The following is a 57,098-nucleotide window of genomic DNA, read 5'->3' as shown; positions in this document are numbered from 1 at the left end:
GAGTCGCATGATCCTCTCGATCTACCAGGGGGTACTGGGTCGAGAGCCCTGGCGCGAAACGACCCAGCACCTGGGCGCCTATATGTCGTCCACTGCGATCATGGTGATTCGGCCATCTTCCAGCACGGATCTTGGCTTTCTGGTCTGCCATCCCCGCCATCCGGAAATCGAGCATGCCTATCGTGCCCATTTCTGGACTCAGGATCCGTTTCTCGAGATACCCATCGATCAGGTGCTCACTATCGATGAGCACCTCGGGGCGGACAATTGGCTTTCCTCGGAGTTCTATCAGCGCATCATCGGCGAGGGCGGAGCGCGTTACGGTCTGGGCATCAACATAGTCTCCGAGAATGGCACCTTGTGCCGTATCCGCCTGTACCGCCTGCCCGAGCAACCCGCGTTCACCCAGGTGGACAAGGATCGCCTGCGCGAGCTGGTTGCTCATTTCCGGAAGGCGTTGAGCCTGGCGGCCCGGCTCGAGTGCCAAGCGACGCAGAGCGAGTTGTACGAAGGGGCACTGGACCGGCTGCACATTGGTGCGATCGTGCTCGACGAGAATCAAAAGGTGCTGCGCTGCAACCATGTCGCCCAGTCGCTGCTCAATGACAGCGATGGCCTGAAGCGGGCGGGAAATGGTGTGGAAGCCTACTACCGCAACGAGCGCAGCATGCTCCAGGAACTCATCAACTCGGCGGGCCCGGCGGCGCAGGTGATGTCCATCTCCCGGGCTTCCGGCAAACGCAAGCTGGGGCTGGTGGTCAGGAGCATCCCCCTGCGCGAGGGGTCCGAAGGCAAATGTCGCCCGGCCTGGATGATCTTCGTCTGCGACCCGGATGCACAAACCACGGCGCCGCGTGAAATCATGCGCCAGGTGTTCGAGTTCACCCCCGCCGAAGCGAACCTGGCGATGGAGCTGGCCAACGGGCTGTCGCTGGACGAGGCGGCAGAGTTGCTGGGTATCCGGCGTAACACCGCGCGCACGCACCTGCGCGCGATCTTCGCCAAGGCCGGGGTGACTCGGCAGGCGGAGCTGGTCAGGCTGGTGCTCAATGGGGTGATCTGCCTTTCGACTCCCAGCCCGGCGGGCTAGCGGGTAGACGGGGGCGGCACGGCGTCAACTTCGGCCCGCGCCCGCCTGCATACAACCACTTGCAACATCGGCAAGGATGCGGTGCGCGCTGACGCGCACCGCTGCCGTGACCAACCCCTTCATCTCGTAAATCCCGTCCCCGAGGTTATCGGCCAGCAGGGCTTCCCTGTCCGGTTGGCAGCCGCCGTCGATGAACTGCTCCTGGCATTGCCCGGTGGCTTTTCGCAGCGAACTAAATTTGAACGTCTACTGCATGCGGATCATGCGGAGCGCGCGGTTGCCGCAGCATAGTCAGGCCATATCAACATGTGGAGAACGGTTATGTCCTTGCAACCAGAAACTTCTCGATCGCCGATTCCGGTGGGCCATTTCATCGAGGTGGGTGATGCCTATCGCCTGCATTGTCACGAAGTTGGCCAGGCCTCGGCGGAGCGCCCGACGCTGGTCTTCCTGCACGGCAGTGGTCCAGGCGCGAGCGGTTACAGCAACTTCCACCTGAATTTCCCGTTCTTCGCCGAACAGGGCTTTCATGTGCTGATCCCGGATTACCTGGGTTACGGGCTTTCGGACAAGCCGCAAGACATCCACTACACCTCCACCTTGCAAGTGGAGTTGCTGCACGAGCTGCTGAGCAAGAAGAACGTGACCCGTGCGGTGCTGATCGGCAACTCCATGGGGGGTGCCATCGCCTTCCAGTACGGCCTGACCTACCCGCAGCAGATCAGCAAACTCGTGGTGATGGGCCCGGGCGGGGTCGAGGAGCCTGCATTATGGGCCGCCCAGATGAGCGGGCTGCGCTGCATGGGCGCCTTGATCCAGGGGCACAAGACCGATCGCGAGTCCTTTCGTGAGCTGCTGCATCACATAGTCGCCTCGCCACAGACGATCACCGAGGACGTAATCGATTCGCGCCTGCCGATCTGGCTCGAACAGCCCCTGGCGGTGTACGCCACGATGAAGGTCGGGGTGTTCACCGAGCGCCTGTCCGAGCTGAAGATGCCAGTGCTGTGCCTGTGGGGGCAGAAGGACAACTTCCTGCCGGTGCGCCATGCCCTGATCGTCGCGGAGCAGGTCGAGGATGTGCGGGTGGTGATCTCCGGCCACTCCGGGCACTGGTTCATGCTCGAGGAACCGGACTACTTCAACCGGGAAGTGCTGGATTTCCTCGGCTGAGTCAGGGGTGCTCGCCAGTCGGGGAGCACGTGATGGAGCTCGGCTCCGTTGCTAGCGCAAGAGTTGAAGTTATGTCGACGTCCCTTTATCTCCGACTCCAGGTGACCGAGGTCATCGAGGAAACGCACGATAGCAAGTCGATCGTGTTTGCCTCTCCCGTGGAACCGCGGGCATTCGCTTACAAGCCGGGCCAGTTCTTGACTCTGCGCATCCCTGTCCAGGGGCAGAGCGTCGCACGATGCTATTCGCTGGCTAGTGCGCCGGCGGTGGACGCTGCACTGAAGGTCACCATCAAGCGTGTACGCGATGGTCTGGGTTCCAACTGGATCTGCGACAACCTGCACGCCGGCGACGTCTTGGAAGTATTGCCGCCAGCCGGGGTGTTCTGTCCGGCTTCTCTGGATGTCGATTTCCTGCTGTTCGCCGGCGGCAGCGGCATCACGCCGGTGATGTCGATTATCAAGTCCTGCCTGCACCAGGGCAGCGGTCAGGTTTACCTGTTCTACGCCAACCGCGATGAGCGCTCGGTGATCTTCCGTGATGAGTTGCAGCAACTGGGGCGTGCTTACCCGCAACGCCTCACGGTCATGCACTGGCTGGAGTCAGTTCAGGGGTTGCCGACAGCGGCGCAGCTGGCCGGCGTCTGCCACGGGCGCCTGGATGCGCACGCCTTCGTCTGTGGCCCCGGCCCCTTCATGGATGCCGTGGAGCAGACGCTGCTTGACCTGAACGTGGAGCGCAGCCGGATTCATGTCGAGCGTTTTGTTTCGCTGAGCAGCGACCCTGGCGTCCTGGCCGATGCCCCTGCAGCGGCAGCCGACGGCCCATGGGTTGAACTCATGGCGCAGCTCGACGGCGAGCATCACGTGCTGCCCTGGAGCCCGGATGTCGATCTGCTGGATGCCTTGCTCGGGGCGGGGGTCGGTGCGCCCTTTTCCTGTCGCGAGGGGCGCTGCAGTGCCTGCATGTGCCGGGTGGCGGAGGGCGAGGTGAGCATGCGTAGCAACGAGGTGCTGAGTGCCGTCGATCTGGCCGAGGGCTGGGTGCTGGCCTGCCAGGCTCGACCACTGAGCGACAAGGTCTCGGTCAGCTTCGACGGCTGACGTTTGGGTGAAAAACAAGAAACATCATTAGGGAGAGGCTCATGAGCATCAATCAATTCGCTTACGCGGTAGTCGAGTCCACTGATATCGAAAAGTGGCGCTTCTTTGGCAGCCAGATTATCGGCCTGGCCGAAGAGTCGGGCGAGGACGGCGCGCTGTATCTGAAGGCCGATGGTCGCCGCTATCGCATCCTGGTGGTGCCGGGGGCGAGGGACGGCCTTTATGCAGCGGGCTGGGAGACTGCCTCCGAGGAGCAGTATCTCGCGTCGAGAGAGTCGCTCGTCAGGGCGGGTGTGGAGATCGTCGAGTCGACACCGTTGGATCGACATCTTCGTTGCGTCACCGGGATGTTTTCCTTCGTGGACCCGTCCGGGAATCGGCAAGAGGTGACCTGGGGACCGATCTCGGACTTCGCGCCCTTCGTTTCGCCGGTCGGCGTCGAGCGTTTCGTCACCGGTCCCATGGGGATGGGGCACGTGGTGCTGCCGTCGATGAAGTTCGAAGAAACGAAGCAGTTCTGGACCGACGTCTGCGGATTCCAGCTGTCCGACATGCTGCATGTCCAGCTCTCGCCAGAGTACCGGGCGCGCATCCACTTCCTGCACTGCAACCCACGCCAACACAGCCTGGCGTTGGCCGAGATGCCCCAGCCCAGTGGCTGCGTGCACATCATGATGGAGGTGCCTGGGCTCGATGATGTGGGTCGCGCGCTGGACCGCATCGCCCGGCACAAGGTCCCGCTGGCGGCCACGCTTGGACGCCACGTCAACGACGATATGGTTTCGTTCTACGTCTGGACACCGGGCGGCTTCGCCCTGGAGTTCGGCTGCGGCGGCATGGTCGTGGACTGGGAGAACGATCACACGGTTTTCGAAACGACCCGTGGCAGCCATTGGGGACACCAGTGGGCCGCTCCGCCGGCCTCGTGATTTAGCGCTACCTACTCCTGATGCAGGGCGCGCCGGGGGCCTTTTGTTGTGGAACATGAGCCTGTGGCCACCCTTGCGCCAAAGCGGGATTCACTACTTGGGAAGTCGAGAACAATGCAAACAGTCGAGATGAAACAGCCTGCCGCGAACATTCCCGGCAGCGAAGAGCTGATCGCCCGAGCCCGGGCCCTGGTTCCGATGTTGCGCGAGCGAGCGGTGCTGGGTGACGAGAACCGCCGTCTGCCGCAGGAGACCATTGCCGACCTGCAGGCCGCAGGGCTGTTCCGCGTACTGCAGCCCAAGCGCTATGGCGGCTACGAGATGAGTCCCAAGGTGTTCTATGACATCGTCATGATCCTGGCCGAAGGCGACATGTCGGTGGGCTGGGTCTACTCGGTGGTCGCGGTACATGCGTGGCAGATGGCGCTGTTCGATGACCGTGCGGCGCAGGAAGTATGGGGCCAGGACAGCAATGTCCGGATCTCTTCTTCCTATATGCCCACGGGTCGTGCCAAGCCTGTCGAGGGCGGCTTCCTGTTCAGCGGGCGCTGGGGCTATTCCAGTGGTTGCGACCACTGCGATTGGGTGTTCCTTGGTGGCCTGGTGGAACCAGTCGAGGGGCAACCTGTTGATGCGCGCACCTGGCTGATTCCACGCAAGGACTACGAAATCGTCGATACCTGGCATACCGCGGGCCTGAAGGGGACCGGTAGCAAGGATATCGTCATCAAGGATGCCTTTGTGCCGGAGTACCGCACACACAAGATGATCGACGGCTTTACCTGCAACAGCCCCGGCAACCAGCTGAATACCGCGGCGCTGTATCGCATGCCATTCGGCCAGGTATTCAGCCGGGCGGTGTCCACGGCCTCGATCGGGGCGTTGCGCGGCATGGTCGACAGCTTCGTGGAGACCGCCAAGACCCGTGTCAACGTCGTGGGTGCCAAAACCAGCGACGACTCGGTAGCGCAGCTGGCGATCGCTGAAGCGATCAACACCATCGACGAGCTGACTCTGGTGCTCAAGCGCAACTTCGAGGCGCTCGAAGGTTATGCCGAGCGGGGCGAGGTTCCGCCGATCGAGGAGCGAGTGAAGTATCGCTTCCAGGCCAGCTACCCGCCGGAGCGCGTCGCGGAGCTGGCTTCGCGCCTGTTCAAGGCGGCCGGCGGTGCGGCGGTCTACACCCGAAACCCGTATGGGCGCTTTCTGGCCGACATCAATGTCTGTCGCCAGCATGCCGCCAATCAGTTCCAGATGTTCGGCACGAACTGGGCCAAGGTGCAGTTGGGCCAGCAGAGCCTGGATTTTTTCCTGTAGCACCCCGGGGGCGGGGACATACCCCCGACCCACTGGTATTCCCGGGATAGACAGAGGGTGGACACGTTTCTCGCGACAACCTGGCGGTGAGCGACATTCACTGTGTTTAGCCTGCAAACAATAAAAACGACTGGAGGTCTTTATGAGCAACCTGGCCAACGAGAAGCCACACATCATCGTGAGCGACCAGTGCGAACGTTTTGCCCGCGGTTGGCACTGCCTGGGGCTGAGTGAACAGTTCCGTGATGGCAAACCGCATACCCTCGAGGCATTCGGCCTCAGGCTGGTAGTGTTCGAGGGCGAACACAACAAGAAGCTCAATGTCATCAACGCCTTCTGCCCGCACCTGGGCGGTAACCTGGGCGAGGGCAGCATCAAGGGCGACACCATCGCCTGCCCCTTCCATGACTGGCGCTGGGCCGGTGACGGCAAGTGCGCGGCCATCCCCTATGCCAAGCGCGTGCCGCCGCGCGCACGCACGCAAAGTTTCATGACCTGCGAGGAAAACAAGCAGCTGTTCGTCTGGCACGACCCCGAGGGCAATCCGCCACCGCCGGATGTGATCATTCCCCACCTGGAAGGCGCTTTCAGCGATGACTGGAGCAACTGGTCCTGGTCAACCCATGAGGTCGATACCAACAGTCGGGAGCTGGTCGACAATCTGGTGGACGTCGCGCATTTCTTCTACGTGCATGGCGAGGGCATGGGCGGCGGCAGCACCTACTTCAAGAACGTCTTCGAGGACCATTTCGCCACCCAGTACCTGGAGATGGGGCCGCAACCAGAGCAACCCGGCTATCAGAAGGATGCCGCCTATACCGGCGATCTGAGCAAGCTGGATGGCTTTTCACGTGGAGAAACGACCTACCATGGTCCCTCCTATCTGGTGTCGCGCTTGCTGACCAATATTCCGGGTAACGAGCCGATAGAGACCTATGAAATCCTCGCGCACTACCCGGTTCATGCGAACAAGTTCGTACTGCACATGGGCTTTATCACCCGCAATAGCGCGATGCTGCCGCCCGAGCACAATGCCGCTCGCGCCGCTGCCGTAGCCGAGGCGTATCGCGTGGGCACTCTGCAGGACGTGGCGATCTGGCGTACCAAGACCCGCATCGACAATCCGCTGCTCTGCGACAGCGACGGTCCGTTGTACCAACTGCGTCGCTGGTACCAGCAGTTCTTCGAGGACATTGCCGATATCAAGCCGGAAATGGTCAACCGCTTCGAGGCCGAAACCGACACCCGCCACGCACAGCCCGTGTGGGAGCAGCAGGCTGCCGAAAAGCTCGCTCAGTACGCACCTGCGGCGGCAGCCAAGTCGCAAGACTGATGTACGAGGGGCACCACGCTAGAACGGTGCCCCGATTTCCTGTTTCCGGCTGGCCTTCGGTGCGGGGCACTGCAGCGCAGCCGGTCATCCTCACACCAGCCTCTTCGATAGAGGGGCAGCATCATGGAGTACGCCATGTCGTCCGATTTTGGCCCGCACTCGCCTCACTGGTTCAGTCGTATCGAGGCGCCGGAACGGGTCGAGAGCCCTGACCAGGTCGCATGGGATGTCACCACCGACTTCGCCGTGGTCGGCTATGGAGGCGCCGGCATCAGCGCGGCCTTGCAGGCGGCGGAAAAAGGTCTGAAAGTGCTGGCGGTCGATGCCTTTGGTGGTGGCGGGGCGACGGCGATGAACGGCGGCATTTTCTATGCCGGGGGCGGCACACCGATTCAGCGTGCGGCAGGCGTTACGGACAGTGTCGAGGCTATGTACCGTTACTTGAACCTTGAGGTACAGGACGTGGTCAGCCCGCAAACACTCCGCCGTTTCTGCGAAGGCAGTGTGGCCGATCTGGAATGGCTGCAGGGGCATGGGGTACGGTTCGACAGCACCTACTACACGAAGAAGACTTTCTATCCGCCTTCCGGCTATTTTCTCTACCACTCCGACAGCTCGCTGGCCGAGTCCTGTGCGGCAGTTGCCGAGCCTGCACCACGGGGACACAAGTACTGGCATCCGCCGGTCAACCAGGCGGTAGGCTTCGGTGTTCATCTGACCGAGCCCCTGCAGCAGCGGGCGCGGGCACGGGGGGTGGAGTTCTGGCCACGAACCGAAGCTCGCCGTCTGGTGCTTTGCGCAAGAGGGGAGGTGGTTGGGCTGGTGGTCATCCGGATGCCCCCCGGCTCGCCGCATACCCAGGCGTACATCGACGCGCAGGAGAGGGCCCGGCAACTGCTGCAGAAGCTCCCCTCATCGATGCCGGGATTCGCGCGTCTGGAGCGCAAGGCCGAACGTCATTGGCGCAAGGCCGACGAGCTGCAGCGCCAACATGGCGTCGTCCAGCGTATCCGGGCGACGCGTGGGGTGTGCTTGAGTGCGGGCGGGTTCATCTGGAACCGGCAGATGCTCGCCGCCCATTCCCCCAAGTACATCTCCAATATGGCGATGGGCTCCCCTGGCGGGGACAACGGTAGTGGCATCCGCCTGGGCCAGAGCGCGGGAGGAGAGGCTGCGCTGATGGAGCGGGTGAGCAGTTGGCGCTTCATAAACCCACCCTCTCAGTGGCCCAAGGGCATTCTCGTCAACAGCCAGGGGCAGCGCTTCGTAAACGAGGAACTCTATGGCGCGGCTATCGGCCTCAAGATGAACGAGCATCAGCAGGGCCGGGGCTACATCATCCTCGACCGGACGCTTTACCGCGGTGCCTGGAAGTCTGCAGTGCTGGAGAACCTGTTTCCCTTCATGCGTCTGCCCCTGGTGCTGGCGCTGCTCTTCCAGACCCGCAAGGCGAGCACTCTGCAAGGTCTGGCACAAAAGCTCGGGATGCCGGCGGCCAACCTTCGGGAGGCCGTGGCCCGCTACAACCGGGCGGCCGAAGGGCTGGAGCCAGACGAGTTCGGCAAGAGTCGCTCGGAATGCCACGCACTTAGCGATGGACCGTTCTATGCCGTGGATGTTTCGGCCTCGAGCAAGCTCTTCCCATGTTCTGCCATGACGGTAGGCGGCCTGCGGGTTGATGAGGACAGCGGTCAGGTGTTGCGCGAGGACCGCACCCGGATCACCGGCTTGTATGCGGCCGGTCGTACGGCAATCGGACTTCCATCGAACCTGTATGTGAGTGGACTGTCTGCCGCGGATTGCGTGTTTTCCGGACGCCGTGCGGCCAGGCATGCTAGCAGCCAGGCGACCAGGGAAGCCTGTCTGACTACACCCGAGTATTTGCCTTTGGATTTGACTTAGGGTTGCCGCGAGAATCATGGGCGAGAATTCCAGAAGCACTGAATGCCGTGCGATGAGACCCAACAAGCGGATTGAATTACCGAGTGCATCGAGATTGCCGGATGCCTCGGGCTGGTGTCATGCGCATAAAGGCCTTCGGCGGCATAGGCAATGGAGTCCATTCCACTCGTCACGCTGATAACCAAAGGCAACCCGATGCTTAGCTCAAGGTCATAGATGACCGTGAGCTAAGCGACGCCGCGGAGCAGCAGGCTCGTGCCGATACACTGGAGCAACAACTGACGCAGGTGCGTCAGGCGCCCACCGCCAATCGCAAAACGCGGCCCGAAAACCCACCGCGTCGAAGAGCGCTCTCAGAGGGTGATGGAGGCGTCTGCGGTCAACGTCGCGCACTAAGGGCGAAGGTCAGCACTCGATTTCCCAGTCCAGGCTACATGTTACCCGTCGGTTCAGGACTTGCGCGTTTCTGCCTGGGTTTGCGCTTCGGCGTCGGATGATGCTATCGGAGGTGAATTGGGCAAAGGACCTGGCATAGGGACGAGACAGGGTTCAGTTCTGTATGGACTGGATAAAACTGGCGATGCGGCTGTTGTTGGGGGCGGCGAGCAGTTCTTCAGGGGTGCCGGACTCCAGAATGCCGCCGTCGGCGACGAAGCAGATGCGGTCGGCCAGTTTGCGTGCGAAGTTCATTTCATGGGTGACGATGATCATCGTCATGCCCTCCTGGGCTAATGTGCGGATGGTGTTGAGCACCCCCGAGACCAGCTCCGGGTCTAGTGCCGAGGTCGGTTCATCGAAGAGGATCAATTCCGGTTTCATTGCCAAAGCCCGGGCAATCGCGACCCGCTGCCGCTGACCGCCAGAGAGCTGGTCGGGGTAGTAGTCCAGCCGTGCGGAGAGGCCTACCTTGTCGAGGATGCTTTGGGCATCGGCGATCGCTTCCTGCCTGGGGCGATGCAGCACGTGTAACGGCCCCTCGATGACGTTCTCCAGTACGGTGCGGTTATTGAACAGGTTGAACTGCTGGAACACCATCGGCATTTTGCTGCGAGCCATGCGCAGCCTGGATTCGCCCACCTGCTGGTAGGACTGGTTGTCCGAATGGCACAAGCGCTCGCCGGTAAACGTTATCTCGCCGGCACAGGGCGTTTCCAGGAAATTGATGCAGCGTAGCAGGGTCGACTTGCCGCCCCCGCTGGGGCCGATGAGGAAAACCACTTCACCACGTTTTACCGTCAGGTCAACGCCACGCAGGATCTTGCTGCTCCCGTAGGCCTTGTGCAGACCTTTGATCTGCAGGATAGGTTCGGTACTCATGATTTGGCCTCGGTCAGCTTGGTGGATATCGGGCTGCGGGTGACACGGGTACCGGTACGCAGGTGAGCGGGTGTGAGGCGTTGTTCGATCCAGTGCACACCCCGTGCAGCAATGAAGCTCAGGACGAAGTAGATAATGGCGACCATCAGGTAGACCTGCATGCTCAGGAAGGTGTTGGCGATGACGATGCTGCCGTGGCGCAGCAATTCATTCACGGCAATGAACGACACCAGCGAGGAGTCCTTGAGCAACGAGATAAAGTAGCCACCTACCGTCGGGATCGCGATTTTCAGGGCTTGGGGCAGGATCACCCGCAGGTAGATTTTGTTGCGCGACATGCCGATGGATAGACACGCCTCGCGCTGGCCCTTGTCCAGCGAGAGGATGGCGGCCCGAAAGACCTCGGAGAGGTAAGCGCCGACGTTGAGGCTCAGGCCCAATACTCCGGCCCAGAAGCCGGAAAGGGTCAAGCCGATCTGCGGCAGGGTGAAGTAGATCACCAGCAACTGCACCACCAGCGGTACCCCTCGCCAGATTTCCACATAGCTGCGCAGCGGCCAGTCCAGCCACGGCCGACGCGTCAGTCGGCCAAGCGCAACGGCCAGGCCGATGAGGATGCCGAGGGCCATGCTCAGCACGGACAGTTGCAATGTCACCACCGCGCCCTTGAGCAGGAACGGGAAGTATTTGGGGATCAGGACAAACAGGAAGTCGTACATAGCGGTATCCCTTTGTTTGTGCGCCGCTCAGTTCTTGGTCAGCCTGGTTTGCACGGGATCCCATACGCCGTACTTTTCGAGAATCGCCTTGTGAGTGCCGTCGGCAATCATCGAGCTAAGGGCACCGTTGATGGCTTCGCGCAGATCGCCACATTCGCCCCGCACGGCGATGGCTTGCGTTCCGTAGACGTAGGGTGCCTTGGCTTCGGCGGCGGCCCATTCCGGTTTCGGTTGATAAAGGATCGGCTCACCCACGGTGCGCAGGTTTTGCATGGTTTCCTTCTGGCCGATCAGGGTGCCCTGATCGAGCAGCACGGCATCGGCCTGATTGTTCTGCAGGGCCTGGAAAGGTTCACCGAAGCCATTGAAGTCCATGACTTCACCAACCACGCCAGTGTCGGCTAGGCGGTGTGCGTTGAGCGAGTCGTCGGTGCCCATCACGGTGGCGAGCTTTTTGCCCTTCAGGTCGGCCATCGACTTGATCGGTGAGTCGGTCTTCACGATCACATAGTTGAAGCTCAGGAAGTAGGGGTTGGTGAACTGGATCCCGGCGTTTTGTATCCGCTCCTGGGTGGCCGACATGGCGGACAGGATGATGTCCCAGCGCTTGGATTTCATGCCTGGAATCAGCGTCGACCACTCGGTAACTACATACTCGGTCTTGGGTACGCCAATGCGCTTGCCGATCTCTTTGAACAGCTCGGCTTCGAAGCCGCCGTAACTGCCGTCTTCGTTTTGCCAGATGAAGGGTTTGGTGCCCATCAGGCCATTACCCGAGAGCAGAACGCCAGAAGCCTTGACGTCCGCCAGGCAACTGCTGCTGGCCTGAGCCAGGCCGGCGGTGCCGAGAAGCAACGCAAGGGCGCTGATTTTGAGGAGTGAACGTTGCATAGATGTGTCTCCGACCGAGGGATTTTTATTGTTATTTTTTCGAGCGCAAGCGCTCAATCGCGAAACCGTGTATCTGCTGCAGACAACTCGCTCTCCTTTGCCGCTGGATAGATAAGTAATGAACTCAGGGGTGAACTCGAGCCGTGGTGTCAGGCGTCTTTTCGCCAGACCACTGGAAACCAGTCTTCGCGCATGCGATCGCCGTTTTCCAAGTTGATCCCGGGGAAGGGCGGGGAGGTACGGCCCGGGCGGGCAATGTAGCGAACGTCGTCACCGATGAAACGGGTCGAGAACGCTCTGCGGCGGCCGGTGCCCTGGTTGCCCGCGGCACCGTGTACGGTGCGGAAATCGAACACCACGGCATCGCCCGGTTGCAGCTCCGGCGAGAGGATGTTGAAGTCGCCGTTTTCAACATCCGGCATGTCCATGAACACACTTTCCCCGGTAACGGAGTTGGCTTCGCCATAGAAGTCGGCGTTGTTGGCCCAGCTTTTTGGGCGTACCGGTTTGGGCCACAGATGGGAGCCGAGTACCACGCTCAGCGTGTTGAGCTTGGTCACCGGGTCAAGGGGAATCCAGTAGCTGGCAGTCTGCAGGCCGTTGACGCAGTAATAGGGAAGATCCTGATGCCAAGGCGTCGGCTTGGACGTGCCGGGCTCCTTGACCAGGATATGGTCGTGGAACACCTGTACCTGCTGCGACTGCATGATCTGCCCGGCAATGCCCGCCGCCGGTGAGTTGAGGACGAAGTCGCTAAAGGCCGGAATGCGCTGCCAGTTGCAGTAGTCTTCGAAAAACCGGCCGCCTTCGCCGCTGCCCACATTCTCGATCGCAAACTGACTGGGGTTGGCCAGGTTCTGTTCGAAACCTTCACGCAGACGCTCGATCCAGTCGGTGAAGACGCCGCGCAAAACAACGGCACCGTCGCGCTGAAATACCTCGACATCGGACATCATCATCGGATTTGCTCCTTTGTTGTTATCGGTATGCAAGGAGTATTGCTTTTAGATATAAATAGGAAAACTATATATTTCTTATTCTTGAGTATAGGGAAACATGATAGGTTTTTCGTTCCGGCAGTTGGAGTATTTCGTGGCTGCGGCCGAGCACGGCAGCATCAGCGCGGCCGCCAGAGCGCGGCATGTGTCGCAACCCTCGGTGTCGCTGGCGATCTCGCAGCTCGAAGGCACGTTGGGCGAGCGCCTGTTTCGGCGACAGGTCAGTCGCGGGCTCGAACTGACCCCCGCGGGCCAGCGTCTATTGGGGCGGGCTCGGGATATCCTCAACCTGGCGGTGGCGATGACCCAGGTACATGGGGGGCCGCAGGCCTTGCGCGGTCAGCTGACACTGGTCTGTTTCCAGGACCTGGGGCCGTACTATGCGCCGCGCCTGCTCGCAGGTTTTCGTGCACAACACCCGGAAGTGACAGTCACCTTGTTCGAAACCGACCTGGCGGGTGTGCACCGGATTCTCAGCGCCGGCAAGGCGGAGTTGGCATTGACCTATGAGTTGGGGCTCGATCCGCTGGCCGAACGCACGGTGCTCGCCCAACTGCCGCCCTATGCCTTGTTGCCGGCCGATCACCCATTGGCGGCTCAGGCCGAGGTCTCGCTGCTGGACCTGTCGTACGAGTGCCTGATCCTGGAAGACATTGCGCAGACGCGGGAGTATTTCCTCTCGTTATTCTGGTCCCAGGACCTGCACCCCATGGCGCAGCAATACACCCAGACCTTCGAGATGCAACGGGGTCTGGTGGCCCACGGTTATGGCGTGGCCTTGTCCTGTACCCGGCCTGTGGGCGACCAGAGTTACGACGGCAAGCCGATCGCCTGTCGCCCGATCCGCGAGGAGCTCAATCCCCAGCGAGTGGTGCTCGCCCAATCCACGGCCATGCGCCCGTCACAGGTCGCGCAGGCGTTCATGAGTTGGGCGGCGGCCGACACTTTGGCGGGTTAGGCTGTAAACGCGCAAGGCGGTTCGTAATGGGCGCCCGGATCTGCTTTACCGAATACGAGAAGGGCGCCCTAGGTGTCTTTTCCCGTTCTAACGCTGTGAATCAGTCAGATGCCTCTGATACCGCTTACCTCGCCGAGCAGAACAAACGTCATGGATCCTTTCAGACTTGGTTCGCGGCCATCCTCTTTAAGATGTACGGATGCTAAGTGTCGATTTCGAAGGAGGAAGTCAGGTCCGAAATTGGCCGATTTTTGCCAGTCACGCCGGGCAGCAGGCGACCCAAAGTGGTCGGTGGACGCAGTGATGGAAAATTGGTAACGTCATTTGTATTGCTTTCGTCTCAAGAAGGCACCAGGGCTTACCGCAATCAATGTTGTTTAATAGTAGTTAGAGATCGCCCCAATTTAGCTCTGTCCAATTTCATGCGGTGAATCCATGTTAAGAAAAATACCCCTAATTATCGTTCTGGCAATTTCCATGGAGAATTCCTATGGATCAACTAATGCCTTGAGAGGGTCAGGCGGCAACACTTGCGGACAATACTTAGAACTTCGCAAAACCAACGACCCAAATCTAAACTCGACTCTTACTGCTTGGTCTCTTGGATTCTTGAGCGGCATGAATATAAATCGAGCAACCTTAAAGCATTTAGAGCCCGTAAACCTACCGGACGCCTCAACGGTAGATGCATATATTGACAACTACTGTCGAAACAACCCCCTTAATAAACTATGGAACGCCAACCTCCAATTATTTTATGAGCTAGAAGCCAGAAATAATTAGCGCTGGAGATCAGTGCCGTGAGCCTTGGAAGCTTGAAAATAGAGTATTGATTGACTCGCTTCTTTTCTTTGAAACAAAAAAGTTTAGCAAATCAGCCATTGATGCCTTTCTGCACGAGTAGCCACCCGCTCAACCCAAGAGCAGTTTAAGCGCGCACGGCGCCTCAATCTATTCGCCCATTCCGCCTAGGATCCAAACGTCAGTTCGGTGTCGTTTGCTGCCTTTCCTGATTGGTTGCTATTGGCCGATTCTCTTGAAAAAGTCGGCCATGGTTTCCGCAGTAGAAAAGTATGCGTCCGAGATTGGCATCTTTACTTTCGGCAGAGACTACTGGACTCAGATTTCACGTAGCAGCGTGCAAAAGAGGCGTTTTATCCAGTCAAGGACCAGGCTGTTTGAGCGGATCGACTTTTTCAACAAACCGTTCTCTGTCTGTCGTGACCGGCAGAAGTCGACCCAAAGGAGACGCCCAGAAGCGTCTCCAATCTCTGGACCATTTCACATATCAGTAGGGTCTGTCGCCGATAATGGCCGCACGCTCCATCTTGCGATGGCAGGGCGGATAGTCCATTACCGCGTAGTGCTGGGTGCAGCGGTTATCCCATATCGCCACGCTGTTTTTCTTCCAGCGCCAACGCACCTGGTACTCGGGGTTGTAGGCCTGGCTGATCAGGTACTTCAGCAGGTCGACGCCTTTCTGGTTGTAATCCTGGCCGAAACGGACACGCCCATCGCGGTGGTAATTCACGAAATGCGTAGCGTAGGCATTGACGAAGAGTACCTTCTCACCGGTTTCAGGATGGGTACGCACCACCGGGTGCTCGGCGTCCGGGTATTGCGCTTTCATTGCCAGGCGCTTTTCCTTTGGCATGGCGGCGGCAAAGGACGAATTGAAGCTGTGGCTGGCGATCAAACTGTCGATTTCCTGCTTCACATCCGTAGGCAGCTTGTCGTAGGCCAGCACCATGTTGGCCCACATGGTATCGCCCCCGGTGGGTGGGCATTCGATACAGCGCAAAACGGCGCCCATCGGCGGCGATTCACGCCAGGTGGCATCGCAGTGCCAGGCATTCTCGTAGCGATCCGCCGGGTTTTCCGGAGTCTTGTAGATTTGCACGAGACCCGGAGCCTCCGGATGGCTGGGGAGCATCGGGTGGGTTTCAAGTTGGCCGAGGCGGCAGGCAAATGCTTCGTGATCGCGACGTGAGAGTTTGTCCAGATCCTGATCGCGCAGGAAGAGCACCTTGTATTTCAATAGCGCCGCGTAAACTTCATTGAACAAGCCATCATCGCGGACTGCGTCGCCCAAGTTCACATTGTGCAGTTCCGCGCCAATGGCACAGGTCAATTGTTCGACTCGCATGGCATCTCCATTTCAATTGTTCTCGGCCGGGGCGTGGGCGGGGCAGATGAAATCCTGCCTTGGACCACGGCGGCGCTTGTTATTGTTGGTTAATCGTTGTGGGTGCAGCGGTGCGGGACATGGCCGCTGCCCATAATAGGAGGTGCGAGCGTTGCACCATGGACATGGTGGGACATTTTCTTAGCTAGCTGGGACAGTAGGCGGGTTAAAGCGAAGGTGTTGTCGACTTACTCTTTCGGTAGGCGGCGGCCCAATCCGAGGGTGTCTTGCCAAACTGTTTGCGGAACCAGCGTGAAAAGTCACCCGCCGAGGAAAAACCAAGCAGTTCGGCGACCTCGTACAAGCGGCGCTTGCTGTTGGCCAAATACTCTTCGGCGAGTTCCGCACGCACCGCATTGACGATCGTGGTGACACTCTCGCCCTCGGCTGCCAGGTGTCGGTTAAGGGTGCGTCGATGCATGCCAAGATGCTGGGCAACCCCATCGACAGAGCACAGTCCGCTTGGCAGCAGCATCTTGACGATCTGGCGTACCCGCTGCGTTGGTTCCTCACGCAGGTTGGCCAACTGCATGTCCAGCGATCGCTTTATCTCTCGATGCAACGCGGGGTCGGCCGTGGGAATGGGCATGTCCAGATCGCGCCGACGGCAAACGATGGCATTGAACTCCTGGGAAAACTCGATAGTTGTACCCAACACGCGGTGGTGCACTTCCAGGCTGACAAGTCGCTCGTGAGTAAAACTGACCCTTACCGGCCGGAAGGTATGGCCGCTCAGAACGCTCAACGTCCGAAGCATGATGCCGGTTGCCATTTCAATCGCCTGGCGCCAAACGCCATGATGACCCTGCATGTTCACACCCACATGTAGCAGGGTCAGGTCGCCTGCATCCTCGAGCCACAATTGCACCCCTGCGTTATGCAAACGCGTATAGCGAAAGCAGGATTGCAACGCTGCGCGAAGCGTTGGCTCTTCGCGGATGAGCAGCGCGAGCATGCCAAAGTTGGACAGCTGCCGGGTTTCCGCAAGCAGCAGTCCGAAGGCCACCTGGCCGGACAGACGGGCTGATTCCTCCAGCAGCCAACCCACCGTGTCGCTGCTGATCATGATGTTTGGATCGTCGAGGACACTGGTCGGCAACTTGGCCAGCCGCAGCATGCGAAAGGGGTCGAGCCCCACTGAACAGGCAACCCGCTCATAGTCGGTAAGGCTGGCACTTCGCGTCAGGGTGTACATAATTCCGCTCCTGTGTCCCAATTTCGCAAGATTGTGTCCCGCCAAGCTTAGTGTAGGCATCTGGTCACGGCTACCTTCGGAATATAACGACAAAAGAAGGAGGTAAATAAATGAACACACGCACCGCAACACGTATCGACCAGCCGCTCGAGCCAAGGCCGAAAGTGGACCGCGACGACCCAGAGGCATTCAGTCACTGTTTCGCCGAACTCAATGGCATTCGCATGCATTACATCGACGAGGGGCAGGGTCCGCTGGTCATCCTGCTGCACGGTTTTCCCTATCTTTGGTACATGTGGCGACGCCAGATCGGCGCATTGGTCGAAGCTGGCTATCGCGTCGTGGTCCCCGACCAACGCGGCTTTGGCCAAACCGATCGACCCGATGCCATTGAAGCCTATGACATGAGTCAGGCGGTCGGCGACATGGTGGGCTTGATGGCGGTGCTGCGTGAAACATCCGCAGTGATCATCGGCCACGACCTGGGTGCCTGGGTAGCCCAGGCGGCAGCCATGTTACGGCCGGATTTGTTTCGTGGCCTGGTGATGCTCAACACGCCGGTGCCACCTCGTGGCAAGGTCAAGCCGACCGTAGGTTTGCAGGCCATGGCGAAGGGGCGGGTGTATCACCACCTGTATTTCCAGCAGCTCGACAAACCGGATCGTGAGTTGGCCAGCGATCCGCGCAGGACCTTGCGCAGTGTCTTCTACTCGATTTCTGGCAGCGCTGTCGGAACTGATCGCTGGCGTCTGTTTGTTGAGCCTGGTGAACCCATTCTCAATGCTTTCACTGAACCGAAGGGCGAGTTCCCGTCATGGTTGAGTGGACGGGCGCTCGATTACTACGTCGCCGAATACACGCGCACAGGGTTTACCGGTGCCTTGAACTACTACCGCTGTCGCGACCGGAACTGGGAGATCACCGCGTATCTAGACGGCGCAGTGGTGCGCCAGCCGAGCCTGTTCATCGGTGGTGCTGCCGACCCATCACTCGAACCAGTCGAGATCCGTACGCTTTACGAGCAGCTCGATACCTACTTACCCGGTCTAGTGAAGAAAGTCCTGCTACCCGGCGTGGGTCATAGCGCGGCGGAAGAAAGCGCCGATCATGTCAACGAATTGCTTCTCGAGTTTCTCGAACAGATGGGACGCTAAAAGCGAGCATTTGCTCCATGCGTGGTCGCGATAAATCACGGCCGCGCATGGGGCATGCGGGTTCAGCCAGCGGCTTTGACCAATAGATGATCGCCGAACTGCTCCCGAAGACGGTTTTTTTGTATCTTTCCCGTGGCACCCAATGGAATTGTGTCGACAAAGATCACATCATCCGGCGTCCACCATTTCGCAATTTTGCTGTCATAAAAGGCCAGCAGTTCTTCTCGTGTCAGTGTTGTTTGCGGTTTCCGGACAACGATCAGCAGGGGGCGTTCGTCCCACTTGGCGTGTTTTGCGGCAATGCAGGCCGCCTGGGAGACTGCCGGATGGGCCATCGCAATGGTTTCCAATTCGATGGAACCTATCCATTCACCTCCTGACTTGATCACGTCTTTGCTGCGATCGGTGATCTGCATGAAGCCATCGACATCGATGGTCGCCACATCGCCGGTTGGGAACCATCTTTGACCCGCTTGCTCAAGCAGCGGCGAACTGTCCCCGCTCCTGAAATAATCGCGTACCACCCAAGGTCCACGCACCAGCAGGTCACCAGAAGTCACCCCATCCCAAGGCAGCTCCGCGCCGTCAACGTCAACGATTTTCATGTCGACGCCGAATACCGCTCGGCCTTGCTTGGATTGCACGGCAAAACGTTCTATCGGGGACATTTCAACGTGCCTGGCCTTCAGGCTGCCGACCGTTCCGATGGGGCTCAATTCAGTCATCCCCCAGACGTGCAATACAGCTACGCCGTAGGTTTCCTGAAAGGTATGCAGCATGGATGGGGAACAGGCCGCACCACCAATGATGCTGCGTTTCATGCTGGAGAATCGCTTGTCCGTTTTTTCCAGATAACCAAGGAGGTTTTGCCACACAGTCGGGACACCCGCGGACAGGGTCACCCGCTCGGCTTCAAGCAGTTCGAATAGCGATTCTCCGTCCAGGGCAGGTCCGGGAAGCACAAGCTTTGCCCCGACCATGCATGCGATGTAGGGAAGTCCCCAGGCGTTGATATGAAACATCGGCACAACGGGCAAAATCACATCTTGTGCTGAACAATTCAGGGCGTCAGGCAGGGCGGCCGCATAGGTGTGCAGCACCGATGAGCGATGACTGTACAAAACCCCTTTCGGGTTGCCTGTCGTGCCAGAGGTGTAGCAGAGCGTACTGGCGGCTTCCTCGTCGAAAATCGGCCAGGCATAGTCAGAGGATTCCCGTTGAAGCAGATCTTCATAGCACTGCAAGTTGTCGATGCCGGCGTCTTTCGGCATATGCGCTTGATCGGTCATGGCGATGAACGCCTTGACCGTAGGGCAGCGCCCCGCGATGGTCTTGATCAACGGCAAGAAGGTCAGGTCGAAGAAGATGTACTGGTCTTCGGCGTGGTTGGCGATATAGGCGACCTGGTCTTCATGCAGACGCGGGTTGATGGTATGCACGATGGCACCCATACCGGATACGCCGTAGTACAACTCCAGATGACGGTGGCCGTTCCAGGCCAGCGTGCCGATCCGGTCGGCGGGCTGGACCTCCAACCGGGTCAGCGCGCTGGCCAGTTGGCGCGCGCGACGGTGGCAATCACGGAAAGTGTAGCGATGGATATCGCCCTCCACCCTACGAGAGACGATCTGCGTATCGCCGTGATGGCGGTCGGCATGCTCAATGAGCGAGGAGATCAACAGCGGCTTGTGCATCATCAAACCATTCATGACAGCGCTCCTTTTATTTTTTGTTATTGGGGAGCGAGCAGGCGGCCGGGCACTTGTCAGATTTCGCATCAAGATCACGAACCGACACAGCCTGTTCTCTCCGCTGAATTTTTACGATCTGATAACAATCCCGGCGGTCCCTTAAAGCCGGGTATGCCGGAACTCCATGAAATCCAGATCAGTTGAATGCGGTCAGGTCTTTCGGTGCGATGTCATGCTGCTCGCAATAAGCCAGATAGCGATGCAATCCTGACTTCCAGTTTTCGAGCGCGACGATGTTGTCGTTGCCGTCCAAGAACGCGAGATCGCCATTCACCTGGACCAAGGTGAGTACGTATCCATCTATGCTGCCCGTACTGACGACTTCAGGCGTGTGAGTCGATCCAGCCGTCTCATACACGATGCTGCCTGGGCCGGCGACCCAGTCATGTTCCTTGTATTTCCACTGGCCTTCGATCGTGTAGACCATCACTGTCCCCGTGTGATGGTGCTTGGGCAGTTGCATGTCGATCGGCGACTTCATCATGACAATCCACTCACCACGAATCGGATCAAGCTTGAAGTACTTCAGCAGAACGTTTTCGGCATAAGGGGTAAACGGAATCCATGGCAGGGATTCGCCATCGATGACGGCGGTGTCGACGTGTTCGTAGAGCATAGGTAACTCCGTTAATTGTTGTTGTGGTTGGGATTTTTCGGCGGCCGGGATCGCCCGACCATCGTTGATGATCGGGTGCCCAGCTGTCTGTCACGCAGTCAGGTTCAGGTCAGCGGGGTGCCCGCGAGGGTGGCGCGCAGCATCTTTCTTGGCGCATTGCCGTAGTCCGCCACTGCGTAGTGCTGGACTTGCAGGTTGTCCCACATGGCAACCGTGTTGGTTCGCCATTTCAGACGTACCTGGTACTCCGGAATAGCGGCTTGGGAGATCAAGTAGTTCATCAAATGATGAGCCTCGGGCATGAAGTCCTGGCCGTAGCGAATGTCCTCGAAGTTGAAGAAGTTCGCGAAATGGGTGGTGAACGCGGAGTTGACGAACAACACCTTTTCGCCTGTCTCAGGATGGGTAAGTACCACCGGATGTTCAGCAGAAGGGTTTTTCACGGCCATGGCGTGACGTTCTTCGCGGGGCAATTGGGCGCCAAAGGTCTGCTCGGAACCGTGCTTTGCGTACAGACCCTCGATCCGTTGCTTAATGGCGTTTGGCAGGTTTTCGTAAGCCATCACCATGTTGGAAAAGAGGGTGTCTCCGCCGGAGTCAGGACCCATTTCGCAGCGCAATACCGCTCCGCGCGGCGGTGCTTTTTTATAGGTGACATCGGCATGCCAGAGATTTTCGCGGCTGGCCTTTTCAACATAGCTCTTGGGCTTGCTCGGGTCGAGGTTACGGTACAGCATCAGCAACTTGTCCGCCTCCGGGTGGCTCGGCGCCAGGGGATGGGCTTCCAGTTCAGCGAATTGCGCAGCGAAGTGCTGTTGTTCCAGGGGGGTGATGTCCTGGTCGCGAAAGAACAGCACTTTGTGCTTTAGCCACAGCGCCCGGATTTCCGCGATCAGTTCCGGATCATGGGCCGCATCGGCCAGATTGATGTTGCTCAGTTCAGCACCGATGGCGGGGGAGCAAATCTCCACTTTGATCGAATGCTGACGCACTGATGACCGGATAGTGGCCGGTGCCGTGGGGGTAAGGGGTGAAGGCGTGTCTTGGGCTGCGGCGACTGTTGTCATTGTTGTCTCCAATCCGAGCTGAACGACGGTGCGCTATAAGAGCATCCGGTGTAGGTAACTGCCCCCTGCAAGTGATTGAGGGGTAGTCCTACAGTAGCTAATTCAGGCGCAGGACTATGGGCGAAGCGGGACATTTGCTTCGCATTTTGGGACGCGCAGGGGAAGGAAACGAACATTGTTGTGAGCAGGTCGGAGAGTCCGCTTTTGGCCGATTGTTGTCTGTCGCGAAGGGTTGAAATCCACAACCCAAAGCGGTCGGTAAGCCGAGCCAGGTACGCGAGCGAAGTACTGCAAATAACCGCGTTTATGGTAAACCTGCCTGTCGCCTGTCGCCTGTCGCCTGTCGCCTGTGCTCAGCGCTGGCTGGGTAATTCGCCCCCGCGGAATTGACTTCGACTTACAAAGCGTCATTCTTGCTTGAGTCGCCCTGCCAACTCGTTCCGCCTCGACGAGCGTCACTAATATTCAGCAGGTAAACCTATGCTCGCCGCCAACCTCAAGCTTTTGGACATCTACTCAAAGGTCACCACCTGCGAGCAGGGATGCACCGGCATCGAGAATAAGCCAAAGGAAGGAATCATTGGGCGCAGCTTCTATTGCCCCAGCGATGTGGCCAATGTAACCATCCTGCTGGTCAGCAAAAATCCAGGGAAAGCCGACCCGAGAGAAAATGCCCTATATGCACCTCTCGACGGTGCCGGGCGGGTCGCGGCGCACACCCAATTCGTTCACGATTGCTTCGCCGGGATCAACCCGCTGGTCACTTCGCAGTACCACGCCCGAATCGTCAGATGGGTGTCGAAGATCCTCGATGTGGAAGCGACACCCGAAGCCGTTTTTGCACGTACAGCGATGACCGCCTTAGTGAAATGCCAGTCTGGCGGCGACAAGACTGAGCGCTTGTCCGATGAAACGGTGGGGACCTGTGCGGACACACACCTGTTCTCCGAAATCGAGACGATCCGACCACGGTTCCTGTTGGCCCTGGGTGGAGAGGCGTACAACTACCTTATGTTGCCTGTCATCAGGGCCCGCCATGGCCTCCCAGTGGGCAAGCTTTATCATCCGAGTTGGTCGAACATGAGAGGTGGCGAAGCTCGCTATCTTGATGAGGAGATCCCGAAGCTGCGCAAACAGTATCAGGACGCCCTATGAGCTCGCTTCAAGTTAACAAGCCTCATTGCGATCCTGATCCCGATCACTGCTGATTCGGTGCAACAGTAGCTTTTGTATTGAGATAGCTGCACGCGGGCAATATGTGTAGCGCTGTGGTGAGCCTTCGTTCTAGCGAACCTCCGCGTGCTGGCGAGGCCAGTTGGATAGGTTTGATTAGGCGCGTTTTCTGCATTGCTAGCCCGGTGCTAGCCCGAGGAAGAAACAAAAAAGGCCTGCATCGCTGCAAGCCTTTATTTTTTTTGCGCACCAGGAATCGAACATGGCATCTGTAGGCCTTATAAACACTTGAATGTGCCAAGGTTGAATCAGTGGCGTACCCCTTCACGTACCCCTAAAAGAGAAAGTACCGCGAGGCGACATATGGTCAGCAGCACCTAGGCATACGCATCGTGCTACTGATCCTTTGCCCAATGGTTCGCCGTAGTACCCGCTCCGCCCGATCATCATTCTCGATGCAGGTGATACCACGCTCGTTCAGGGTGAACAGTGATTCAGGAAGGCGTCCCTCATCGCGAGCCTTAATGATCGCAGCCTTCGATACGCCAACGCGACGGGCGATCTCGCTGATAGTGCATTGCATGACCGTTCACCTCACTGCTGGCTTTCTGCAAGAGTAGGTCAGACGGTCACTCTTTTTTCGCCATAAAGTTCGCGCTTATCGGGCCCTGAAATACCCGCGATGGGTTTCAGGCCAGGAGAACCTCTACCGGGGGGGATGGGCATTGTTGCACGTCAATGACATGCCGCTATGAGGCGGGGGCGTTGTGAATATGGATGCCTGGGTTTTCCGTCAGTCCACGCACTTGTAATACCCCTGCGTTGTTAGTTGAATGGTGCGGAGCAATGGATACTGCTCAGGAATAGCATTCCTTACCATTTTTCCGCAGGCACTCACCCGTTCTTTTACCTGAAACATGAACTCGTCAATTGACAGGATCTTAGCGCCACATAGCTCGTTTCGATCTTTAGGATGAGCGACAAGCACGGCGATTCGCTCAACTGGAGTTGATGGGTCTAGCCATGAGAATACGCTGGTGAACATGTGTCGTTCGCCTGAATCAAATTTCTTCTTGAATCGGCTTTCTCTGGTTTCCCACGAATGCGCGTCGATGGATGGCTCGACATGAACAAGGTGTTTGGTCGTTGGATGAAATGCCAGAATGTCCAACTCCATCTCCCACCCCCCATGAGCGAGCCTGCCAACCTTGAGGTTCCTTTTTACCAAGTAACCAGACCAGTCGTAGTACTCGGCAATGAGATCTTCTAGATGCGACATACCTATGGTTCCTCAAAAAGCCTAACGAGAAATGGACCCTAACTGATGCCTAATAGGCCAGAAGAGTTTGGTTGATAACGTTCTGAAGGCAAGGCCCCTCGTTGCTCTGGCAGGTTGATCGGGGCTACCTCAGCCCCAGGAGTCACCCCTCGCCATCAGCGCCAGCAAAGGCTCGACAAACCCTCCCGTTGTTCTCGGCATGGCCGTAAGTAATGTCGTCGATTGAATCGACCAGGCAGGCCGTCACCATGGCATAGTCGCTGCGCATGACAACGCGGCCACACTCCGCTGCGAAATTGCACTCCACTTGCCCAACCGTTTGCGTTCGATCTGACCACCCATTGCAATCGGATTTGACCAGCACGCTTCGTAACTATGACCGGCAGAGGACGACTCATAGTGGACGCTGGTGATCGGCCCAAGACGCTGGGCGCAACATCACTCCCTACTTGTCGTCCACTTATAGTTAGGATTCAAATAATGCCCCCGACTGAACCAATCAGCATTGAGCAACTGACGAGGCCAGTGCCGCTAAGTGAGGTTAGCGCCTGGGTTGAAAAACTGTGTGCTCGCTATACCTCCGACCCAAGCTGGCAGAACTACTTTTTGCAGAAGCGCGGCCTGACAAAAGATCTACAAGACGAACTCATTCCTCTCGGGCTGCTGTGTAAGAAAATTGAGAGTCGAGCTCCAAGCGCCCTATTGCACTACTATCACGGCAGCAAACAGTCATTTGACGCCAAGATCGTTCTCCCCAGCGGCAAGACTCTCGAAACGCTTGAGATCACCCTCGCGTGTGATGGATACCAAGATGCAATTGCCGCGGAGTCACTGGAACTCCACGGCTATGCACCTTTGTACTCAACTATTCCCAGCTCAGGTCCACGTGCCTCTCGTCAGTTGCCAAAGCCGGAGCTCGTGAGCCTAGATGCCGATGTTGTAGTAGCTGAATGCATTGCTCAGGTTCAGGAGGCCGTCATGCGGAAATGCCAATCGCGGAAGTATATAGATACGAACCTTGTGGTGGCCTTCGACGATTTTCGCCTTCTCTCACTAGGGCACTTTGAGCTGGTTATCAATGAGCTTCATGCGATCAAGTCATCCTTTCCAGTCGTCTACTATGTTGGCCTTGGCGGAAGATTGTTTACGCAAACCAACGGAGAATAACCGATGTTTCTGCAGAGGCGCTTGCTCAACTTGCATGGGCACATCTGAATGACTGATTTTGGCCGTTAGCAGCGTCCATGATCGCATGGCTTACGACGAATCGGATCTATCTCGCGGGCTGTGGCACTTACCTCGTGAGATACAATGAACGCGACTGGATCGTTTTCACTGGAGTCATGAACATGTCCCATGGGTATCTTTACTTGCTCGTTCACAGTCGCGGTGATGTGTTTAAGGTCGGGATTAGTACAGTGCCCACCAACCGTCTCCACAAGCATACCCGTCAAGATTTCGTGGTCGCTGATGGTACGCTCTACAAGCTCCCGAGTATCGAAGCCGCGCGCCACCTTGAACTGCTGATCCTACGCTCTCTACCAAGCGCACGCGGTAAGGGGGCTAGTCGCATTATTGATGGCCGTACAGAATGCTTTCGTATCGGATACTTTCGTTTGGTTAGCAATCTCCTCCTCGCTGCGCTCGAGTCACCGTTGGGTGAAGGCTATGAGGTGTGCGATATGGAAGGCCACATCAAGGTTCCATCAAGAATGAATGGTTGGGACATTCCGGAGGTGCGGGCAGCACGCCTGGACAGCCCCCAATGCACGGTCAATGGCGTGACGTATAAGAGCTTTCGAAATGCATGGATCTCTTTATTCGGCGAGGAAACTCCAGGCCGCCAACCTGCACGGATCCAGTGGAAAAAGCAGGGTAAATTGGAAATTCGTGGTCTGTTATTCGAGAAGGTTCAAGGCAACGTCGAAGAATAGTCCTCACTTCTGGTGAAAAGGCCGATCCGGCTTGCGTATAGGCGCTGAAGAAACCAGTGATTCTAGACTCGCCAGTAATCGTCACCAATGCGGCAGTAGTGATTGACCGCTTCTGGCCGTTATCTGCCGGATGTAAACGCAGTTTTCCGTAGAGAAAAGGTCAGTTGAGAGGGCGTGGTGGTACAGAATTGGTACAGGGGAAATCGAAGATTACTACAAGCCTGTGTTTTAAAGGGTCTTGTCGTTAATCGTTCCAATCCATCATAGGATCAATTAAGGCAACCATCTCAGGCTCCGGTACGAGATGTACTAGCTCCCTTAGATTCCGCGGGAAGGGGCCGTTGAGTGAGGTCGCCGAGTTAGTGGTCGACGCACTCAATCGACGGGCTATCATCGACATAATGGCATTGCTGCAAAACGTACCTTTTCCGCTACATCGCTGATGCTTATTGAGCCGGTTCTCACTGGCAGTGGGTCTCAGTCAGCTACCAAAAGGGGAGATTGGTTTGAAGATTCCCGTTTTGCTCATCTGGCGTCGAAGATCAAAACGTGTCAGAGACTCAACAACGTCGACCTTCGATAATTGGTTGAAATCGATTTCTTCCCAGTCGCAGCGGCTGACTTGAACGGATAATAGGTATTCGTCACCGACTCGCCCGGTCGTTTTATCTGGACGTTGTGAATAACCAGATAGCACAACCTGCTGCAAGTTCGGTAGAGCTGCAAAAGCTTCCCCTATAAGCCTGAAAGCCACGGCGTGGACGTGTGACATGTACAGCTTCTGAATGGCTGTAGCTGACATTTCTTTAAGGCTTATGTGTAGACCTCGTACTTGCGCTGTAGCCGTCTGTGAAGGCATTTGCTCAAGTTCAGGAAGATCAACATCGAGCAAAACACGTCGGCCGTCTTCGAGTATGTCGAAGGAGACTGCGGTTTCACGCGGCCAATGAACATCTTGAAAATTGTCCTCAAGCCAGATTTCCATATCGGCGACACAGCGATATATGCCGCTCTCGACCAAAGCTTTCCTTGACTGTACGAGTTGAAAAAAAGAGGATTTTTTATCTTGCCAGTTGAGATGACGCGCTGCGAAATCATCTTGTGCTGCTGCATTTTCTATAGCAATACGCTGTATTCTTTTTTTAAAAAACTTTTCGATAAAAGACGGCATACGCGGTTGGGGACGCGTTGGCTCCGGATGCTCGAAGGCTACAGGTTGGAAAGCAGGCGCGACCTTGCAGTCTGGAGTGTCCAGGTGGATTTTGCCCAGCATGTCAATGGCGTTATTGATGTCATCACATTTTCGCTGGATCAAGCTGAGAATGGCGTCCCGATTCTGCTTCTTGGCAATCTCGACAAGATGCTCGGGCAACTCATTGCCTTGGGTATCCATGAAATGCATGTTGCCAGCATCATCAATAGAACAGCTCAGCGTCAGCTCTACGGGCGCAGGCTTTCTGTTCTCAGATGAGGTTGGGCGAGAAGTTCCATATATTTTTTGACTGCTTGAGAGGCCCATAAAGCTAGTGTTTAGGTGAGCTCCACGCTTGCCTATTCCGACTGTTGTCCCTCTGGGGCCGAGTGTCCAACCGACCCCTGATCCGCTCAAGTTCATACGAATGCCAGGTGCAAGCTTGATTGATTTGCGGAACCGGATGGCCATCGCATCATTTCCTTTGCTGTGTGGACGTTTCTATCCGTGACAGGTGGCTAGGGTCTGTTAAAGGACTATCTGAGTTTGTCTTAGCTAAGGAGTATTGCTTACGAGAGGCTTATGCGCATTGGCCGTTGTAAAAAAAGGTGCGATTGTGCACCGCAACTAGGATGGGTATGCCCGATTACAAGGGCCTACAGGCCTGCAATCAAATGAAGATTTAGGAGCATGACTTGTCATATCTTATTGATAAATATAGTAAAACTGATGGACTTAAAATCCCCCGCTCGTAAGGGCGTGCCGGTTCGATTCCGGCTTCGGGCACCATTTAAAATCAAGGGTTTGCGGGCGAAAGCTAATGCAAACCCTTGTTTGTTTCTGGTCCGCAATTATTGATCTGGTCCGCAATTCACTTCGTTGGAGAGACCTTTTTCCCCTTTCGATTGCGGATGTACTGCTCGGTCATTACGACGGTCGTATGCCCAAGTTGATCTCTGGCCTGCAAAATATCGCCGCTTGACTCCGCCTTATCCGTGCCGGCTTTAGCGCGTAAATCGCGCATCTGGAACTCGGACTTTGCAACCCCGGCTGCTTCTCTGGCCAAGTCAAACCTTCCCCGCAACATCGCCACCGACATTGGTGTGCCATCCTCAGTAACGATCAGCCGCGTTGAGCGGACATTGTGTTCTGACTTTCGGGACATGATTCGATCAATCAAAACCTTCAGCTCCCCAGTGATTTCGATTCGGCGCTTGGCGTTTGTCTTGCCCTGCAGCACCCATATCTGACCCTCTCGGACGTCGCGCTCATCCATCAATCGAGTGTCGGTCACCCGTTGGCCAGTCAAATAGGCAAGGTCCATCGCATCCCGTAGGCCGGCGTCCGCTTTCTCGTACACGCGCTTGAACAGTGCGTCCTCGATGTAGATGTCCCGCCCCGTCTCCTTGTTTCCCTTGATTCCTGCGCAAGGGTTGGCGAGCGCGGTATAGCCGATATCCCGGGCGAAGTTCCAGATTGCACTGAGCAGGGCTTTCTCCCTGTTGGCGCGCACCGGCGCGGCCTTGCGCCAGGTCAGGTATTGGCGGACGTGCAGGGGCTGGATTGTTTCGAGCGGGGCCGGCGGGTCGTCGAAGAATGACATCAGGTTTTTCAACTCCCTGACGTTGTCCTTTTGCGTTGCTGGTTTCTTTGATGGCACCACGTCGACCAAATACTTCTCGGCCATGTAACGGAAGGTGATCACCTTGGCCACCAGGTCGATGGCGGTGCGATCACGCTCGAGTTTCGCATACTCCATTATCGCCAGACCGTAATCGCTGCCCAGCGGAATTTCTTTGCGGTCCTTGCCGCCGGTGTTGTAGTAGTAAAAAACCCGGCCACTGGCTTTCTTGCGTTCTCTCAGCTGGGCGATTGATCCGGGTTTGCTTGGTCGTCGTCCCATGTCAGCTAGCCTTGCGTGGTGTCCATGCGGGTTTCTCTGGCTCAAACATACCGACCGCAGTCACGGCCATCGCCCTGACGCTTGGCCAGCCATTCACCTTGATGGTGTGCCTGATGCCGTTCTTCTTCAGGTTGAGGATCTGGCCTGCCTTGGTCCGCGTGCCGGTGAGCTCGCAAACCTCCTCGTGGGAAGGAGATTGGATTTTCATGAACGTTTCCATGCCGCGCGTGGCGGCGGAAGGTGGTTTATAGGTGTGACTTGCACACAGGAAAGCGCCCGACAAATGGCTACCGTTCGGAATTTGACACTCACCATTTGCCGTACTATTTGTTTCCTTCTCTGTTGGTTTCTTCGAGATTCAAATAGGAAGGAGGCCGCAAAGATGATGCGTAGAGGTTCCACGTATTGGCTGTGGGCCGACTGCGAGTTGCACTGTCGGTCTTACGAAGAAGTGCTCAGTGACGGCAGCATCGTCGACGTTCAGACCAGAATTTCCAGGAAGGGGAGAACGCAACTCTTTATCGGTGTGTACTACAAAAATGGAGTTCCACTGTTTGAGAAGGTCCACGATTGGTTGCCCAAAGACACCATGACAACTGCGCTTGATTGGGGTGTTGGTTGCGCGCGCAAAATCGCGAGAGAGAATATGGTTTTTGCCAAATCGAGCGAACGCTATTCAGGGCGAGAGTCAGCCAGGGCGGCCATCCGCAGTCTAAAAATAATTCCGCAGTCGGCGACAAGGGAGACCAAGTCGCCGGCTGTTGTTGATACGTTCTGTTCTCATCGAATTGTGAAAAAAATCAGATGAAGGGCTTAAGGCGCGTATTGAAGGTGAGCTACGGTTTATTGGTTCACCTCGCCAGTTGCGTACACGCTTTCTCCCTTGAGGTGGCTGGCGGGGTGGACCCTTACCGGCGCGGCCCCTTGTAGATGACCCTGAGCATGTAGAGCGGCGCTGCTATTGGTAGGAGGATCATGAGGCAATCTCCTTGATGTTTGACTCGATCCAATTCCGCATCCGCTGCCAGCGGCGTTCAGAGATTTCGGGAATCCACTTACACCGACCGTCTTCTTGAGGCTCGTAGGTGCCCGGATGCTCGTCATTCTCGAAGACAATTTCAGACGCCACCGCCAGAGCTGAACTCCATCTGGCAGCCGCACTTCGCCGGTTCGCCATTCACGAACGTTATCTTTTCATCAGGCATGATTTCGTCCTTGCCGCTATAGCGGCTATGCATTAGAGATGAGAGGGAGGTATCGTCTACGCGGGACAAACAGGAGCTGCGACGCGGTTGTTTGAGCTCTGTCACTCAATATTAAGGATTAATCTTGTGCCGAACTCAGTGACTATTAAGAGAAAGGTATTGTTCGGCGACTGTGATCCGGAGGGGATTGTCTATACACCCAGGTTTTCGTACTTCGTTGTTGAGGCTGTTCATGATGCCCTCACAGTGTGGCTTTCCGGTCCCGGATTAAGAACCCTGCTAGGTTTTAATCTACTGCCTCCAGCAAGGGCCTTCTCGCTAGAGTTTCTTCATCCGGTCACTTGGGATGACGAACTTTCTATGAAGGTAAGTGTTTCCAGTATTGGGCTTCACTCGTTCACATTTCTAGTCGAAGGTAATGTATCGCCAGATGTTCTGGCATTTACTTCTAGCCTTACACACGTTTGCATCTCGCCGGTTACTAGGGAAGTTATTGAGGTTCCAGAGCAACTGCGGGCGCTGCTCCAGTCTTGAGCGTTGTAGTCGCTCGTACGTGATAGAGCTGGTCAGGCGATCGTCTTGCGCTCCACCGCCATCCAAGGATCATTGGCCGGCTGAGGTAGATCTGCTTCATGCGGCAGCCTGCTGCTCCTTACGCAGCGCTTCCTGCACTGCTTCGACGATCCGGCGCAGGTATGTGAATTCGTGGTTTTCTTCGACAGCGTGCTTTTGCAATGGGTAATGCCACTCATCACCGTAAATCTCGGTTAGCGGCTTGCTGCGATGCCAGCACTCGTTGGGGCTCTCGATGTTGCTGAGCTCATCAATTTGATCGAAGAGCCGGCGGGCGTCGTGCAAGTCCCGCTCGAACACATCTTTCCAGACAAGGACGTTGCGACCACGACGGCGCTCGATCACTCGGCGCCGAGCAAAGGTCGCAAGGGCGTTGCCGCTGAACTTCGTACTGCTTATCCCGCGATCCAGGCAGTTGAGGACATAGTGCCAATCGCACTTCGCTACGAACTGTGCAACGGTTCGCGGCCCCATGCCGCCCCAGTAAGCGTTCCAACTCTTGTCCCAGCAGTTGATCGTGATCTTGCCCTGGGCCGTCTGGTAGTTCGGATTTGATTCGGTAGTGCAGTCGCGCCGGCCGAAGTCCTCGAGGAACACTGTGATCGGGTCAAGCCGCGGTGCGCCAGTGATCACCAGCTTCGTGACTGTCGAGCACTCAACCTCCAGCGATTCGGTCGGATTGTTTTCTGTGGGCATGGGGTGTCCTTCGCCGGTGATCGGCTACAGTTGATGGGTCACTGATATGGAGATCGAATATGAAATGCTTAATCTGTCAGGCAGCCGCCAGGATTGTTCACGCGCCTGGAGACTGTTCAGAGGTCAAATGCTCAGCTGGTTGTGGACACTTCAGGGTTTCAGCGAACCTTGTTGCGAAGATGAAGTTCAAGAAGGAATCCTTCGACATCGAACGCACAAGGCGATGGCTTGATATGTCCCGGAATGCGGAGCCTGTGCCATTGATATCGACCTACGATTACAACGTTTCCTTGCTGCATCGGGATGCAGAAGAGAGATCTTCCAGCCTGCGGAATCGTTCTAGAAAGTCGGTAACTTCAGATTAGATAGAAATTCTTGCTTCGATCTGGCGAACTGCATGCTGCACGGCGGTGATAACCGGCTTCATCACCGTCGTGCGCTCATCCTATGGCGGCGCGACAGGTTTGGTTTTCTGTGGGTATGGGGCGTCCTATGCCGGGGCTTGCCATTTTTATCGTGGACGACAGGGGCTGGGTGGATCAAAACGATTTCTTCAGGCATGACTTCGTCCTTGCCGCTATAGCGGCTGATGTTGAAGGGGAAAGTGGTGTTACTTGTGGGGAGAGGCAGAGAATTTGGAGTAAGTGTTGATATCAGTTGTGGCAAGAAGGCAGCGGCCATCTTTGAATTTTGCGTAGAAAGTTATTTCCTTTTCTTTATCACATAGCCACCAGCCCGCAACTAGTCCAACCGGACCTAAAAGCAATGCTCCAGCCAGACTCCATCGAACAACGCTCCCTTTCTTATTAACTATTTCCTCGGTTGCTGTTTCTAAAGTTTCTAGTTTTGAAATGGGTATCTTAATTTCAAGAGTAGGTTTTACTGCAGATTTTAAAATGAACAGTCCAGATTGAAATTCAGCATCACCTGTCAGAAAGTCACCGGATATCACCGTTATCTTCGACATGGTGTTTCTCCTCTGATCAGGTTTAGCCAGCTGATTACTGGGCTCCAAAGGTCCCTGTCAGTCAATCGACTTGCGACAAAAGGTGAGGTTGATGGTCTCCATCGATACCAGATCATGGGCCTTCACAGCCGGCTTCGGCGTGTAGGTCAGCGTGCCGTCGAGGATGGCTTGCTTGATCGCCTCAAACTCCCAGCAGTAGTGCTGGCTGTTGACGTAGATGCGCAGCCCATCGCGGTAGTCGTGCTTCTTGCGCCGGATACCTCGGGTAGGCGCCGCCCACCGTGACCGGATGCGGTGGCGAGATGTGAGTTTGTGGGCTATTGGTTGATGATCCGGCATGAACCAGGAAGACAGGGAGCTACTAATGAAAACGCTGATAGTTGATCACTCTTGGACCAAAATCATCGAACGAGATGAGTTCGCCAAGATCGCGCTGGCGGCAAAGATTGAGCAGATCGAAGAAATTGAAGCTGCCATTCGAGCGGTTGAAGGTGAAGAGGCAGCCCGCAATGCTCTAAATAATGGCTTGATAAAGCATGCATTAACGCGCTGCCTGGAGAACTTGCAGGGATCTGCATCCGTAACAGAGCAGGACTACTGGGTCTGTTACGAGTTTGCGACAACCGCTGCGAAGAATGCAGAGCAAATCATTGACGAAGAGCTTTCGCACGTAGGGTCGTGATCGTAGGTGCCGCCCTCCGTGACCGGATGTGACAGTGGCAATGTGAGTTGCGGTGAGTTATTTCGACCCTGAAGAGCTGCGGCTGGAGTACAACGCCGACGCCGTCGCCAACTTGCTCATGTGCCAATTCGTCGACGACGGCGCACGCATCTTCCCGCTCAACGTGTTGCAGCCCTGCATGGTCGGCAGTTCGGGCTTGGTGGTGGTGGCCCCGCCAATGGTCCCTGGCGGCAAGTTCCGCGTGCTTGAGCGGCATCTGGAGACCTACTACCAGGTGCGCGGCTGGTGGGACGAGCATGAATTCAAGAAGGGTACGATCTGCCATCTGCGTGAGGCCGATATCAACCAGGAGATTTACGGGTTGCCGGAGTGGTTGCCTGCATTGCAGAGCACGCTACTCAACGAGCCCGCCACCCTGTTCCGCCACAAGTACTACAACAACGACAGCCATGCCGGTTTCATCGTGTACATGACGGATACGGCTCAAAACGAAACCGACGTTGCGGCGTTGCGCTCGGCGCTCAAATCAGCGAAGGGGCCGGGCAACTTTCGCAACCTGTTCATGTACGCACCAATTGGCAAGAAGGACGGCATCCAGTTGATACCGGTCAGTGAGGTGGCGGAGAAAGATGAGTTCGGCTCCATCAAAAACATCAGCCGCGACGACATGCTGGCCGCCTTGCGGATTCCGCCGCAGTTGATGGGCATCGTGCCTCAGAACGCGGGTGGGTTCGGATCGATCAATCCGCATCCCTGGTTTCGTGCGCTGCCCAGCGCGGGGTTAATTTTGAAGCACGAGTCCTCGGCAGGCTCCCCTGAAGCAGCACCACCTGTTCGGTCCTAGGTTCGGGATACCGGACTGCCTTTTTGAGTGGCCTCCTCCTTGGCGTTTTGCACCGCGCCTTGAATATAGCCATACAGCCCCACGCAGGCATCGGTATACGCTTTGAGTGCCTTATCGGCCGCTTCACGGGCGGCGGGCAAGTCTTCGGGAGCGGCCACTTCGCGGGCCACCAATGCCTCATACCAAGCGGCTTCGGCTATCTGTACCGGTCGCAGGCCGGGCTTGAGGTGTTCGCTGTCTATCATCGGCATGACGGGGCTCCTTTCAGTTCGTTGTTCGTAACGCGGTGGTGCTCGCTTGCGCAACTCCAGACTTTCCGGTCATCACACTGACAACGCAGCGGTACAGCGTGCGGCCCATATCGGCGTGGCAGTCGAACATCAGGGGCGGTCGCGTCACGCCCGGCGCGTCAATCTGCGTCGCATAAAAGAATCGGCCGAGTGGGCAAGGTCATACCTTTAAATGACCCATCGATCACCGGCAAGGTTTGCAGCGGATCTTGATCAACCTCTGAGCTGTCTACCTGCCCAAGCATGATCCGTGCCCGTTCGTTGTTCACGTCGGCCACCTACTGCGCCGTTTCCTCGGTACTGACTTCCCCGGCCAGGCATTCGTTTCTTGCACCAGATTTCGCGCCTTAGCGTATTTGGGGGGGGCGGAGGAGGGATTTTAGACTGGTGCGCGCTGTCGTACCCCCGCCACGCCTGCGGGCTAAATGGGTCGTTTTTTCTGCATACCTGCACTCAGCCCAAGCCGGCCCAGGCTGGGGGCTGTGTACGCGAATGTGGGGGGGGGAAGCCTGCGGATGTCTGCCAATTCTACTATGAGTGCCCCAGCTGTAACGTGCTGCTGCGCCCCCAACCCGGCGTCTGCTGCGTCTTCTGCTCGTACAGGTCGGTGAAGTGTCCGCCGATGCAGCACCAGGCGGGCTGCTGCTAGGGCCTAGTAATGGATCACGTCCATTTCCTAGGCCCCTCCTTTGTAGAATGCGCTTAGCGTCCCGCTGGTCGATCCCTCATCTATTTGCCCCCTCCGCCTGCGTATCAGTTCCTTTGTCCGCATGGGTTCAGGAACGCAGCCGCCCAATGAAAACGGCCTGGCCCCCTTTGGGGGAGCCAGGCCGTCTACCTGCAGCAGCATTCAGACAATGTCAGTGCTTGCCATGTTGGTCACACCGACCAACTGGATGATGTTGGTGATACCCACACCGTCACCGTCCTGTGCCAGGTAGCCGTCGCCTCCAACGACGCCGAAGTAGTAGTTGGTGGTGCCGTTCAGCGCGCCATCGGCGGCCGAGATGAATCCGGCCAGGTTGACAACGGGTGCCAGCACTTCGCTGTAGTTGGCTACAGAACCTGCCATCGTGAAGTCCAGCTTGTCGACGCCGGAGACGAAGCCGGCGGAGATCACGCTAGTCGTTGCGGACAGCAGCGCGTCGGTATCGGCATCCAGGGCCTTGTAGCTGAAGGTGTCCATACCCGCGCCGCCGGTGAAGGTCTTGCCGCCAGCGATGGTCACGTCCAGGGTCTGGGCAGCGGTCGAATCTCCGTCAAAGTCCGTCACCGTCACGTCGAAGGTCAGGCGGGCGTCAGGCGTCGACGAGGTCACAAAGCCCATGTCGACGATCTTGACCACGTCGCCGTCCCAAGTTCCTGCTTCGCCGGCCTCCACGGGATTGCTCTTGCTGCCTTCACCATCTTCGTTTCCGAATGCCAATGTGGCACCGGTGCTTGCCCCGCTGACGCCGACGTTGCCATTGAGGTTGTACCCGTTGCCGGTGACGCCCTCGGTGGAAGTCAGCACCTGCACGCCCTGGATCACGTAGTCCTCGGTGCCGAAGTTGTAGTCATTGCGCTCGAGGATCACCGCGCCGTCGTTCTGATCCAGTGTGATCCCGTACGCCGCGGGATTCGCAATTGGATGGAAGTTGTTGTTGGTGGTGGAGGGGGTTTTCAGAATGATGTCCTGGCTGTCGACGATGATTGCCCGGGTGATCGGATTGTTGGATCCGTCAGGATCGACCAGCTTCAACACCAGCACCAGATCCTCGCTGCCGATGCCGTCGAACTTGATGAAGATCCCGTTGCTCGTGGCGGTGGGCGCCAAGTTGGTGTTGCCGAATGGATTGGCGGTGAAGAAGTCCAGGTCCATCACCTCGCCCTGCTGGATGGTGTCGCCGGCCACGCCGGCCGCAGTCCCGGAAACACTCACCCAGGACGTCGCCGCAGAGAACAGCTCACCAGGGTCGAAGGCGTTGTCGCCACCCGCCTTGATGTTGTTGACTCCGGTTCCACCGCTCGCTTCGGCGAATCCACTGAACTGCACGAAGAAGTCGTCGGCCAGATTGGCCACCGAGACCGGCGGCTGTTGGTTGATCGGCGTCGTGCCGCCGATCGCGTAGCCGGTGAAACCCTTCGCAGTCGACGTCCGCAGGATGCTGAAGCTTTCGATCTCGTCGGTCAGGCTCAGCGTATAGGTGTCGGCCAACTTGTCGAACGTCAGCGTACCGGTCGCATTGGTGGTAGCGCCCTGGTTCGGGTTGTTGGACACATAGGTAAAGGCGATGTTGAACACCGCCGTGGTGTCGGTTTCCGAGAACCAGGTTACCGACCTGTTGGTAATGGCGTTCGCTCCTACCGAGACGCCTGTCATGCTCAGGGACAAGTCGCTGTTCGAGGCGCTGTAGAGTGTTCCCAGTCGATCATCCGCGCCGATGTCGTAAGCGAAGGTACCGGTGCCACCGGGGGTCGGATTGGCGGAGTTCCGGTAGACCAGGTTCGACTTGGCCGTTACCAGCGGCGAGTCATCGTCGACCGTGATCACCAGTTTTTCGGCTGCTGCCGGCACTGTATCGCCATCTGCGTCAGTAGCCTGCAGGATGGTGCCGAGCTGGAGGGCAAGGTCGTTCTCGGTGTTGTCACCCGTCTGCCCGTTGAGGCTCGGGTGGTCGAGTTGGTCGAGCTGCGTGAAAAGGTAGGCGCCGGTCGCCGCGGTTAGCGCAAAGGTGAACACTTCGCGGTCATCGGCTTGGTAAATGCCGTCGCTGGCTCCGACGTCCACGTAGGCCGTCAGCGTGTTGCCGGTCACGTCATATTTCACCGCCTCGCCCTTGGAGGTCAGCGTCTGCAGCAGATTGCTGGTGTCCGTGGACAGGCCATAGGTCAGCGGATTGTCGACGCCGGACTGGAAGATCGAGTCGATGCTGCCTGAGGCGAACGCGACCTCCCCGCTTACATCGTTGGTCCCGCCTGCGATCCCGCCGGGCAAGCCGTCCTCGTCCACCGTCGCTGTCACGGGCGTGCCGTTTGCCGTCGGCCCATCGTCCTGGAAGGCGACACGGGCGCCGATGCCGACCGAGGCGGTGTCGGTGTCGCCATCGCCGTCGGTGACGGTGGCGACCGCGAGCAGCGCGGCGTTGTTGATGGCGAGTGACTCATCGTGGCTGGCACCGCCGGTGGGGTGCTTGATCGAGTGGTACTGCACGACGCTGAGTACGCCGGTGATGGAGTTGATCGCCACGGCGAAGGCGGCTTCGCCGTCATCGTCGCCGCCCGAGATGCGGCCGACCACCAGCGCGCCTTCCTTGGTCAACAGGATGCTATTGCCTTCCGTCGTGTCCAGGCCGGAGTCGACGCCGGCACTCGCGACATTGAGCGAGTAGACGGTGCTGGCCAGACCATCCTGGCCACCGCTGCTGGCGCTGGAGTCGATCACCGAGGCGCTGCCCTGGGCGTAGGCCGCGGTCATGTCGCTGCTGACGGTGGGAACGGCGGCGAACACGGCAAGTGGGCCGAGTACGTCGTCCGCATCACCATCAAGTCCCGCTGTTTCATCGTGCCGGACCAGGCCAGCACCGAGCGCCGCCGAGGCTGTCGGGCCATCGTCCTGGAAGGAGACACGGGCGCCGATGCCGACCGAGGCGGCGTGGGTGTCGCCATCTCCATCGGTGACGGTGGCGACTGCGAGCAGCGCGGCGTTGTCGATAGCGAGCGACTCATCGTGGCTGGCGCCGCCGGTGGGGTGCTTGATCGAGTGGTACTGCACGATGCTGAGCATGCCGGTGCTGGCGTCGATCGCCACGGCGAAGGCGGCTTCGCCGTTATCGTTGCCGCCCGAGATGCGGCCGACCACCAGCGCGCCTTCCTTGGTCAACAGGATGTTATTGCCTTCCGTCGTGTCCAGGCCGGAGTCGACGCCGGCACTCGCGACATTGAGCGAGTAGACGGTGCTGGCCAGACCATCCTGGCCGCCGCTGCTGGCGCTGGCGTCGATCACCGAGGCGCTGCCCTGGGCGTAGGCCGCGGTCATGTCGCTGCTGACGGTGGCAACGGCAGCGAACACGGCAAGCGGGCCGAGTACGTCGTCCGCATCACCATCAAGTCCCGCTGTTTCATCGTGCCGGACCAGGCCAGCACCGAGCGCCGCCGAGGCTGTCGGCCCATCGTCCTGGAAGGCGACACGGGCGCCGATGCCGACCGAGGCGGTGTCGGTGTCGCCATCGCCGTCGGTGACGGTGGCGACCGCGAGCAGCGCGGCGTTGTTGATAGCGAGCGACTCATCGTGGCTGGCGCCGCCGGTGGGGTGCTTGATCGAGTGGTACTGCACGACGCTGAGCACGCCGGTGCTAGCGTCGATCGCCACGGCGAAGGCGGCTTCGCCGTTATCGGCGCCGCCGGAGATGCGGCCGACCACCAGCGCGCCTTCCTTGGTCAACAGGATGTTATTGCCTTCCGTTGTGTCCAGGCCGGAGTCGACGCCGGCACTCGCGACATTGAGCGAGTAGACGGTGCTGACCAGACCATCCTGGCCGCCGCTGCTGGCGCTGGAGTCGATCACCGAGGCGCTGCCCTCGGCGTAGGCCGCGGTCATGTCGCTGCTGACGGTGGCAACGGCGGCGAACACGGCAAGCGGGCCGGGTTTGTCGTCCGCATCACCATCAAGTCCTGCTGTTTCATCGTGCCGGACCAGGCCAGCACCGAGCGCCGCCGAGGCTGTCGGGCCATCGTCCTCGAAGTTCACCGCGCTGCCGATTTCCTGGGGCACGGCGACGATATTGGGCAAATGGAAGCCGCCGATATCGAAGGGGGAGTTGAGTTGGGCATTCGCATTTCCGATGTTCTCGATCAACACGCGGTTGTGCAGTTCGCTGGTGGTGTATTCGATCGAGTACTTGGACTGGAAGCCAGCAATCGTCACGGTGCGATCGGTGTCGTTATTGCTGAGGTTGAACGTCACGGTGATATTGCCAACCGTCGTGTTGGTGGTGACGCCGTCGAGACCGGCGATGATATTGCCGTTGCCATCGCGGATCGTGACGCTGGTGATGTAGGCCAGGTTGTCGTCCGTGTCCAGGAGCCCATCGAAGTAGTCACTCTTCTCCTCGAATTCCGTGGTGTAGGCGCTGATCCTGGCCGTGGACGCCTTGGGCGGTGTCTGCTGCGCAATGACAAAGGTCGCACCCGTCGCGCCGAAGAGTTCGCCAAAGTCGATGTTGTCTTCGACTATCGCCTCGCCGTGCGTCAGGCCGGGCACGGTGTAGAGCGGGTTGGGGTTGGTCACGAAGGTGAAGATCATCCCTTCGCCAGGATCGACCCCCTGGTTGTTGGTGCCGATGGTCGTGGCGCCGCCGCCCTGGCTGGTATTGACGGTGTCACCCGCATCCTTGCCATTGACGATCTTGTCCGGATCCAGGCCGGTGACGACGAGCCCCACGTCAGTGCTGCCGGCTTTGAACATCAGGAACTTGTTCTGCCCCGACGGTACTCCGGCGAAGTCGAAGGCGGCATCCTGGCTGGCGGTGGCCCAGAGGTGGTCCGTCATGTCGACCACGTCGTCGGGGTTCGAGGTAACCGGGTTCTGGAGCGGCGCGAACTGCGCCATCCAGACCTTGGCGCCGGTTGCCGTCTGTTCCAGATAGGCGGAAAAAACGATGGTGCCGCTCGGATCTGCCACGTCGTCCTCGGGCGCGTCGGTGGCCCCCTCAGCGCCTATGCGGCCGAGGACGATGTTGTTGTTGGTGGAGTCCGTGTACAGGAAGATTCTCCTGCCATCGAGGGTATAGAGACCGCTCCAGTCCGAACCGGCATTGTCATTGGTCGGGTCGCCGAGCGCTTTGCCCTCGGCATCGGTGAAGGCGAGATCGAGGTAGCCGCCGGTGATGGTGATCAGGTCGGTACCGGTGTTGCCAGCGGCGCCGGTATAGCCACTCAGCGCAGTCTGCATTGGAGTAACGGCGCCCAACAGCGCGAACAATCGGGACTCGAACGCCAACGGGAGGTCGTTGGTTTCGTCGGTGCCGTTGATTGCGGCAACGGCAATGTCGTTATCGGTGTTGTCGCCTGGGATGCCGGGTGTGGCAGTGGCATTCTGTAAACCGCCTGATTCATCAGTTGTGATGCTGCCGCTCAACGTAATAGCCATGACGTTCTCCTGAGGAGTTCCGGTCATCGAGGCCTGACCGTTGACCTTGCATTGCAATACGCCATCACTATGAAGAACGGCCGTGGGATTGGGCATGGCCCGATACTCCCAATCGGGGCAGGAGATTCGGACTACCTGGATGCGCAAACGGGATATGGACGCGAGGACGCGACGCCGCAAATCCCACGTGTGGATGAGGGTATGGCGCCTGTGCTCAAGGCCGCCCGGTGCGGGGAGGCAGCTTTAACATGGGGGGGACGGCATGGCGTTCAGGGAGCCAACAGTCAAGGATTTACAGCGCAGTTTGAATATCGCTTGGTGGCTGGTATCCCTAGCGATCCTTGCGCCGATCCTTGCGCCGATCCTTTCGATAGGCCTGCCTTATCCATAAGCGCTTGGAGCAGTTGGAAGAGTCCGAAGTGATCCATGCGACCGAGATATTCGATCAGGAACAAATCTTCGTAGACGCTGCTTGACCATAGTGGCCAATTGGCTGTGAATTAACCCCATTATGTCGATCTTGCGCGTTATGAGAGGCGACTTCAGAAGCCTGGCCATTGAGCTGGGCTTTTTCTTGCTTAGATTTTTTTCAGCCTTTACGCTAGCGACTGTCGTCGTGGAGTAGCGTAAATGGGCTTAATTGAAGTAAAGCAGCGTGACGTCATTCAAATTCAAAGCCTGAAGAGCAAATGGGTTGAGGGAGTAACGATTCCAGCAAACCCTCCGAAGTTGCTTTGGGTGGTTTATGAAGGGGAGAAGATTGCAGGAATCTTTTCCAATTGGGAGGAGGCGAGCATCCTTGTTGGCGCGCTTTATTGGGCGCAGCAAACGAGGCAGTTTTTGCGCGATAAGGAGCTGGAAGTGGAAAAGAAGAATCCTGGCACCAGCCCCAAGCCAGGTGATTAATAGCCTCGAAGCCACAAAGAAGTATCGCACCAAGCCTCGGTATAACGCCGGGGCTTTTTATTTTCTGCTCCCGCATCGGGAGGACCGCATCAAACCTTCCTCGCAACATCGCCACCGACATCGATGTGCCGTCCTGCGTAACGATCAGCCGCGTCGAGCAGATGCAGCACCAAAATTTGCCCATCTCAAACGTCTCGCTCGTCCATAAGTCGTGTGCCAGTCACCCGCTGCCTGATCAAGCAGGCAAGATCCATCGCATCCCGAAGGTCGGTACCAAGCGGATGATTTGCTTTTTTACCGGACCTGTCAGAGCGTTCCCAGGGTCAACTCCATCGCCAGTGCAGCGGACAACGCCAGCATCATCAGCAACGCGATAAACATCATGCCCAACTGAGCGACCTGCTTATAAAGGGGCATCGGCCTTTTTGTGATTCGAGCAATTGATTTATCAGAGGAAGCCATCATCAATTCTCACTTTTCCGCGGAACACGTAATAGCCCAATAAGGCGTACATCAGGATCACCGGCAGGATGAACGGAGCGCTGATCAGGGCGAACAGCCGACTGGAGGCCGGTGATGCCGCCGCCCACAGGCTGGCGGATGGCGGGATGATGTTCGGCCAGATGCTCGGTGCCTGGCCGATGTAAGCGAGGAACATCAGCACCAGGGTGAACAAAAACGGCCAGTGCGGCCTTGTGGTCGGTAAGGAGCATCGCACAGGGCGGGCTTGACCTGAGCAGCAAGGCAATGGAGTTGCATGGCGGTGTCACGCGTTTCATTTTTCACCCCTCGCGTCATGCCGAATCTGGCGAGCCCCGCCGTCATCCATGATGTCCGGGACGACAGCTGTTGCGGGTACCAGGGGGTAGTGCAACTAATGAGCCATTTCAATAGGGCGAAGAAAAAGCTCAAATGAATTAACAGGCTGTTTCTGAGTGTTTCAGGCGAGAGTAAGGGTGAAGGGAGGGGACATTCCTCAAATTAGGTGGTAAACGCCCGGTTGGGTGGGTGTAATGCCCCAATTATGGAGATAGTAGCCGTCACCTTCATCCCGTTACGCTTGCGAATGTAGTGCTAAGGGTGACGCGGTCAAGATAGATATCTTCTGATGTTTTTGCCTGCACCTGCCTGACTCTGGCTCCTTGCAGTAAACGAAGGGCATCTTGTGCCCTTATTTTTGAGGATGATGAATGAAACAAGGACAAGTTTTGCTGTTGGCTTTGTTGTTTATGTTTTTGACAGGTTGCACGACTACGCCACCAAAAGATCAAAGCAATCTCTGCAGTATTTACCGTGAGTATCCCGACTGGTATGAGGACTCGCTGCAGATGCAGAGTGAATATGGAACGCCTCTGCATGTGGCCATGGCGATCATGAAGCAGGAAAGCAGCTACGTAGCGGACGCATTGCCGCCTCGTGACTACCTGCTCTGGGTGATCCCCTGGGGGCGAGTCAGTTCCGCCTACGGTTATGCGCAGGCTCAAGACCCGGTGTGGGGTGAGTACAAGGACAATACGGGCAACGGTGGTTCGCGTGACAGCTTCGACGACGCGATCATGTTTATCGGTTGGTACGCCACTGGCACTCAGCGTCAGCTCGGTATCTCCCAATGGGACACCTACAATCAGTACCTGGCTTACCACGAGGGGCGTGGGGGTTTTAGCCGCAATTCCTATCGCGGTAAACCGTGGCTGATGCTGGTTGCCCAGAAAGTGCAAAAACAGTCAGAGATTTACAGCGCGCAACTCAAGCAATGCCGCCAGGAACTGGAAGATGATCGGAGTGGGTGGTTTTAGCGTGGCAGATGGGTGATTACCCCGACGTATTGTGCGACTAGACCGGATGCGTCGAACTGACCTTTACTGCCAAGATCTCTCGATTCAACGATTTCTGTCGTTACAAATAACCCAGATGTACTCAATGGTTTTGGCATGTCGGTGAACTGAAAACGTCTATGTGAGTTTGGGCGTGAGTTCGGCTTCGGCGGCATTCCACTGAAATTCACCGACATCAGCATGACGATTTCGCGGATACCAAATAAGTGGGATGAATGTTCTGTCGCATGTCGTTTCTGTTAATGAAAATGCGCAAAAAATACCCTTGGTATTTGCCTAACATGAGCCATCGATTACCGTCGCATCACGATGCCAGGAGATCTGCCATGGGCTTTGTAAATCCAATCAAGCACAGTTTGAAAAACGCTAATCCAACCCTCGGTTGCTGGCTGACGCTCGCGAGCCCTGCGGTCGCTGAATTGATTGCTCATTGCGGTTTTGATTGGTTGGTCATCGATGCCGAGCACGGCCCTAGTGATACCCAGGATATTGCTGCTCAACTTAGAGCCATTGATGCGGCGGCTTTTAATGGGGCAAGAGCCGTAGGTGCAGTGCGAGTAACCGCCAATGATCCCTCTTTGGTCAAGCGCGCCATGGATTGTGGGGCACAGACTATTGTCTTCCCGAACATTAACAGTGCGGCTGATGCGCAAGCCGCAGTGGCATCAATGTTATTCCCGCTACCAGATCAAAGTGGTGCCAGAGGCGTCGCTGGAATGGTCAGGGCGGGGGCGTATGGGCTGGACAGTAACTATGTCAAAGACGCAAACAACCAGGCTTGTGCCATTGTCCTGATCGAGTCAGTGGAAGGGCTAGAGAACGTCGACTCTATAGCTCAAGTCGAGGGCGTTGACTGCCTGTTCATTGGTACGGCTGATTTGTCTGCAAGCATGGAGCTACTGGGGCAGACCGGGCACGATGATGTCAAGGCTGCGGTAGTGAGCGTCTTGACAGCTGCCCGCAAGCATTCCAAGGCAGTAGGAATCTTTGCGACTTCGGTGGAAGAAGCACGCCAGTACAGGGAAAAGGGTGTGACCTTTATCGCGCTTCACTCTGATACAGGTTGGTTGACCAAGGGGGCGACAGACGCCTTGGATGCTCTCAACTTAAAAAGATAATACCTATTCAATATCGAGTGGTATCGATGTCTATTTGTTGTTTTCATTGTTTGTATCGGAGGTTGTAAATGTCGATGTCAGATCGTGATGGGAAAATCTGGAAAGATGGCGAGTTAGTTGAATGGCGTGAAGCCAAAGCTCATATTTTGACCCGTACACTTCATTATGGCATGGGCGTGTTCGAGGGTGTGCGCGCATACGAAACTGTGCGTGGCCCTGCAATCTTTCGTCTGAAAGAGCATGTTCGTCGTCTTTTTAACTCGGCTAAAATTTTTCAGCTGGAAGTTCCGTTCGACGAAGAAACTGTTCGTAACTCGTGCGAAGAAGTCATTCGAGCAAACAAGTACGACGCATGCTATCTACGTCCTTTGGTTTGGATCGGTTCAGACGTTCTGAGTATCGCAGCAAAAAACAACACAATTCATGTCGCCACCGCTGCATGGCCCATGGGATCTTACTTGGGGGAGGAGGGCATGGAAAAAGGCATTCGAGTAAAAACATCGTCTTTCACTCGCCACCACGTCAACGTTTCCATGGTGCGTGCAAAAGCTTGTGGCTATTACATCAACTCCATCCTGGCTAACCGAGAGGTTACTTCGCTCGGATTTGACGAGGCGCTATTACTCGATACCGAGGGTTATGTGAGTGAGGGGGCTGGCGAGAATATTTTCATGGTTCGAGACGGGGTTATTTACACTCCCGATCTGGCGTCTTGCCTTGATGGCATAACCCGTGACTCGGTTATGCTAATTGCTCGGGATTTGGGCTTCGAAATTCGGGAGAAACGGATCACTCGCGACGAACTGTATTGCTGCGATGAGGCGTTCTTTACAGGTACCGCTGCTGAAGTAACACCTATTCGTGAGCTCGATGGTCGGACAATCGGCACGGGCTCGCGAGGCCCTGTCACTCAGCAGCTTCAAGAGGTCTACTTCTGCGCAGTACATGGAACTAATGAAAAGTACGCTCATTGGTTGACCCATGTTTGATGGTCGGGTGACCAGGATGTCGCGGCTATTGCTGGAGCCACAGTCAACTATTCCTAATGGTGGCTAGACTTCTTGATGTGAGGTGAGATAACCATGAATAGTTCCCAGCACGGTACTCCTGAAAGTTTGGAGTTTTCCACCAGCGAAAGCGACACGCAGGAGTCTGCAGAGTGGCGTGATGCACTACTTTCCTTGATTGAAAATAGCGGCCCTGAGAGGGCTCGCGAAATCATCGATGAGCTGGTCAGTCTTGTCCGCGATCCCGCCATTGGCTGGAAACCTACGCTGGTTACGCCCTACATCAACACCATCCCCGTGACAAAGCAGCCTGCATTCCCAGGCGATTTGGCAATCGAGGAACGCCTGTCATCGATAATTCGCTGGAATGCTCTAGCCATGGTCGTACGTGCTAACCAGGCATATGGGGACTTGGGTGGTCATATCGCCAGCTACGCGAGTGCGGCTGATTTGTTCGAGGTTGGTTTTAACCATTTCTTCAGAGCGAGGAGCGACTCTTTTGGTGGCGACCTGGTCTTCTATCAGCCTCATTCGGCACCAGGAGTTTACGCGCGAGCCTTTCTTGAGGGGCGGCTGGGAGAAGAGAACCTTCAGCATTACCGGCAGGAGATCACCGCTTCTAGCCACGGGGTACAGGGCTTGTCCAGCTATCCACACCCTTGGTTGATGCCGGACTTCTGGCAATTTCCGACAGGATCGATGGGCATCGGCCCGATTAGTTCGATCTTCCAGGCCCGATTCATGCGGTATCTTCACAATCGCGGCCTGTTAAACACATCTGAGCGAAAAGTGTGGGGCGTTTTCGGTGACGGTGAGATGGATGAGCCGGAAAGTATGTCAGCTCTTACTTTGGCTGCAAGGGAGGGGCTGGATAACCTGATCTGGGTAGTCAATTGCAATCTTCAGCGGTTAGATGGGCCGGTACGAGGTAATGGGCGAATCATCGACGAGCTGGAAGCATTGTTTGTCGGGGCTGGCTGGAACGTCATAAAACTGGTTTGGGGGTCTGATTGGGACGGGCTTTTCGCCCGTGACACTGACGGAAGCCTGGTGCGGGCCCTTTCGGAAACCGTTGATGGGCAGTTCCAGACTTTTGCGGCGAAAGACGGACGTTACAGCAGGGAACATTTCTTTGGTCAAAACGAAGCATTGGCAAAGCTTGCCCAAGGTTTCACAGACGAACAAATCGATCGGCTGAAACGTGGCGGCCACGATATGGTGAAGATCTATGCCGCCTACCACGCTGCTTCTGTTCATAAGGGTCAGCCTACCGTGGTTCTTGCCCAGACCAAAAAAGGTTATGGGATGGGCGAAGCCGGCCAAGGGAAAATGACGACTCATCAGCAAAAGAAGCTTGATCGCGAAACGCTTATCGGCTTTAGAAATCGATTCAATCTTCCTTTGACTGATGAGCAGGTTGAGACTCTCTCGTTCTACAAGCCTGCCGATGATAGTCGTGAAATTCGTTATCTCCTTGAGCGTCGGTATAGCCTTGGGGGCTTTACGCCAAGCCGGCAAACGAATGTTCCTGTGGTCGCGGTACCCGGATTGGATGTGTATGCAAGCTTTGCCACAAAAGCGCAAGGCAAGGAAATGTCCACGACTATGGCTTTTGTCAGGATGCTCAGCAGCTTGCTGAAAGATCCTGTTTTGGGACGGCGTGTGGTTCCCATTGTGGCAGATGAAGCCCGGACGTTCGGGATGGCGAATCTGTTCAAGCAAATCGGTATCTATTCCAGCGTCGGTCAGCATTATGAGCCAGAGGACATTGGCTCGATTCTGAGCTATCGGGAGGCGCTGGATGGTCAAATACTCGAAGAGGGTATCAGCGAAGCGAGTGCCATCAGCTCCTGGGTGGCAGCGGCAACCAGCTATGCCACCCATGGCCTGCCCATGCTGCCGTTCTATATCTATTACTCAATGTTCGGTTTTCAGCGAGTCGGCGACCTCATTTGGGCGGCAGCTGATCAGAGGGCTAGAGGCTTTCTGCTCGGAGCCACGGCAGGCCGTACAACCTTGGGCGGGGAAGGTTTGCAGCATCAAGATGGCAGTAGCCATCTGATGGCTGCTCTGGTGCCAAATTGCAGAGCTTATGACCCCGCATTCGCTGGTGAATTTGCCGTAATTCTAGACCATGGCATGCGTCAAATGCTGGAGGAACAGGTTGATGAGTTCTACTACGTCACCCTTATGAACGAGAACTACGCTCAGCCTAGCCTGCCGACTGATGTTGAGAAAGACATCATCAAAGGCATGTACCTCTTCTCAGAACAAAAGTGTGGAACGGAATCGAACAAAGTCCGGCTGCTCGGATCAGGAACCATCTTGCGAGAAGTGATGGCTGCAGCAGAACTCCTGAGCACAGATTGGCAGGTCGATTCCGAGGTGTGGAGTGTCACGAGTTTTACAGAGCTCGCCAGGGACGCCAGAGGAGTAGAACGTTGGAACCGGCATCATCCTGAAGGCGATCAGAAGACTAGCCATGTGGGTGAGTGTTTGCCGAAGGGGACTCCAATCATTGCTGCGACCGATTACGTGCGCGCGCTTGCGCAACTTATTGGTTCCTATGTTGAGGATCACTATGTCGTTCTGGGTACCGATGGTTTTGGACGCAGCGATACTCGCACAGCTTTACGCAAATTCTTTGAAGTCGACCGTCATCAGATAGTCCTGAGCGCCCTGTGGAGTTTGGTGCACGAAGGGAAACTTAGTGCTGAAATCTGCTCTCGTGCAATTGAAAAATACGACATTGGATTTGACGAAACAGCCCCTTGGGAATGTTGATGTGAGTTTGTGAAGGGGCATTGAAATTGCTTTCGCCCATTATTTCCATTAACGCTGTCAGGCAGACATTGAGAAAGTAGTTTTCAATGAAATTTTGCCGTTCGCTTCACCATCAGTTCGTAAGTTAGCCCGGGAGCTTGGGGTGCCACTGAATGAAATTAATTATACGTCAGGACTTCGGAGTTTGAGCAAACGTAGCCTTTGCCGCGCTTCGGGCTTAAACTGATATTATTGCTTAACCGAGAACTAGTCCCTTGTGAGGTCGTTTCAAGGCAGCGGGCTCCCAGCCCAGTGCAGTATGCGAACCGGTGGGAAGATACTACGGCTTTCTTGAAAAAAAACTTATGCTAAGATCCCTTACTCTATTGAGAGGATATGGAATGTATATTCTGTATTTTTGGGGTTTTTGAAATGATCATGCCAAAGGTTAAGATAGACGCTACGGATCGCCGCATATTGACGGCTCTCCAGCGGGATGCAAGGCTGTCGAGTGCGGAGCTTGCTGAGCTGGTATCACTGAGCGCATCGCCATGTTGGAGACGGGTCAAAAGACTCGAAGAAATAGGTCTGGTGCGAGGCTACCATGCCAGCATTAATACCGAAATGCTTGGGTACGCTATTACTGCCTTTGTACAGGTATCCCTGGATAAAAAGGATACTACCCATATGAAGGCTTTCGAGGAGTCGATAACTTCTTTTGAGCAGGTTATAGCCTGCCACTGCATTTCAGGTGTTTATGATTACCAGCTAACGGTCTTGGCAACTGATTTGGCTGAATTCAGTGAGTTTGCCAGAAACAATATCAATGGTTTTCCAGGTGTCAAAGATGTTTGCACTTCCTTTGTCGTAAAGGAAGTCAAAGCGCCAGTGAATTTGATGGTCGGGTAGTAGGGAGTCTGTTTCTAACCGGTTTGAAGTACATGCTACTTACCAAACTATTGAAGAGTACAGTCTGATTGATTTCCCCTCAGGAATTAAAATTTCCCGCTCGAAAGGGTATGCTGGCTCGTTTCCGTTGTGGGGGCGTCATCTGAAATCAAGGGCTTACAAGCGAAAACTGATGCAAGCCCTTGTTTGTTTCTGCTCCATTATTTCTATCTTGATCGTGGTTGCCTGATGCTTTTCAGGATGCCGGATCTGCCTTGCGGCGATCGCTGCCGGCCGGGTTGCCGGTATCGATCAGTCTTCTTTCCAGCAGTACGTTTTCCAAGGCCTGGCGGTCTGACGGGTTCATTTGATGTTCTCGCTCCTTGAGTTCCAACAGGATCGGGCTGGACCACTGGCGGTAGGTTTGTTCAGCACTACGATTGGGTGACATGGGTACCTCCTTGATCAGGCTCCTGCCAATAAAGGCGCCGCAGTTCGATACGCCAAAAACCCTAGTCGACGAAGCGGGTTCTCGCCACTGCTTTACGTCGGACTTCCATTTCCCCAGATGCCCGTAGCGGCAGTGCGCTGTACGTAGTCGCCAAAGTCGCGGGCCGGCCGACCCAGTGCCCGCTGTACGCCATCGGCCACGGGGGTGTTGCGACCGTCGAGCACAGTCGTGAACAGATACAACACCAGATCGATCAACGCCGGGGGAAGTTGTTCCTGTTCCATCGCCTGTCGATAGGCATCCGGCGGTACGGCCACGAATTCGATGTTGCGACCAGTGGCACGGGCAATCTCGGTCACGGCTTGAGCAAAGGTCAACGCCCGAGGGCCGGTCAATTCATAGAGTTGGCCGGTGTGTCCGGGTTGGGTCAGTGCCGCGACGGCACACTCGGCGATGTCTTGCGCATCGACAAAGGGCTCGGCGACCTGGCCGACGGGGAGTGCGAGTTCACCTTGCACAATGGGTTCAAGAAAGTGTGCCTCGCTGAAGTTCTGGCAAAACCAACTGGCCCGCAGGATCGTCCAGTCAATCCCGCTGTCCTGTACGACACGTTCGGCCTGTTCCGCTTCAACTTCGCCGCGCCCGGATAACAAGACCAGTTTGCGGACTCCGCTTTTCACCGCCAGGTCGGTGAACGCCTGGATGCTTTCAAGGGCGCCTGGAACGGCGAGATCAGGTTGAAAGGAAATGTAGACCGATTGAACGCCATCGATCACCGCGTCCCAGGTTGATCGATCTTCCCAGTCGAAGGGTGGATTGGCGTCGCGGGAACCCCGGCGAACGGGCAGGCCGGCCACTTCGAGTCGTTGTGTGATGCGCCGTCCGGTTTTGCCGGTGGCGCCGAGGACCAGCGTGATTGGTTGAGCCGTTTTCATCGCGTTCATCTCCATCGGTTAATGTGAGTGATACTCATGTTTAAAAGATGATAGATCCTCATGTTTTGCCGTCAAGCCATCAAAGCAAATTCCCCGACGTGTGGCATCTGTTATTGGGCGCAGGGAGTGGCGATGCTAAGGTGAGTACATGTCACGTTATTGATCGGGAAATTCGCTCGTGCGCAAAAAGCCCTCTGAAACCCTCGAACAGCCTGCTGCGCAAGCGGTTCGACGTCATCCCACGCAGCAGCGCAGCCGCGAGCGTCAGGAGCGGATTCTGGCCATGGCCACTCAATTGATCGCGGACAAGGGCAGCGATCAACTCAAGATGAGTGAAATCGCCGAGCGCTCCGAGATCTCGATCGGTTCCCTTTATCAGTATTTTCCCGACAAGAGTTCCGTCATCCGCACGCTGGCCGAGCGCTACAACGCTGAAAGCCGCCGTTGCATTGCAGAGGCAATGGAGGCCGTCGAAGATGCCCGGGGTTTGCAGGCCGCCTATTCGCAGCTGCTCGATCAGTATTACGAGATCGTGATGGCGACACCGGTGATGCGTGACATCTGGTCCGGCATGCAAGCCGACAAGCAGTTGTTGCAGCTTGAACTGGGGGAGAGCCGGGTTGCCGGAGCGCTGCTGTCCCAGGCCATGCTTCGCGTCTATCCCGACAGCGATGAACGCCAGGTCCAGGAGTCCGCGTTTTTGATCTGGCACCTGGGGGAGGCGACCATGCGGTTGGCGGTCACTTGTGCACCCGATGAGGGGCGAGCGCTGGTCGAGGCGTTCAAGCGCATGTCCCTGCGCGAGATCATGGAGCCCGCGCGCAGGAACATCGACTCGCCGTAAAAGCCTGGCGGTTGTTTCAGTTTCCCTAAACGAAGGGTTGGCCGCCAAAGCCACGGGGCAGTCGTTGCAGGCCGGCCATCGCGGTCAGTCGCTCGGTCCAGGCTGAACGCCAGTTATTGGCGGTGAGCACGGCTTTGGCTTTGCGTGCTGCGCGGCGGGCAGCGTTGCGTTCGGTCTTGCGTGCTTCTTTGTAGGCGTCGGTGTTTCGGCAACTTCTGCACTTCACCCGATTGAGTTCGCGGGTCGATACGAGGTTATTGCCGTGGTGACCGCAGGCCAGGTGCCCGCTGACTTTGAAATGAGTGACCATTGGAACGTCTCCTTCGTGACGTGTGAGCGGTTGACTCCACGTGAGCGGCGACGTTCGATTGGTTTTGCGCAACAAAAAATCCCGACGCCAGGCCGGGTTGTAAGAAAGGATGGAAATGCAACAGGCAGCCAACGGTTCGGGGACGTCACTGTCACCGATCATGCTGCCCGGATCGGGCCTGTCCTCGCACCGCAAATCCGTGACGGATCATCTGAACCGAGGCAGAGGCCGGTCGACAGGTTTGAGAGACGACAGCGTGTGCCGGATCAGCGGCGTGTCCTTCTCGATGTCGTTCAGGCGATCACGAATTCTGAGGGCGGTGGGGTGTCCACCTTGATGATCGACCCAGTCAGCGATTTCCTTGCAGGCGGCGGCCAGGCGGGCCTGACGCGAGTCAAGCAAGGTGAGCAGGGTGGTGATGGACTCTTTTTCGGACATGGGAGACACCTCCGTTCAAGAAACCTGGGTGTGGCAGCAAAAAGCCCGCCTGGGGCGAGCTTTCTGCCGAAAGGGTTACTGATCCTTCAACTATTTCAGTATAGACCCGTTAAAAAATGGTGACGCTCGTCAACTTTGTCGGGCTGTCACTTGTGATTTAGCGTTCAACTGACGGCAAACACGCAGGGCGTCCTCTTCAACATCGTAGCCATCGCCGATAAAGCCTTGGGTGCGGGTATCGGCGATGCGGTACCAGACCGCGGCATCCGGTGGCAGGTGGTCAATTTCACCTTCACGGCGGCCATGGATGATGATCTTGTTGCAACGCTTCACGACGAAAATGTCTTCCATGGCGTCTCCGCAGCTGATTCGTGTTCAGTTCAACTATAGAAGCCATTGGTGATCGTGCAAAAAATGGACAAGTTAATTCGTCGGTTCAGGCGCTGAACGCTGTCTGGTGCAGCCGTGCCGGCGGATTTACGCCAGCACCGCGACCGCTTTTATTTGTGCCCAGAGTTGTTGACCAGGATGGACGTTCAGTTGATCGCGGGAATAACGCGTGATCCGCGCCAGCAGTGGCGTGCCTGCGGCGTCCAGGCGAATCAGCACATGGGCGGCGTTGTCGGCGTTCATTTCACTGACGACGGTGACTGGCAGGCGATTGAGAATGCTGCTGTGCCCGGCATTGTCCAGGCTCAGGCTCACATCCCGCGCCTGGACCTTGCAGCGCAGGGCCTGGCCCGCATCCATTGGCGTATGAGGCACACGAATGTCGAGGGTGGTGTCGGGCAGTTGCAGGCTGAGCAATTGATAGCCAGCGTCATAGGCGCTGACACGACCTTCGATCACCACGCCAGCGTCATCCCCCATTGCCAGCGGCAAGTCGAGGCGTGCCAGGGTCTGGCCGATCGGACCGCTGGCCAGTGCCTTGCCGTTGTTGAGCAACACGATATGGTCGGCCAGCCGCGCGACCTCATCCTGGGAGTGGCTGACGTACAGCACCGGGATGTCGAGTTCGTCGTGCAGGCGTTGCAAGTAGGGCAGGATTTCACTTTTGCGTTGGGCATCCAGCGCTGCCAGTGGCTCATCCATCAACAACAGTTTCGGGCTGGTGAGCAAGGCGCGGGCGATACCGACGCGCTGACGCTCACCGCCGGAAAGGTGTTGTGGGTGCCGGTCCAGTAAATGGCCGATGCCCAGTAACTCGGTGGCATGGGCCATGTCGACCCGACGCTGCGGCTTGGGAATGCGCTTGAGGCCGAACTCCAGATTGGCCAGCACCGACAGATGAGGAAACAGGCTGGCTTCCTGGAACACGTAGCCGAGCGCGCGTTTGTGCGGCGCGACGAAGACCCTGTTTTCGCTGTCTTGCCAGACTTCATCGTTGACCTGGATATAGCCTTGATCAGCCCGTTCCAGGCCGGCGATGCAGCGCAGGCAAGTGGTCTTGCCCGAGCCGGAGTGGCCGTAAAGCGCAGTGACGCCACGGCCCGGCAACTGCAGGTCGACGTCCAGGGCGAAGCCTGAATAACGTAGTTTCAGACGCATTTGAATCATCGATCAGCTCCAGCCCGCTTTGGTTTTACGGCTGGAATACAGCGCCAGCAGGACGACAAACGAGAACACCAGCATCGCTCCGGCCAGCCAATGGGCCTGGGCATATTCCATGGCTTCGACGTGATCGTAGATCTGCACCGAGACCACGCGGGTCTTCTCGGGAATGTTGCCGCCGATCATCAGCACCACGCCGAACTCGCCGACGGTGTGGGCGAAGCCGAGAATGGCCGCGGTAATGAAACCGGGGCGGGCCAGGGGCAGCGTCACGCTGAAAAAGGTGTCCCAGGGATTGGCCCGTAATGTCGCGGCCACTTCGAGTGGGCGCGTACCAATCGCGGAAAAAGCGTTTTGCAGCGGCTGGACCACAAACGGCATCGAATACAACACCGAACCGATGACCAGCCCCGCGAAACTGAAAGTGAGGGTGCCAAGGCCGAGCGATTGGCTGAGTTGGCCAATGAACCCGTGAGGGCCGAGCGCCAGTAACAGATAAAAACCAATCACCGTCGGCGGCAGCACCAGGGGCAGGGCGACAATCGCCCCGACCGGGCCGCGCAGCCAGGAGCGGGTGCGCGACAGCCATAGCGCAATCGGAGTGCCGACGACCAGCAGGATGACGGTCGTCAGGGACGCCAGTTTCAGGGTCAACCAGATGGCGGAAAAATCGGCACTCGATAGCGACATTTAGATTTCGTAACCGTAGGACTTGATGACAGTGGCCGCTTTCGGCCCCTTGATATAGTCAACCAGTGCCTTGGCGGCCGGGTTGTCCTTGCCCTTGTTGAGAATCACCGCGTCTTGCTTGATCGGGTCGTGCAGGCTGGCGGGAACGATCCAGGCCGAACCGCTGGTGATCTTGCCGTCCTTGTAGATCTGCGAAAGGGCGACAAAACCCAGCTCGGCGTTGCCAGTAGAGACGAACTGGTAGGCCTGGGTGATGTTCTGGCCTTCAACGATCTTGTCCTTGACCTTGTCGGTCAGGCCTTCTTTTGCCAACACCTGGGTCGCCGCCAGGCCATAAGGCGCGGCTTTCGGGTTGGCGATGGACAGGTGCTGGTACTCGTTCTTTTTCAGTACATCGCCCTTGGCATCGACGTAGCCTTCTTTGGCCGACCACAGCGCCAGGGTACCGACCGCGTAGGTGAAGCGCGAACCCTTGACGATGTCGCCTTCGGCTTCAAGTTTTTTCGGCGTGCTGTCATCTGCCGAGAGGAACACCTCGAACGGCGCGCCGTTTTTGATCTGGGTGTAGAACTGGCCGGTGGCGCCAAAGGAGGCGACCAGTTTATGCCCGGTGTCTTTTTCGAAATCAGCGGCGATGGCCTGGATGGGCGCGGTGAAGTTGGCGGCGACAGCCACCTGGACTTCGTCCGCCTGGGCTGAACCGAAGGCGAATACGGCGAGAAGGCTCGCCAGGCAGGTCGGGGCAAAACGTGAGGCACGAATGGTCATGAAACGGCTCCGTCAAAGGCAATTGCAGAAGGTTAATCGTTATGTACAAAAATATATAGCGAATTGCCTTTGAACGGAATGTGTCGCCGCAAAATTGTATACAATTTTAACGAAAGTGCTGCTCAGGGGCGACCTAGCAGTCTCGCTAATCCTTCATCAGCCAGCTTTCGAGTCAGTGCCTCGCTGGTCAAATCGACGCCGAGGGTAAATGCCTGGCCGGCCCAGAGGTTGCTGAAGTCCGCTTCACCTTTGGCCCGCAGAGGCATCAGCGCGCCACCGGCAAGGGGGAAGGCCGGGGCCTTGGCGCTCATGGGCCCCAGTTCACGCATCACCCGATTGAGAATGCCTCGGGCCGGGCGGCCGGTGAACACGTTGGTGACGGCGGTCTCGCTTTCCCTGGCGGTGCGCAAGGCTTTGTGATGGGAAGGACTGACCTTGGCTTCAGGCGTGAACAGGTACGCCGTACCCACCTGTACCGCCGAAGCCCCGAGCATGAAGGCGGCGGCGACGCCTCGTGCGTCAGCGATGCCGCCGGCGGCAATCACCGGTACTTTCACTGCATCGACGACTTGTGGCACCAGGGCGAAAGTCCCCACCTGACTGCTCAGGTCATCGCTGAGAAACATCCCGCGATGGCCTCCGGCCTCGTAGCCCATGGCAATGATTGCATCGCAGCCATGCTGCTCAAGCCACACGGCTTCTGCGACGGTGGTGGCCGAGGACAGTACCTTCGCACCGGTGGCCTTGACCCGGTCGAGCAGGGACTTTTCCGGTAGGCCAAAGTGGAAACTCACCACTTCAGGGCGAAACGCTTCGACCACTTCGCAGGCCGCATTATCGAACGGCGCCCGGTTGGACACCGGCGTTGGCGCATCGAAGTCGGCGCCGAGCTCCTGGTAGTAGGGTTGCAGCAGGTTTTTCCAGTCCCGTGCGCGTTGCTCATCCGGAGCTGGAGGCTGATGACAGAAGAAGTTTACGTTGATCGGGCGCTGGGTGTGTTGGCGGATGGTTTTGAGTTCTTCGCGCAGTTGATCCGTGCTGAGCATCGCCGCTGGCATCGAGCCCAGGCCGCCGGCATTGCAGGTGGCAATCACCATGGACGAGTTGGTGGCACCGGCCATCGGCCCCTGAATGATCGGCAGTTCGATCCCGAGCAGGTCAAGAATGCGGGTATCTGGCCATTGCTTCATGTGCTGTGTTCTCCGACGTTGAATCCGGGCAGGGACGGTAGAACAGGATTTGTAACGCAACGACTGGCGCAAGGCCAGTCGTCATTTCAGCGGCTGAGGCTATTTCAGCGTCGGTGGAAGCCGCCACCCCCACCCCCGAAGGAGCGATTCATAAACCCGGAAGAGTCGTGAAAATTGTTGAAGCGATCATTACCGAAGGAGCGCGCATCGTATTCCCGGTTGAGATTCTGGACCTGGGCAGTGTTGGCCGAATCGAGATGGGTTGCACCGCCCTGGACCATTGATTGCCAGCCGTTATCGGTCCTTTTGTAAACGTTGCCATCATGGCCGGCGTACACATTGTCGCCGACATGCGCCATACCGCCATTGCGATCATGGATACCGCCGTACTGGGTGGTGTTGCCGGTAGTGGGGTTGTAGACGGCCCCGCGATTGGCGGAGACCTGGGTGCCGGTGCGAACGTTGCCGGCCGTCACATGCTGGCCGGCAATGGCCCCGCCGCTGGGGCCGACGGCGACACCGCTGCGGCCAGCGGCGTAGTTGCCGTTGTAGACGTTATGTACTGCGCCACGCTGGCCGGCAGCGGCAATTCCGGTGCGCGAGTTATAGGAGGCACCGACCTGGCCGGCCCAGCGATTACCGGTCCAGGCGTTGTAACCGCCGCCGTAGCGGCTGACCGAAGCGCGGTCGCCCCACTGGCGGTAGATGTTGCCGGTCGTGCCGGCCCAGCCACCGGGGCCCCAGGCGACGGCGCCGCCATGATAGCCGTAAGCGACCCCGCCCCAAGGCATGGGCGCAGGGTACAGATGCGGCCCCCAGGCATAACCCCAACCGTAAT

At 57.2% G+C, this 57,098-nt stretch carries 51 protein-coding genes and 4 pseudogenes (1 of these 55 running past the window's edge); 25 read left to right on the top strand and 30 right to left on the bottom strand.

The window, feature by feature from the left end:
• From KGB28_RS08090 to KGB28_RS08060, 7 genes are all read left to right on the top strand, one after another.
• Positions 1 to 1,090 carry the 3' portion of a helix-turn-helix transcriptional regulator gene (locus KGB28_RS08090; RefSeq protein ID WP_223444033.1) on the top strand. Its footprint begins 155 nt before the window's first position, so only the last 1,090 of its 1,245 coding nucleotides appear in the window; the start codon falls outside the window, past its left edge; its stop codon occupies positions 1,088 to 1,090.
• A gap of 321 nt (positions 1,091 to 1,411) precedes the next feature.
• Positions 1,412 to 2,263: an alpha/beta fold hydrolase gene (locus tag KGB28_RS08085; protein ID WP_223444032.1), complete on the top strand. Its 852-nt coding sequence runs from the start codon at positions 1,412 to 1,414 to the stop codon at positions 2,261 to 2,263.
• Positions 2,264 to 2,334: 71 nt separating this feature from the next.
• Positions 2,335 to 3,366 carry a ferredoxin--NADP reductase gene (locus tag KGB28_RS08080; protein ID WP_317853295.1) on the top strand — a complete coding sequence of 344 codons (1,032 nt, stop codon included), beginning with the start codon at positions 2,335 to 2,337 and terminating at the stop codon, positions 3,364 to 3,366.
• Positions 3,367 to 3,407: 41 nt separating this feature from the next.
• Entirely contained in the window at positions 3,408 to 4,295 is an 888-nt protein-coding gene (locus KGB28_RS08075; protein ID WP_223444031.1) for a VOC family protein, read from the top strand.
• Between the two features lie 114 nt (positions 4,296 to 4,409).
• Complete coding sequence (locus KGB28_RS08070) at positions 4,410 to 5,612, top strand: flavin-dependent monooxygenase (RefSeq protein ID WP_223444023.1); 1,203 nt, start codon at positions 4,410 to 4,412, stop codon at positions 5,610 to 5,612.
• A 142-nt stretch (positions 5,613 to 5,754) separates the two neighbouring features.
• Positions 5,755 to 6,945, top strand: a complete 1,191-nt coding sequence (locus KGB28_RS08065; protein WP_223444021.1) for a Rieske 2Fe-2S domain-containing protein — start codon at positions 5,755 to 5,757, stop codon at positions 6,943 to 6,945.
• 135 nt (positions 6,946 to 7,080) lie between these two features.
• Positions 7,081 to 8,847 (top strand): FAD-binding protein, encoded by a 1,767-nt coding sequence (locus KGB28_RS08060; RefSeq protein ID WP_223444018.1) that lies wholly within the window; start codon positions 7,081 to 7,083, stop codon positions 8,845 to 8,847.
• Between the two features lie 767 nt (positions 8,848 to 9,614).
• Here KGB28_RS08060 and KGB28_RS08050 read toward each other — a convergent pair.
• The 4 genes and pseudogenes from KGB28_RS08050 to KGB28_RS08035 all read right to left on the bottom strand — a co-directional run.
• Positions 9,615 to 10,164 (bottom strand): annotated as a pseudogene (locus tag KGB28_RS08050) (amino acid ABC transporter ATP-binding protein); the annotation flags it as partial.
• Positions 10,161 to 10,883 carry an amino acid ABC transporter permease gene (locus KGB28_RS08045; RefSeq protein ID WP_223444016.1) on the bottom strand — a complete coding sequence of 241 codons (723 nt, stop codon included), beginning with the start codon at positions 10,881 to 10,883 and terminating at the stop codon, positions 10,161 to 10,163. The pseudogene KGB28_RS08050 and the gene KGB28_RS08045, both read right to left, overlap by 4 nt.
• A gap of 27 nt (positions 10,884 to 10,910) precedes the next feature.
• Positions 10,911 to 11,774, bottom strand: a complete 864-nt coding sequence (locus KGB28_RS08040; protein ID WP_223444015.1) for a substrate-binding periplasmic protein — start codon at positions 11,772 to 11,774, stop codon at positions 10,911 to 10,913.
• Between the two features lie 149 nt (positions 11,775 to 11,923).
• Complete coding sequence (locus KGB28_RS08035) at positions 11,924 to 12,730, bottom strand: phytanoyl-CoA dioxygenase family protein (RefSeq protein ID WP_223444087.1); 807 nt, start codon at positions 12,728 to 12,730, stop codon at positions 11,924 to 11,926.
• 100 nt (positions 12,731 to 12,830) lie between these two features.
• On the opposite strand from KGB28_RS08035, the gene KGB28_RS08030 reads away from it, so the two are divergent.
• Positions 12,831 to 13,730, top strand: coding sequence for a LysR family transcriptional regulator (locus KGB28_RS08030; protein ID WP_223444014.1), 900 nt, complete (start codon positions 12,831 to 12,833; stop codon positions 13,728 to 13,730).
• Between the two features lie 1,288 nt (positions 13,731 to 15,018).
• Here KGB28_RS08030 and KGB28_RS08025 read toward each other — a convergent pair.
• Positions 15,019 to 15,876, bottom strand: coding sequence for a TauD/TfdA dioxygenase family protein (locus KGB28_RS08025; protein WP_223444013.1), 858 nt, complete (start codon positions 15,874 to 15,876; stop codon positions 15,019 to 15,021).
• A 205-nt stretch (positions 15,877 to 16,081) separates the two neighbouring features.
• Complete coding sequence (locus KGB28_RS08020) at positions 16,082 to 17,110, bottom strand: AraC family transcriptional regulator (protein WP_223444009.1); 1,029 nt, start codon at positions 17,108 to 17,110, stop codon at positions 16,082 to 16,084.
• Positions 17,111 to 17,220: 110 nt separating this feature from the next.
• On the opposite strand from KGB28_RS08020, the gene KGB28_RS08015 reads away from it, so the two are divergent.
• Positions 17,221 to 18,264, top strand: coding sequence for an alpha/beta fold hydrolase (locus KGB28_RS08015; RefSeq protein WP_223444008.1), 1,044 nt, complete (start codon positions 17,221 to 17,223; stop codon positions 18,262 to 18,264).
• Positions 18,265 to 18,326: 62 nt separating this feature from the next.
• Here the strand turns inward: KGB28_RS08015 and KGB28_RS08010 are convergent, their stop codons facing one another.
• The 3 genes from KGB28_RS08010 to KGB28_RS08000 form a co-directional block, all read right to left on the bottom strand.
• The gene (locus KGB28_RS08010) at positions 18,327 to 19,973 is read right to left on the bottom strand and encodes a 3-(methylthio)propionyl-CoA ligase (RefSeq protein ID WP_223444007.1); all 1,647 of its coding nucleotides are present in this window, start codon (positions 19,971 to 19,973) and stop codon (positions 18,327 to 18,329) included.
• Positions 19,974 to 20,151: 178 nt separating this feature from the next.
• Complete coding sequence (locus tag KGB28_RS08005) at positions 20,152 to 20,631, bottom strand: 2,4'-dihydroxyacetophenone dioxygenase family protein (protein ID WP_223444006.1); 480 nt, start codon at positions 20,629 to 20,631, stop codon at positions 20,152 to 20,154.
• Positions 20,632 to 20,735: 104 nt separating this feature from the next.
• Complete coding sequence (locus KGB28_RS08000; RefSeq protein ID WP_223444086.1) at positions 20,736 to 21,608, bottom strand: TauD/TfdA dioxygenase family protein; 873 nt, start codon at positions 21,606 to 21,608, stop codon at positions 20,736 to 20,738.
• 570 nt (positions 21,609 to 22,178) lie between these two features.
• Between KGB28_RS08000 and KGB28_RS07995 the strand changes: the two genes are divergently transcribed.
• The gene (locus KGB28_RS07995) at positions 22,179 to 22,853 is read left to right on the top strand and encodes a uracil-DNA glycosylase family protein (RefSeq protein ID WP_223444004.1); all 675 of its coding nucleotides are present in this window, start codon (positions 22,179 to 22,181) and stop codon (positions 22,851 to 22,853) included.
• 811 nt (positions 22,854 to 23,664) lie between these two features.
• Here the strand turns inward: KGB28_RS07995 and KGB28_RS07990 are convergent.
• Positions 23,665 to 24,150 carry a hypothetical protein gene (locus tag KGB28_RS07990; RefSeq protein ID WP_223444002.1) on the bottom strand — a complete coding sequence of 162 codons (486 nt, stop codon included), beginning with the start codon at positions 24,148 to 24,150 and terminating at the stop codon, positions 23,665 to 23,667.
• 480 nt (positions 24,151 to 24,630) lie between these two features.
• Between KGB28_RS07990 and KGB28_RS07985 the strand changes: the two genes are divergently transcribed.
• Together KGB28_RS07985 and KGB28_RS07980 are read left to right on the top strand one after the other, a co-directional pair.
• A complete protein-coding gene (locus KGB28_RS07985) occupies positions 24,631 to 25,317 on the top strand; it encodes a hypothetical protein (protein WP_223444001.1) in 687 nt (228 codons plus the stop codon).
• Between the two features lie 182 nt (positions 25,318 to 25,499).
• Positions 25,500 to 26,084, top strand: a complete 585-nt coding sequence (locus tag KGB28_RS07980; RefSeq protein WP_223444000.1) for a hypothetical protein — start codon at positions 25,500 to 25,502, stop codon at positions 26,082 to 26,084.
• Between the two features lie 481 nt (positions 26,085 to 26,565).
• Here the strand turns inward: KGB28_RS07980 and KGB28_RS07975 are convergent, their stop codons facing one another.
• From KGB28_RS07975 to KGB28_RS07965, 3 genes are all read right to left on the bottom strand, one after another.
• Positions 26,566 to 27,747, bottom strand: a complete 1,182-nt coding sequence (locus KGB28_RS07975) for a DUF4236 domain-containing protein (protein ID WP_223443999.1) — start codon at positions 27,745 to 27,747, stop codon at positions 26,566 to 26,568.
• 400 nt (positions 27,748 to 28,147) lie between these two features.
• On the bottom strand, positions 28,148 to 29,179 hold the full coding sequence (gene xerC / locus KGB28_RS07970) for a tyrosine recombinase XerC (RefSeq protein WP_223443998.1): 1,032 nt from the start codon (positions 29,177 to 29,179) through the stop codon (positions 28,148 to 28,150).
• A 1-nt stretch (position 29,180) separates the two neighbouring features.
• On the bottom strand, positions 29,181 to 29,387 hold the full coding sequence (locus KGB28_RS07965; RefSeq protein ID WP_223443997.1) for a DUF4224 domain-containing protein: 207 nt from the start codon (positions 29,385 to 29,387) through the stop codon (positions 29,181 to 29,183).
• A 174-nt stretch (positions 29,388 to 29,561) separates the two neighbouring features.
• Here KGB28_RS07965 and KGB28_RS31620 point away from each other — a divergent pair, with 174 nt between their 5' ends.
• Both KGB28_RS31620 and KGB28_RS07955 read left to right on the top strand, forming a co-directional pair.
• Positions 29,562 to 29,987: a hypothetical protein gene (locus KGB28_RS31620; protein WP_317853294.1), complete on the top strand. Its 426-nt coding sequence runs from the start codon at positions 29,562 to 29,564 to the stop codon at positions 29,985 to 29,987.
• 523 nt (positions 29,988 to 30,510) lie between these two features.
• The gene (locus tag KGB28_RS07955; protein WP_223443996.1) at positions 30,511 to 30,918 is read left to right on the top strand and encodes an acyl-CoA thioesterase; all 408 of its coding nucleotides are present in this window, start codon (positions 30,511 to 30,513) and stop codon (positions 30,916 to 30,918) included.
• A 96-nt stretch (positions 30,919 to 31,014) separates the two neighbouring features.
• Here the strand turns inward: KGB28_RS07955 and KGB28_RS07950 are convergent, their stop codons facing one another.
• The 3 genes from KGB28_RS07950 to KGB28_RS07940 form a co-directional block, all read right to left on the bottom strand.
• Positions 31,015 to 31,653 carry a hypothetical protein gene (locus KGB28_RS07950; protein WP_223443994.1) on the bottom strand — a complete coding sequence of 213 codons (639 nt, stop codon included), beginning with the start codon at positions 31,651 to 31,653 and terminating at the stop codon, positions 31,015 to 31,017.
• Between the two features lie 610 nt (positions 31,654 to 32,263).
• Positions 32,264 to 32,620 (bottom strand): hypothetical protein, encoded by a 357-nt coding sequence (locus KGB28_RS07945; RefSeq protein WP_223443992.1) that lies wholly within the window; start codon positions 32,618 to 32,620, stop codon positions 32,264 to 32,266.
• 57 nt (positions 32,621 to 32,677) lie between these two features.
• Positions 32,678 to 32,959, bottom strand: a complete 282-nt coding sequence (locus KGB28_RS07940; protein WP_223443990.1) for a hypothetical protein — start codon at positions 32,957 to 32,959, stop codon at positions 32,678 to 32,680.
• Between the two features lie 25 nt (positions 32,960 to 32,984).
• Between KGB28_RS07940 and KGB28_RS07935 the strand changes: the two genes are divergently transcribed.
• Positions 32,985 to 33,302 (top strand): hypothetical protein, encoded by a 318-nt coding sequence (locus KGB28_RS07935; protein WP_223443989.1) that lies wholly within the window; start codon positions 32,985 to 32,987, stop codon positions 33,300 to 33,302.
• A 256-nt stretch (positions 33,303 to 33,558) separates the two neighbouring features.
• Positions 33,559 to 34,044 (top strand): annotated as a pseudogene (locus KGB28_RS07930) (phage portal protein); the annotation flags it as partial.
• A gap of 98 nt (positions 34,045 to 34,142) precedes the next feature.
• On the opposite strand, the gene KGB28_RS07925 reads toward KGB28_RS07930, so the two are convergent.
• A complete protein-coding gene (locus KGB28_RS07925) occupies positions 34,143 to 34,397 on the bottom strand; it encodes a hypothetical protein (protein ID WP_223443988.1) in 255 nt (84 codons plus the stop codon).
• Positions 34,398 to 34,555: 158 nt separating this feature from the next.
• A complete protein-coding gene (locus tag KGB28_RS07920) occupies positions 34,556 to 34,705 on the bottom strand; it encodes a hypothetical protein (RefSeq protein WP_223443987.1) in 150 nt (49 codons plus the stop codon).
• A gap of 170 nt (positions 34,706 to 34,875) precedes the next feature.
• Between KGB28_RS07920 and KGB28_RS31615 the strand changes: the two genes are divergently transcribed.
• Complete coding sequence (locus tag KGB28_RS31615) at positions 34,876 to 35,085, top strand: GDCCVxC domain-containing (seleno)protein (protein ID WP_411740579.1); 210 nt, start codon at positions 34,876 to 34,878, stop codon at positions 35,083 to 35,085.
• Between the two features lie 201 nt (positions 35,086 to 35,286).
• On the opposite strand, the gene KGB28_RS07915 is transcribed toward KGB28_RS31615, so the two are convergent.
• Positions 35,287 to 40,662 (bottom strand): DUF5801 repeats-in-toxin domain-containing protein, encoded by a 5,376-nt coding sequence (locus KGB28_RS07915; RefSeq protein WP_223443986.1) that lies wholly within the window; start codon positions 40,660 to 40,662, stop codon positions 35,287 to 35,289.
• Between the two features lie 534 nt (positions 40,663 to 41,196).
• Here KGB28_RS07915 and KGB28_RS07910 point away from each other — a divergent pair.
• Positions 41,197 to 41,472: a hypothetical protein gene (locus KGB28_RS07910; protein WP_223443980.1), complete on the top strand. Its 276-nt coding sequence runs from the start codon at positions 41,197 to 41,199 to the stop codon at positions 41,470 to 41,472.
• A 448-nt stretch (positions 41,473 to 41,920) separates the two neighbouring features.
• On the opposite strand, the pseudogene KGB28_RS07905 reads toward KGB28_RS07910, so the two are convergent.
• Positions 41,921 to 42,160, bottom strand: a pseudogene (locus KGB28_RS07905) (cytochrome d ubiquinol oxidase subunit II); the annotation flags it as partial.
• Positions 42,161 to 42,662: 502 nt separating this feature from the next.
• Here KGB28_RS07905 and KGB28_RS07900 point away from each other — a divergent pair.
• From KGB28_RS07900 to KGB28_RS07875, 6 genes are all read left to right on the top strand, one after another.
• Positions 42,663 to 43,268 (top strand): hypothetical protein, encoded by a 606-nt coding sequence (locus tag KGB28_RS07900; protein ID WP_223443971.1) that lies wholly within the window; start codon positions 42,663 to 42,665, stop codon positions 43,266 to 43,268.
• Between the two features lie 365 nt (positions 43,269 to 43,633).
• The gene (locus KGB28_RS07895) at positions 43,634 to 44,425 is read left to right on the top strand and encodes an HpcH/HpaI aldolase family protein (protein ID WP_223443969.1); all 792 of its coding nucleotides are present in this window, start codon (positions 43,634 to 43,636) and stop codon (positions 44,423 to 44,425) included.
• Between the two features lie 68 nt (positions 44,426 to 44,493).
• Positions 44,494 to 45,414, top strand: a complete 921-nt coding sequence (locus tag KGB28_RS07890) for a branched-chain amino acid transaminase (protein WP_223443967.1) — start codon at positions 44,494 to 44,496, stop codon at positions 45,412 to 45,414.
• Between the two features lie 93 nt (positions 45,415 to 45,507).
• Positions 45,508 to 48,216 (top strand): alpha-ketoglutarate dehydrogenase, encoded by a 2,709-nt coding sequence (mdeB, locus tag KGB28_RS07885; RefSeq protein ID WP_223443965.1) that lies wholly within the window; start codon positions 45,508 to 45,510, stop codon positions 48,214 to 48,216.
• Positions 48,217 to 48,310: 94 nt separating this feature from the next.
• A complete protein-coding gene (locus KGB28_RS07880) occupies positions 48,311 to 48,442 on the top strand; it encodes an E3 binding domain-containing protein (protein WP_223443963.1) in 132 nt (43 codons plus the stop codon).
• 149 nt (positions 48,443 to 48,591) lie between these two features.
• Positions 48,592 to 49,104: an Lrp/AsnC family transcriptional regulator gene (locus KGB28_RS07875; RefSeq protein ID WP_223443961.1), complete on the top strand. Its 513-nt coding sequence runs from the start codon at positions 48,592 to 48,594 to the stop codon at positions 49,102 to 49,104.
• Positions 49,105 to 49,339: 235 nt separating this feature from the next.
• Here the strand turns inward: KGB28_RS07875 and KGB28_RS07870 are convergent, their stop codons facing one another.
• A complete protein-coding gene (locus tag KGB28_RS07870; RefSeq protein ID WP_150723672.1) occupies positions 49,340 to 49,534 on the bottom strand; it encodes a hypothetical protein in 195 nt (64 codons plus the stop codon).
• Between the two features lie 92 nt (positions 49,535 to 49,626).
• A complete protein-coding gene (locus KGB28_RS07865) occupies positions 49,627 to 50,469 on the bottom strand; it encodes an NAD(P)H-binding protein (RefSeq protein WP_223443960.1) in 843 nt (280 codons plus the stop codon).
• 178 nt (positions 50,470 to 50,647) lie between these two features.
• Here KGB28_RS07865 and KGB28_RS07860 point away from each other — a divergent pair, with 178 nt between their 5' ends.
• Positions 50,648 to 51,313, top strand: coding sequence for a TetR/AcrR family transcriptional regulator (locus KGB28_RS07860; protein WP_223443958.1), 666 nt, complete (start codon positions 50,648 to 50,650; stop codon positions 51,311 to 51,313).
• Between the two features lie 25 nt (positions 51,314 to 51,338).
• Here KGB28_RS07860 and KGB28_RS07855 read toward each other — a convergent pair whose 3' ends face one another.
• The 8 genes and pseudogenes from KGB28_RS07855 to KGB28_RS07820 all read right to left on the bottom strand — a co-directional run.
• Complete coding sequence (locus KGB28_RS07855; protein ID WP_223443956.1) at positions 51,339 to 51,623, bottom strand: hypothetical protein; 285 nt, start codon at positions 51,621 to 51,623, stop codon at positions 51,339 to 51,341.
• 207 nt (positions 51,624 to 51,830) lie between these two features.
• Complete coding sequence (locus KGB28_RS07850; RefSeq protein ID WP_057714650.1) at positions 51,831 to 52,061, bottom strand: hypothetical protein; 231 nt, start codon at positions 52,059 to 52,061, stop codon at positions 51,831 to 51,833.
• A gap of 129 nt (positions 52,062 to 52,190) precedes the next feature.
• Positions 52,191 to 52,412, bottom strand: a complete 222-nt coding sequence (locus KGB28_RS07845) for a hypothetical protein (protein WP_223443953.1) — start codon at positions 52,410 to 52,412, stop codon at positions 52,191 to 52,193.
• A gap of 126 nt (positions 52,413 to 52,538) precedes the next feature.
• Positions 52,539 to 53,618: a molybdenum ABC transporter ATP-binding protein gene (gene modC / locus KGB28_RS07840; RefSeq protein ID WP_223443952.1), complete on the bottom strand. Its 1,080-nt coding sequence runs from the start codon at positions 53,616 to 53,618 to the stop codon at positions 52,539 to 52,541.
• A gap of 3 nt (positions 53,619 to 53,621) precedes the next feature.
• A complete protein-coding gene (gene modB / locus KGB28_RS07835) occupies positions 53,622 to 54,302 on the bottom strand; it encodes a molybdate ABC transporter permease subunit (RefSeq protein ID WP_223443950.1) in 681 nt (226 codons plus the stop codon).
• Positions 54,303 to 55,070 (bottom strand): molybdate ABC transporter substrate-binding protein, encoded by a 768-nt coding sequence (modA, locus tag KGB28_RS07830; RefSeq protein WP_223443941.1) that lies wholly within the window; start codon positions 55,068 to 55,070, stop codon positions 54,303 to 54,305.
• Positions 55,071 to 55,192: 122 nt separating this feature from the next.
• Positions 55,193 to 56,260, bottom strand: a complete 1,068-nt coding sequence (locus tag KGB28_RS07825) for an NAD(P)H-dependent flavin oxidoreductase (protein WP_223443939.1) — start codon at positions 56,258 to 56,260, stop codon at positions 55,193 to 55,195.
• A 104-nt stretch (positions 56,261 to 56,364) separates the two neighbouring features.
• A pseudogene (locus KGB28_RS07820) lies at positions 56,365 to 57,098 on the bottom strand (autotransporter); the annotation flags it as partial.

This window comes from Pseudomonas sp. BF-R-19, assembly GCF_019956445.1.
Lineage (GTDB): Bacteria > Pseudomonadota > Gammaproteobacteria > Pseudomonadales > Pseudomonadaceae > Aquipseudomonas > Aquipseudomonas fluorescens_BH.
This window is presented reverse-complemented; position numbering and strand designations above follow the sequence as displayed.

Bases quoted from the DNA above. Each gene is read 5' to 3' on its own strand.
- KGB28_RS08065 (WP_223444021.1), top strand. From the start codon at position 5,755: ATGAGCAACCTGGCCAACGAGAAGCCACACATCATCGTGAGCGACCAG.
- KGB28_RS08040 (WP_223444015.1), bottom strand. From the start codon at position 11,774: ATGCAACGTTCACTCCTCAAAATCAGCGCCCTTGCGTTGCTTCTCGGC.
- KGB28_RS08020 (WP_223444009.1), bottom strand. From the start codon at position 17,110: ATGTACACCCTGACGCGAAGTGCCAGCCTTACCGACTATGAGCGGGTT.
- KGB28_RS08075 (WP_223444031.1), top strand. From the start codon at position 3,408: ATGAGCATCAATCAATTCGCTTACGCGGTAGTCGAGTCCACTGATATC.
- KGB28_RS08080 (WP_317853295.1), top strand. From the start codon at position 2,335: ATGTCGACGTCCCTTTATCTCCGACTCCAGGTGACCGAGGTCATCGAG.
- KGB28_RS07975 (WP_223443999.1), bottom strand. From the start codon at position 27,747: ATGGCCATCCGGTTCCGCAAATCAATCAAGCTTGCACCTGGCATTCGT.
- KGB28_RS07915 (WP_223443986.1), bottom strand. From the start codon at position 40,662: ATGCCCAATCCCACGGCCGTTCTTCATAGTGATGGCGTATTGCAATGC.
- KGB28_RS07935 (WP_223443989.1), top strand. From the start codon at position 32,985: ATGAAAACGCTGATAGTTGATCACTCTTGGACCAAAATCATCGAACGA.
- KGB28_RS07950 (WP_223443994.1), bottom strand. From the start codon at position 31,653: ATGCCCACAGAAAACAATCCGACCGAATCGCTGGAGGTTGAGTGCTCG.
- modA (WP_223443941.1), bottom strand. From the start codon at position 55,070: ATGACCATTCGTGCCTCACGTTTTGCCCCGACCTGCCTGGCGAGCCTT.
- KGB28_RS08085 (WP_223444032.1), top strand. From the start codon at position 1,412: ATGTCCTTGCAACCAGAAACTTCTCGATCGCCGATTCCGGTGGGCCAT.
- KGB28_RS08035 (WP_223444087.1), bottom strand. From the start codon at position 12,730: ATGATGTCCGATGTCGAGGTATTTCAGCGCGACGGTGCCGTTGTTTTG.
- KGB28_RS08060 (WP_223444018.1), top strand. From the start codon at position 7,081: ATGTCGTCCGATTTTGGCCCGCACTCGCCTCACTGGTTCAGTCGTATC.
- modB (WP_223443950.1), bottom strand. From the start codon at position 54,302: ATGTCGCTATCGAGTGCCGATTTTTCCGCCATCTGGTTGACCCTGAAA.
- modC (WP_223443952.1), bottom strand. From the start codon at position 53,618: ATGATTCAAATGCGTCTGAAACTACGTTATTCAGGCTTCGCCCTGGAC.
- KGB28_RS08045 (WP_223444016.1), bottom strand. From the start codon at position 10,883: ATGTACGACTTCCTGTTTGTCCTGATCCCCAAATACTTCCCGTTCCTG.
- xerC (WP_223443998.1), bottom strand. From the start codon at position 29,179: ATGGGACGACGACCAAGCAAACCCGGATCAATCGCCCAGCTGAGAGAA.
- KGB28_RS07910 (WP_223443980.1), top strand. From the start codon at position 41,197: ATGGGCTTAATTGAAGTAAAGCAGCGTGACGTCATTCAAATTCAAAGC.
- KGB28_RS07825 (WP_223443939.1), bottom strand. From the start codon at position 56,260: ATGAAGCAATGGCCAGATACCCGCATTCTTGACCTGCTCGGGATCGAA.
- KGB28_RS08025 (WP_223444013.1), bottom strand. From the start codon at position 15,876: ATGCGAGTCGAACAATTGACCTGTGCCATTGGCGCGGAACTGCACAAT.
- KGB28_RS08005 (WP_223444006.1), bottom strand. From the start codon at position 20,631: ATGCTCTACGAACACGTCGACACCGCCGTCATCGATGGCGAATCCCTG.
- KGB28_RS07865 (WP_223443960.1), bottom strand. From the start codon at position 50,469: ATGAAAACGGCTCAACCAATCACGCTGGTCCTCGGCGCCACCGGCAAA.
- KGB28_RS07870 (WP_150723672.1), bottom strand. From the start codon at position 49,534: ATGTCACCCAATCGTAGTGCTGAACAAACCTACCGCCAGTGGTCCAGC.
- KGB28_RS08010 (WP_223444007.1), bottom strand. From the start codon at position 19,973: ATGAATGGTTTGATGATGCACAAGCCGCTGTTGATCTCCTCGCTCATT.
- KGB28_RS07890 (WP_223443967.1), top strand. From the start codon at position 44,494: ATGTCGATGTCAGATCGTGATGGGAAAATCTGGAAAGATGGCGAGTTA.
- KGB28_RS07945 (WP_223443992.1), bottom strand. From the start codon at position 32,620: ATGTCGAAGATAACGGTGATATCCGGTGACTTTCTGACAGGTGATGCT.
- KGB28_RS07980 (WP_223444000.1), top strand. From the start codon at position 25,500: ATGTCCCATGGGTATCTTTACTTGCTCGTTCACAGTCGCGGTGATGTG.
- KGB28_RS07850 (WP_057714650.1), bottom strand. From the start codon at position 52,061: ATGTCCGAAAAAGAGTCCATCACCACCCTGCTCACCTTGCTTGACTCG.
- KGB28_RS07940 (WP_223443990.1), bottom strand. From the start codon at position 32,959: ATGCCGGATCATCAACCAATAGCCCACAAACTCACATCTCGCCACCGC.
- KGB28_RS07895 (WP_223443969.1), top strand. From the start codon at position 43,634: ATGGGCTTTGTAAATCCAATCAAGCACAGTTTGAAAAACGCTAATCCA.
- KGB28_RS07925 (WP_223443988.1), bottom strand. From the start codon at position 34,397: ATGCCGATGATAGACAGCGAACACCTCAAGCCCGGCCTGCGACCGGTA.
- KGB28_RS08015 (WP_223444008.1), top strand. From the start codon at position 17,221: ATGAACACACGCACCGCAACACGTATCGACCAGCCGCTCGAGCCAAGG.
- KGB28_RS07965 (WP_223443997.1), bottom strand. From the start codon at position 29,387: ATGAAAATCCAATCTCCTTCCCACGAGGAGGTTTGCGAGCTCACCGGC.
- KGB28_RS07855 (WP_223443956.1), bottom strand. From the start codon at position 51,623: ATGGTCACTCATTTCAAAGTCAGCGGGCACCTGGCCTGCGGTCACCAC.
- KGB28_RS07875 (WP_223443961.1), top strand. From the start codon at position 48,592: ATGGAATGTATATTCTGTATTTTTGGGGTTTTTGAAATGATCATGCCA.
- KGB28_RS07845 (WP_223443953.1), bottom strand. From the start codon at position 52,412: ATGGAAGACATTTTCGTCGTGAAGCGTTGCAACAAGATCATCATCCAT.
- KGB28_RS07995 (WP_223444004.1), top strand. From the start codon at position 22,179: ATGCTCGCCGCCAACCTCAAGCTTTTGGACATCTACTCAAAGGTCACC.
- KGB28_RS07990 (WP_223444002.1), bottom strand. From the start codon at position 24,150: ATGTCGCATCTAGAAGATCTCATTGCCGAGTACTACGACTGGTCTGGT.
- KGB28_RS08030 (WP_223444014.1), top strand. From the start codon at position 12,831: ATGATAGGTTTTTCGTTCCGGCAGTTGGAGTATTTCGTGGCTGCGGCC.
- KGB28_RS08070 (WP_223444023.1), top strand. From the start codon at position 4,410: ATGCAAACAGTCGAGATGAAACAGCCTGCCGCGAACATTCCCGGCAGC.
- KGB28_RS07900 (WP_223443971.1), top strand. From the start codon at position 42,663: ATGAAACAAGGACAAGTTTTGCTGTTGGCTTTGTTGTTTATGTTTTTG.
- KGB28_RS31620 (WP_317853294.1), top strand. From the start codon at position 29,562: ATGATGCGTAGAGGTTCCACGTATTGGCTGTGGGCCGACTGCGAGTTG.
- KGB28_RS07985 (WP_223444001.1), top strand. From the start codon at position 24,631: ATGCCCCCGACTGAACCAATCAGCATTGAGCAACTGACGAGGCCAGTG.
- mdeB (WP_223443965.1), top strand. From the start codon at position 45,508: ATGAATAGTTCCCAGCACGGTACTCCTGAAAGTTTGGAGTTTTCCACC.